General features: G+C 61.8%; 55 protein-coding genes (2 of these 55 running past the window's edge). 23 read left to right on the top strand and 32 right to left on the bottom strand.

Annotation, left to right across the window (positions count from 1 at the left end):
- Together JFT44_RS17245 and JFT44_RS17240 are read left to right on the top strand one after the other, a co-directional pair.
- Positions 1-701 carry the 3' portion of a LysR family transcriptional regulator gene (locus JFT44_RS17245; RefSeq protein ID WP_057960108.1) on the top strand. 163 nt of this gene lie to the left of the window's left edge, so 701 of the gene's 864 nt are visible here — the last part of the coding sequence; the start codon falls outside the window, past its left edge; its stop codon occupies positions 699-701.
- A 50-nt stretch (positions 702-751) separates the two neighbouring features.
- Positions 752-1756 (top strand): LacI family DNA-binding transcriptional regulator, encoded by a 1005-nt coding sequence (locus JFT44_RS17240; protein ID WP_057441621.1) that lies wholly within the window; start codon positions 752-754, stop codon positions 1754-1756.
- Here the strand turns inward: JFT44_RS17240 and JFT44_RS17235 are convergent.
- The 6 genes from JFT44_RS17235 to JFT44_RS17210 all read right to left on the bottom strand — a co-directional run bounded on the left by JFT44_RS17235 (position 1753) and on the right by JFT44_RS17210 (position 8687).
- Positions 1753-2478, bottom strand: coding sequence for an SDR family oxidoreductase (locus JFT44_RS17235; RefSeq protein WP_057960109.1), 726 nt, complete (start codon positions 2476-2478; stop codon positions 1753-1755). The two genes, JFT44_RS17240 and JFT44_RS17235, sit on opposite strands and share 4 nt — an antisense overlap.
- A 77-nt stretch (positions 2479-2555) precedes the next feature.
- Complete coding sequence (locus tag JFT44_RS17230; RefSeq protein WP_057441624.1) at positions 2556-4088, bottom strand: FGGY-family carbohydrate kinase; 1533 nt, start codon at positions 4086-4088, stop codon at positions 2556-2558.
- Between the two features lie 2 nt (positions 4089-4090).
- Positions 4091-5170 (bottom strand): alcohol dehydrogenase catalytic domain-containing protein, encoded by a 1080-nt coding sequence (locus tag JFT44_RS17225; RefSeq protein ID WP_115128589.1) that lies wholly within the window; start codon positions 5168-5170, stop codon positions 4091-4093.
- Positions 5171-5242: 72 nt separating this feature from the next.
- Positions 5243-6235 (bottom strand): ABC transporter permease, encoded by a 993-nt coding sequence (locus JFT44_RS17220; RefSeq protein WP_115128590.1) that lies wholly within the window; start codon positions 6233-6235, stop codon positions 5243-5245.
- Positions 6201-7709: a sugar ABC transporter ATP-binding protein gene (locus JFT44_RS17215; RefSeq protein ID WP_057960112.1), complete on the bottom strand. Its 1509-nt coding sequence runs from the start codon at positions 7707-7709 to the stop codon at positions 6201-6203. The genes JFT44_RS17220 and JFT44_RS17215 overlap by 35 nt, the downstream gene beginning before the upstream one ends.
- A gap of 63 nt (positions 7710-7772) precedes the next feature.
- The gene (locus tag JFT44_RS17210; protein ID WP_057444288.1) at positions 7773-8687 is read right to left on the bottom strand and encodes a substrate-binding domain-containing protein; all 915 of its coding nucleotides are present in this window, start codon (positions 8685-8687) and stop codon (positions 7773-7775) included.
- Positions 8688-8973: 286 nt separating this feature from the next.
- Between JFT44_RS17210 and JFT44_RS17205 the strand changes: the two genes are divergently transcribed.
- The gene (locus JFT44_RS17205) at positions 8974-9660 is read left to right on the top strand and encodes a sterol desaturase family protein (RefSeq protein ID WP_057960113.1); all 687 of its coding nucleotides are present in this window, start codon (positions 8974-8976) and stop codon (positions 9658-9660) included.
- Positions 9657-10739, top strand: coding sequence for an SMP-30/gluconolactonase/LRE family protein (locus tag JFT44_RS17200; RefSeq protein ID WP_120733578.1), 1083 nt, complete (start codon positions 9657-9659; stop codon positions 10737-10739). The genes JFT44_RS17205 and JFT44_RS17200 overlap by 4 nt, the downstream gene beginning before the upstream one ends.
- A gap of 39 nt (positions 10740-10778) precedes the next feature.
- On the opposite strand, the gene JFT44_RS17195 is transcribed toward JFT44_RS17200, so the two are convergent.
- Positions 10779-12242 (bottom strand): hypothetical protein, encoded by a 1464-nt coding sequence (locus JFT44_RS17195; protein WP_198830952.1) that lies wholly within the window; start codon positions 12240-12242, stop codon positions 10779-10781.
- 283 nt (positions 12243-12525) lie between these two features.
- Between JFT44_RS17195 and JFT44_RS17190 the strand changes: the two genes are divergently transcribed.
- Positions 12526-13185, top strand: a complete 660-nt coding sequence (locus JFT44_RS17190) for a histidine phosphatase family protein (protein WP_239688434.1) — start codon at positions 12526-12528, stop codon at positions 13183-13185.
- A 3-nt stretch (positions 13186-13188) separates the two neighbouring features.
- Here the strand turns inward: JFT44_RS17190 and JFT44_RS17185 are convergent, their stop codons facing one another.
- A complete protein-coding gene (locus JFT44_RS17185; RefSeq protein ID WP_307830245.1) occupies positions 13189-14106 on the bottom strand; it encodes a M10 family metallopeptidase C-terminal domain-containing protein in 918 nt (305 codons plus the stop codon).
- A gap of 166 nt (positions 14107-14272) precedes the next feature.
- The gene (locus JFT44_RS17180; RefSeq protein WP_032863716.1) at positions 14273-14743 is read right to left on the bottom strand and encodes an Lrp/AsnC family transcriptional regulator; all 471 of its coding nucleotides are present in this window, start codon (positions 14741-14743) and stop codon (positions 14273-14275) included.
- A 123-nt stretch (positions 14744-14866) separates the two neighbouring features.
- On the opposite strand from JFT44_RS17180, the gene JFT44_RS17175 reads away from it, so the two are divergent.
- Positions 14867-16105, top strand: coding sequence for a methionine gamma-lyase (locus JFT44_RS17175; protein ID WP_115128595.1), 1239 nt, complete (start codon positions 14867-14869; stop codon positions 16103-16105).
- Positions 16106-16115: 10 nt separating this feature from the next.
- Here the strand turns inward: JFT44_RS17175 and JFT44_RS17170 are convergent, their stop codons facing one another.
- Both JFT44_RS17170 and hpaR (JFT44_RS17165) read right to left on the bottom strand, forming a co-directional pair.
- Positions 16116-17126: a GlxA family transcriptional regulator gene (locus JFT44_RS17170; protein ID WP_120733581.1), complete on the bottom strand. Its 1011-nt coding sequence runs from the start codon at positions 17124-17126 to the stop codon at positions 16116-16118.
- A 52-nt stretch (positions 17127-17178) separates the two neighbouring features.
- The gene (hpaR, locus tag JFT44_RS17165) at positions 17179-17601 is read right to left on the bottom strand and encodes a homoprotocatechuate degradation operon regulator HpaR (protein ID WP_057441641.1); all 423 of its coding nucleotides are present in this window, start codon (positions 17599-17601) and stop codon (positions 17179-17181) included.
- A gap of 213 nt (positions 17602-17814) precedes the next feature.
- Between hpaR (JFT44_RS17165) and JFT44_RS17160 the strand changes: the two genes are divergently transcribed.
- Positions 17815-19071, top strand: a complete 1257-nt coding sequence (locus JFT44_RS17160) for an OprD family porin (protein WP_198830951.1) — start codon at positions 17815-17817, stop codon at positions 19069-19071.
- Here JFT44_RS17160 and hpaA read toward each other — a convergent pair whose 3' ends face one another.
- Complete coding sequence (gene hpaA, locus JFT44_RS17155) at positions 19072-19965, bottom strand: 4-hydroxyphenylacetate catabolism regulatory protein HpaA (protein ID WP_057441645.1); 894 nt, start codon at positions 19963-19965, stop codon at positions 19072-19074.
- Between the two features lie 127 nt (positions 19966-20092).
- Here hpaA and JFT44_RS17150 point away from each other — a divergent pair, with 127 nt between their 5' ends.
- The 8 genes from JFT44_RS17150 (at position 20093) to hpaI (ending at position 27377) form a co-directional block, all read left to right on the top strand.
- Complete coding sequence (locus JFT44_RS17150) at positions 20093-20758, top strand: fumarylacetoacetate hydrolase family protein (protein WP_198830950.1); 666 nt, start codon at positions 20093-20095, stop codon at positions 20756-20758.
- Positions 20755-21525: a fumarylacetoacetate hydrolase family protein gene (locus tag JFT44_RS17145; RefSeq protein ID WP_057441649.1), complete on the top strand. Its 771-nt coding sequence runs from the start codon at positions 20755-20757 to the stop codon at positions 21523-21525. The genes JFT44_RS17150 and JFT44_RS17145 overlap by 4 nt, the downstream gene beginning before the upstream one ends.
- A gap of 5 nt (positions 21526-21530) precedes the next feature.
- Positions 21531-22991, top strand: a complete 1461-nt coding sequence (gene hpaE, locus JFT44_RS17140; RefSeq protein WP_057441651.1) for a 5-carboxymethyl-2-hydroxymuconate semialdehyde dehydrogenase — start codon at positions 21531-21533, stop codon at positions 22989-22991.
- A gap of 69 nt (positions 22992-23060) precedes the next feature.
- On the top strand, positions 23061-23918 hold the full coding sequence (hpaD, locus tag JFT44_RS17135; RefSeq protein WP_057441719.1) for a 3,4-dihydroxyphenylacetate 2,3-dioxygenase: 858 nt from the start codon (positions 23061-23063) through the stop codon (positions 23916-23918).
- Positions 23919-23999: 81 nt separating this feature from the next.
- Positions 24000-24392: a 5-carboxymethyl-2-hydroxymuconate Delta-isomerase gene (locus tag JFT44_RS17130; RefSeq protein ID WP_057441653.1), complete on the top strand. Its 393-nt coding sequence runs from the start codon at positions 24000-24002 to the stop codon at positions 24390-24392.
- A gap of 45 nt (positions 24393-24437) precedes the next feature.
- On the top strand, positions 24438-25742 hold the full coding sequence (locus tag JFT44_RS17125; protein ID WP_057441655.1) for an MFS transporter: 1305 nt from the start codon (positions 24438-24440) through the stop codon (positions 25740-25742).
- A 12-nt stretch (positions 25743-25754) separates the two neighbouring features.
- Entirely contained in the window at positions 25755-26558 is an 804-nt protein-coding gene (gene hpaH / locus JFT44_RS17120; protein WP_198830949.1) for a 2-oxo-hept-4-ene-1,7-dioate hydratase, read from the top strand.
- Positions 26559-26576: 18 nt separating this feature from the next.
- Positions 26577-27377, top strand: a complete 801-nt coding sequence (gene hpaI, locus JFT44_RS17115) for a 4-hydroxy-2-oxoheptanedioate aldolase (RefSeq protein WP_198830948.1) — start codon at positions 26577-26579, stop codon at positions 27375-27377.
- A gap of 148 nt (positions 27378-27525) precedes the next feature.
- Here the strand turns inward: hpaI and hpaR (JFT44_RS17110) are convergent, their stop codons facing one another.
- Entirely contained in the window at positions 27526-27948 is a 423-nt protein-coding gene (hpaR, locus tag JFT44_RS17110; RefSeq protein WP_198830947.1) for a homoprotocatechuate degradation operon regulator HpaR, read from the bottom strand.
- 206 nt (positions 27949-28154) lie between these two features.
- On the opposite strand from hpaR (JFT44_RS17110), the gene JFT44_RS17105 reads away from it, so the two are divergent.
- A complete protein-coding gene (locus JFT44_RS17105) occupies positions 28155-29453 on the top strand; it encodes an FAD-binding oxidoreductase (protein WP_057441663.1) in 1299 nt (432 codons plus the stop codon).
- Positions 29454-29482: 29 nt separating this feature from the next.
- Positions 29483-29848, top strand: a complete 366-nt coding sequence (locus JFT44_RS17100) for a cupin domain-containing protein (protein ID WP_057441665.1) — start codon at positions 29483-29485, stop codon at positions 29846-29848.
- Between the two features lie 147 nt (positions 29849-29995).
- Here JFT44_RS17100 and feaR read toward each other — a convergent pair whose 3' ends face one another.
- The 3 genes from feaR to JFT44_RS17085 form a co-directional block, all read right to left on the bottom strand.
- On the bottom strand, positions 29996-30949 hold the full coding sequence (gene feaR, locus JFT44_RS17095) for a transcriptional regulator FeaR (RefSeq protein WP_198830946.1): 954 nt from the start codon (positions 30947-30949) through the stop codon (positions 29996-29998).
- Between the two features lie 108 nt (positions 30950-31057).
- Complete coding sequence (locus tag JFT44_RS17090; RefSeq protein WP_198799558.1) at positions 31058-31678, bottom strand: DUF3156 family protein; 621 nt, start codon at positions 31676-31678, stop codon at positions 31058-31060.
- A complete protein-coding gene (locus JFT44_RS17085) occupies positions 31623-33122 on the bottom strand; it encodes an APC family permease (RefSeq protein ID WP_198799557.1) in 1500 nt (499 codons plus the stop codon). Before JFT44_RS17085 ends, JFT44_RS17090 begins: the two co-directional genes overlap by 56 nt.
- On the opposite strand from JFT44_RS17085, the gene JFT44_RS28735 reads away from it, so the two are divergent.
- The 3 genes from JFT44_RS28735 (at position 33121) to JFT44_RS17075 (ending at position 36381) form a co-directional block, all read left to right on the top strand.
- Positions 33121-33303 (top strand): hypothetical protein, encoded by a 183-nt coding sequence (locus JFT44_RS28735; protein ID WP_225923885.1) that lies wholly within the window; start codon positions 33121-33123, stop codon positions 33301-33303. The genes JFT44_RS17085 and JFT44_RS28735 overlap by 2 nt on opposite strands.
- 35 nt (positions 33304-33338) lie before the next feature.
- Positions 33339-34667, top strand: a complete 1329-nt coding sequence (locus tag JFT44_RS17080; protein ID WP_198830945.1) for a hypothetical protein — start codon at positions 33339-33341, stop codon at positions 34665-34667.
- Between the two features lie 226 nt (positions 34668-34893).
- Positions 34894-36381, top strand: a complete 1488-nt coding sequence (locus tag JFT44_RS17075) for an aldehyde dehydrogenase family protein (protein ID WP_198830944.1) — start codon at positions 34894-34896, stop codon at positions 36379-36381.
- Here JFT44_RS17075 and JFT44_RS17070 read toward each other — a convergent pair whose 3' ends face one another.
- Positions 36382-36783 (bottom strand): RidA family protein, encoded by a 402-nt coding sequence (locus JFT44_RS17070; RefSeq protein ID WP_057441680.1) that lies wholly within the window; start codon positions 36781-36783, stop codon positions 36382-36384.
- Between the two features lie 244 nt (positions 36784-37027).
- Here JFT44_RS17070 and JFT44_RS17065 point away from each other — a divergent pair, with 244 nt between their 5' ends.
- On the top strand, positions 37028-38263 hold the full coding sequence (locus tag JFT44_RS17065) for a DUF1835 domain-containing protein (RefSeq protein ID WP_198830943.1): 1236 nt from the start codon (positions 37028-37030) through the stop codon (positions 38261-38263).
- On the opposite strand, the gene JFT44_RS17060 is transcribed toward JFT44_RS17065, so the two are convergent.
- Positions 38260-38400, bottom strand: coding sequence for a hypothetical protein (locus JFT44_RS17060; protein WP_198830942.1), 141 nt, complete (start codon positions 38398-38400; stop codon positions 38260-38262). The genes JFT44_RS17065 and JFT44_RS17060 overlap by 4 nt on opposite strands.
- Positions 38401-38702: 302 nt before the next feature.
- Here JFT44_RS17060 and JFT44_RS17055 point away from each other — a divergent pair, with 302 nt between their 5' ends.
- The gene (locus JFT44_RS17055) at positions 38703-39776 is read left to right on the top strand and encodes an L-dopachrome tautomerase-related protein (protein WP_057960132.1); all 1074 of its coding nucleotides are present in this window, start codon (positions 38703-38705) and stop codon (positions 39774-39776) included.
- A gap of 180 nt (positions 39777-39956) precedes the next feature.
- Here the strand turns inward: JFT44_RS17055 and JFT44_RS17050 are convergent, their stop codons facing one another.
- The 13 genes from JFT44_RS17050 to JFT44_RS16990 form a co-directional block, all read right to left on the bottom strand.
- The gene (locus tag JFT44_RS17050) at positions 39957-40274 is read right to left on the bottom strand and encodes a hypothetical protein (RefSeq protein ID WP_057441684.1); all 318 of its coding nucleotides are present in this window, start codon (positions 40272-40274) and stop codon (positions 39957-39959) included.
- Positions 40275-40279: 5 nt separating this feature from the next.
- Positions 40280-40441, bottom strand: a complete 162-nt coding sequence (locus JFT44_RS17045; protein ID WP_162947739.1) for a hypothetical protein — start codon at positions 40439-40441, stop codon at positions 40280-40282.
- A 95-nt stretch (positions 40442-40536) separates the two neighbouring features.
- Positions 40537-40875: a DUF2388 domain-containing protein gene (locus JFT44_RS17040; protein WP_057960135.1), complete on the bottom strand. Its 339-nt coding sequence runs from the start codon at positions 40873-40875 to the stop codon at positions 40537-40539.
- A gap of 119 nt (positions 40876-40994) precedes the next feature.
- On the bottom strand, positions 40995-42068 hold the full coding sequence (locus tag JFT44_RS17035) for a methyltransferase domain-containing protein (protein WP_057444279.1): 1074 nt from the start codon (positions 42066-42068) through the stop codon (positions 40995-40997).
- Positions 42069-42113: 45 nt separating this feature from the next.
- Positions 42114-43562, bottom strand: a complete 1449-nt coding sequence (locus JFT44_RS17030; RefSeq protein WP_115128610.1) for an adenylosuccinate lyase family protein — start codon at positions 43560-43562, stop codon at positions 42114-42116.
- Positions 43562-44995 (bottom strand): adenylosuccinate lyase, encoded by a 1434-nt coding sequence (gene purB, locus JFT44_RS17025; RefSeq protein ID WP_057441691.1) that lies wholly within the window; start codon positions 44993-44995, stop codon positions 43562-43564. Before purB ends, JFT44_RS17030 begins: the two co-directional genes overlap by 1 nt.
- A gap of 29 nt (positions 44996-45024) precedes the next feature.
- The gene (locus JFT44_RS17020; RefSeq protein ID WP_057441693.1) at positions 45025-46011 is read right to left on the bottom strand and encodes an HOASN domain-containing protein; all 987 of its coding nucleotides are present in this window, start codon (positions 46009-46011) and stop codon (positions 45025-45027) included.
- A gap of 39 nt (positions 46012-46050) precedes the next feature.
- Positions 46051-47046 carry an HOASN domain-containing protein gene (locus JFT44_RS17015; RefSeq protein WP_120733586.1) on the bottom strand — a complete coding sequence of 332 codons (996 nt, stop codon included), beginning with the start codon at positions 47044-47046 and terminating at the stop codon, positions 46051-46053.
- 187 nt (positions 47047-47233) lie between these two features.
- Positions 47234-48064, bottom strand: a complete 831-nt coding sequence (locus tag JFT44_RS17010) for a hypothetical protein (protein ID WP_057960139.1) — start codon at positions 48062-48064, stop codon at positions 47234-47236.
- 107 nt (positions 48065-48171) lie between these two features.
- Complete coding sequence (locus JFT44_RS17005) at positions 48172-49623, bottom strand: efflux transporter outer membrane subunit (protein ID WP_198830941.1); 1452 nt, start codon at positions 49621-49623, stop codon at positions 48172-48174.
- Positions 49620-52787 (bottom strand): efflux RND transporter permease subunit, encoded by a 3168-nt coding sequence (locus tag JFT44_RS17000; protein WP_169990031.1) that lies wholly within the window; start codon positions 52785-52787, stop codon positions 49620-49622. Before JFT44_RS17000 ends, JFT44_RS17005 begins: the two co-directional genes overlap by 4 nt.
- A complete protein-coding gene (locus tag JFT44_RS16995; RefSeq protein ID WP_120733589.1) occupies positions 52784-53950 on the bottom strand; it encodes an efflux RND transporter periplasmic adaptor subunit in 1167 nt (388 codons plus the stop codon). The genes JFT44_RS17000 and JFT44_RS16995 overlap by 4 nt, the downstream gene beginning before the upstream one ends.
- A gap of 401 nt (positions 53951-54351) precedes the next feature.
- Positions 54352-54846 (bottom strand): DUF1543 domain-containing protein, encoded by a 495-nt coding sequence (locus JFT44_RS16990; protein WP_057441699.1) that lies wholly within the window; start codon positions 54844-54846, stop codon positions 54352-54354.
- A gap of 584 nt (positions 54847-55430) precedes the next feature.
- On the opposite strand from JFT44_RS16990, the gene tnpB reads away from it, so the two are divergent.
- On the top strand, positions 55431-55622 hold the full coding sequence (gene tnpB, locus JFT44_RS28730; RefSeq protein ID WP_374068245.1) for an IS66 family insertion sequence element accessory protein TnpB: 192 nt from the start codon (positions 55431-55433) through the stop codon (positions 55620-55622).
- Between the two features lie 41 nt (positions 55623-55663).
- On the opposite strand, the gene JFT44_RS16980 is transcribed toward tnpB, so the two are convergent.
- Positions 55664-56181, bottom strand: partial view of a MepB family protein gene (locus JFT44_RS16980; RefSeq protein WP_198830940.1) — the 3' portion only. 52 nt of this gene lie beyond the right edge of the window; only the last 518 of its 570 coding nucleotides appear in the window; the start codon falls outside the window, past its right edge; its stop codon occupies positions 55664-55666.

Genomic DNA, 56181 nt, shown 5'->3' with positions numbered 1-56181 from the left:
CGCGGTTGACGGCCGATGGCGAGGCATTCGTGGTGTATGCCAATCAACTGGTGCAAACCTGGGAAGCCGCACGCCGCGACCTGCCGTTACCCGAGGGCTATCGCAATGTGTTGCATATCGGCGGCGAAGTCAGCCTGTGCAACCCGCTGATCCTCGGTTGGGCCAAGGCCCTGCGCGAACACATCCCCAGCCATGCGCTGCGCACCGAAGTGCGTGACGGGGAGTACCTGTTGCGCCAGCTGGAACTGGGGGTGCTGGATGCGGCGCTGGTGTTCCAGCCGCAGTACTGGCCGGGGTTGCAGGTGGAGCAGGTACTGGAGGAAAAACTGATCCTGGTGCGTCTGGCCGCCCGCCCCGATCCCTATGTGTATATCGACTGGGGCGCGGGCTTTCGCCAGCAACACGACGCCGCCCTGCCGGACAAGGCCCGCGCGGCTGTGAGTTTCAACCTGGGGCCGTTGGCCTTGCAGTACATCCTGGAGAACGGTGGCAGCGGCTATTTCCGCACGCGGGTGGTGCAGAGCTATCTCGAAAGCGGCGTGATGGAGCGCGTGCCCAAGGCCCCGGAGTTCAGTTTCCCGACCTACCTGGTGTACTCGCGTGAGCGTGATTCGGCGATCCTGCAGCAGGCCCTGGTGCTGCTGCGCGGGGTGGTCAAGGCCGAGAGCGATTGGTCACAGCGTTGGGATCCGGTGCTTTGACCCGATGCCCATGGTAGCCTCCTGATGTTTTCTCCTGGTCCCACCTGCCGATGAACAAGAAAAAATCCGTCACCATCAGCGACATCGCCAAACGCGTCAATATGACCACCATCACGGTGTCGCGGGCGTTGAGCAAACCTGACCTGGTCAAGCCCGCCACCCTGGCGCGGATCCTTGAGGTGGCGCGCGAGCTGGACTATGTGCCCAACGCCTTTGCTCGCGGGCTCAAGCGCAGCGAAAGCCTGATCATCGGGGTGATCACTGCGTCGGTGGACAACCCGTTCTACAGCGAAATGATCAAGGCGATTTCCCGCGAGGCGAAAAAGCACGGCTACACCATCATGCTGGTGGACACCGACGAGCTGGAAGAATTGGAAAGCAAGGCCGTGGATACCCTGCTGGGTTATCGCGTGGCGGGGATTATCCTGTCGCCGGTCTCCGACGAGCCCGACTACCAGCCCGATTACCTGGAGCGCCTGGGCAACGGCAAGACCCCGGTGGTGCTGCTCGACCGCACGATCCACGACAGCCCGTTCAGCCGCGTGGTGCTGGACAACTACCACAGCGGGATCGAGGCCGCGCAGTACCTGTTGCGCCAGAACCCGGCGCTCAAGCGCCTGCTGGTACTGACCGGGCCGCAGCATTCACGCATCACCGTGGAGCGCCTCAAGGGCCTGCGCGAAGTGCTCGCCGAGCACCCCCAGGTGCAGGTCGAGGTGTGCGCCGGCGACTACACCTTGATGCCCTCCTACCTGCACACCCTCGACTACCTGGCCGCGCACCCCGCGCCGGAGGCGATCATGGGTTTCAACCAGTTGATCACCCTCGGCGCCCTGCGCGCCTTGCGCATGCACAATATCCCCCACGACAGCCTGACCATCTGCGGCATCGACCGCCTGCCGTTTGCCGATATCTTCGGCGTGCCGATTGCCTGCGTGGCCCACGATGCGTCGCTGGCCGGCAGCAGTGCGGTGCGCCTGTTGCTCGACCGCCTGCAAGACCCGCACAAACCCCGGGACAAGGTGGTGATCGCCGGCAAGCTGGAGAACGGCTAGCGGCTGGTGTAGCCGCCATCAATCGGCAGGCTGACCCCACTGATCATGCTCGCGGCCTCACTCAACAGGAACAGCACCGGCAACGCCACTTCCCGGGGCTGCGCAAAACGCCCCAGGGGAATCGCCGCCAGGGCCGGGTCGCGTTTGGCCGGGTCGGACCAGGCCTGTTGCGCCATCGGCGTGAGGGTCACGGTGGGGTTGACGCTGTTGACGCGGATCCCGAAACGTCCCCATTCGGCACATTGCACACGGGTGATCGCATCCAGGGCAGCCTTGGACGCGCAATAACCGAGGTGATCCTCCAGCGCCACCAACGAGGCCTGGCTGGAAACGTTGACGATACTGCCGGCGATACCTGCCGCGATCATCGCCGCCGCTACCCGGCTGGCGACTTGCGCGGCGGCGCGGGCGTTGACATTCATCACGTGGTCGAAGGCGGCGCTGCTGATCGCCACTGCCGGTTCCAGGCGCGAGATCCCGGCGCAATTGACCAGGCCGTGCATGGGCGGCAAGTCCTTGAGGGCCAGGTCCAGGGCGGCGCTGTTGGCGATGTCCAGGCACAGGGTTGCACAACCCAATTGGGACAGGGCGTGGGCATCGCGGCCGATGGCAAAGACCTGGGCGCCGCTGGCGATCAGTTGCAGGGCGATTTCCCGGCCAATACCGCTGGTGGCGCCGGTAACAAGGATGCGCTGGTGGCTGAAGTCGAAGGTGGTGGTCATGGATGACGGTCTCGAATGCAATGGAGAACCCCTGTGGGAGCTGGCTTGCCTGCTCCCAAATCTTGGTCTGTGTTCACTTAACTCATTTGCAGGCTATGCATGATCGGTTTGAGTGCCGGATACAGCTTCAGGTAGTCGGCAAAAGCGCGGTCGTATGCCTGCACATTTTCAGCCCCAGGCTCGGCCCGCAGCTGCAACTGCACCCAGCCTTTGTCCATTTGCGCCTTATCCACCAGCCCCACCGTGTGCGCCGCCAACAACGCTGCGCCCAGCGCCGCCTCCACTTCCTGGACGATGGTGTACACCGGGTAGCGGGTGACATCCGCGATAATCTGCATCCACAAATCCGAATGGCTCGCGCCGCCCACCACGATCAACCGTGGGTCCAGGGAATGGGCACCGCGCATGCCCGCCTCGATATTGTGCCGCAGGGCAAAACTCACGCCTTCGAGCACCGCGCGGTACAGGTGGATGCGGCTGTGATACAGGTTCAGGCCGACAAAGCTGCCGCTGGCCTGGTCATCCCACACCGGGCTGCGCTCGCCCATCAGGTAAGGCAAAAACAACAGCCCTTCACTGCCCGCCGGGATCTCGCGCGCGCGCTGTTCCAGCAGCCACAGGCTGTCTTGGCCGGTGGCCTGGGCCTGTTGCTCCTCGGCCTGGCAGAACTGCTCGCGAAACCAGCTTACCGAGGCACCGGCAGTAATCGCGCCGCCAAAGATGTACAGGTCCTGCTGGCCGTTATAGACATGGGGCATGCTCACCAGGCCATGGCGGGCATCCACCTGCTGGTTGAGGTAGCCCCAGCACATGCTGGTGCCGATCATCGCCACGTGGTTGCCCGGCCGGGTGACGCCGGCCGCCAGGGTCGCCATTGCCGCATCGACGCCACCGGCCAGCACCGGCATGCCCGGCGCCAGGCCCAGGCGCCTAGCCCATTCCGGCAGCAAACCGCCCACCACTTCGCCCGAATACAGCAAGCGCTCGGGCATCATTGCCAACGGGATATCCAGCGCCGCCAGCATCTCGACGGACCAGCCGCGCGCGGCCACATCATAGACCCCGCCGATATTGCCGGCGCTGCTGTGATCCACCGCCACCTCACCGGTCAGGCAGTAATTGATATAGCTGTTGGGCGGCAGCAGGTAGCGGGTGTTGGCCCAGACTTCAGGCTGGTGCTGCTTGAGCCAGAGCATCTTGGTGAAGCCGTAGTAGCTGTCCAGGGAGTTGCCGGTGACCGCGAACAGGCGCTCCAGGTCAACCTGCTCGCGGACCCAGGCCACCTGCTCGCCGGCGCGGCGGTCCATCCAGATCAGGCATGGGTGCAGCGGCTTGATCTGCGCATCCACGGCTATCCCCGAGCCGCCGTACAGGCTGCTGATGCACAGCGCCTTGACCTGCTCTTTGACGACCCCGGCCTTGCCCATGCACCCGGCCACACAGGCCTCCACCGCGTCCAGCCAGACCTGCGGCCACTGCTCGGCCCAGCGCACTTTTGGCGTGTCCACGCGATAGCCCTGGCTGTGCTGGGCAATGATCCGACCCTCACCATCCACCAACAGCGCCTTGGTGCTTTGGGTGCCAATGTCCACGCCAATCACGTATTTCATACTTATTGCCCCGGCTTGAGCAGCACCTTGATCGACTTCACCGAGTTGGCCAGGTCGAACGCTTCGGCCCAGTTATCCAGGGGGAAATCGTGGGTGACGATGCCCTTGGATGTCACCAGGCCGCGCTCGAACAGGTCGATGGCCACCGGGTAGCAATACGGCCCCAGGTGTGCGCCGCGTACGTCCAGTTCCTTGCGGTCACCGATGATTGACCAGTCGGCACTGGTCTCGGCGCCGAACACGCTGAACTCGACAAACCGCCCCAGCTTGCGGATTAAATCCAGGCCCTGGGTCACGCCGGCCGGCACGCCAGTGGTCTCGATATACACGTCGCAGCCGTAGCTGTCGGTCAGGCCGTTGATGATCGCACGGGCGTTGTCACGGGCCGGGTTGATCACCACATCGGCGCCGTATTTTTTCGCCAGCTCCAGGCGCTCGTCGACCATGTCGATCACCACCAGCTTTTTCGGGGTCTTCAGCGCAGCCACCTGGACCATGCACAGGCCCAGGGTGCCGGCACCGGCAATCACCACCACGTCATCGAGTTGCAGGTCGCCACGGTTGACCGTATGGATCGCGCAGGCCATGGGCTCGATCAACGCCGAATCCTCCAGGGACACCGACTCGGGAATCTTGTGCACGATGGCGGTCTTGGGGATGCGCATGTACTGGGCCATGCCGCCTTCGGCCACTTCGCGCTGGAAGCCGAAAATGTTGTGCACTTCGCACATCCAGTACTTGCCGGACTTGCAGAAGCGGCACTTGCCACAGGGCACGATCTGCTCGGCGATGACCTTGTCGCCGACCTTGACCTCAAAGTGCTCCTCGGCGCCCTCGCCCACTTGCTCCACGTAACCGAAAAACTCGTGCCCCGGCACCACCGGCGCCTTGACCCACGGATTGTCGCCACCCCAGAACATCGCCGCGCCCGAGTGGCATTTGCAGTCACTGGCGCAGATCCCGCAGGCGGCAATGCGGATCACCAGTTCATTGGGCCGCGCCAGGGGTTTGCTGATGCGCTCCAGGCGGTAGTCTTTCGGGCCGTGGCAGACGACGGCTTGCATTTGGCTGTGCTTATCCATGATGTACTGACCTTTATTGAAGATGAGAGAGCCCGTCGCGGCCACGGCGGCCGCGTCGAGGTGCTGGTTTTTTTACTTGTGGCGCTGACGGCTGATAAAGATCGCCAGCAGAATAATTGCGCCCTTGATCACGCTCTGCACATAGGGCGAGACCCCGAGCATGTTCAGGCCGTTGTTCAACACGCCCAACAGCATGGCGCCGAGCAAGGTGCCGACAATCACCCCGCGCCCACCGGCAATCGAGGCGCCGCCCAGGACCACCGCGGCAATCGCATCCAGCTCGAAACCGATGCCGGCGTTGGGTTGGCCACTCATCAGGCGCGAGGTCAACACCAGCCCGGCAATCGCTGCGGTCAGGCCGCTGATGCCATACACCAGCAACTTGAAGCGCGCCGCGCGCACCCCGGACAGGCGCACCGCCTCTTCGTTGCCACCGATGGCGTAGATGTAGCGACCGATGCGTGTGTGTTGCAGCAGCACGTAGGCCATCAGGTAGGTGACCAGCATGATCAGGATCGGCACCTGGATGCCCAGCAGGCTTTGGCGGCCAAAGAAACCAAACCACTCCGGCAGCCCGGAAATCGGATAACCATCGGTGTACATCAGGCCAAAACCCCGGGCGATGCCCATGGTCGCCAGGGTGACGATGATCGGCGGCATATGCAGGTACGCCACGAACAGCCCGTTACCGATACCAAAGGCTACGCCGATCAACAGGCCCGCGCCAATCGCCAGGCCCGGCGGCAGGCCCGCGACCATCAGCCCGGCGGTCAGGGTGCCGGACAAGGCCATCACCGGCCCCACCGACAAGTCGATACCACCGGTGAGGATCACGCAGGTCATGCCCACCGCGATGATCGCGTTGATCGACACCTGGCGGCCGATATTGGACAGGTTGCTGGCGGTGAGGAAGTTGTCGCTGGCCACGATCATCACCGCCGTGACCACCAGCAGCCCGATAAACGGATAGAACGCCGGCGAGCGCACCAGTCGTGCCAGGTTCAGCCGTAACCCCTGGGTACCTGCGCGGTTAATGGACGTATTCACTTGAGCCCCCTGTTGCATGGCGCATGACCTCTTGTGGGTTGACGGCGGACGCTTCCAGTACCTTGACGATGGCGCCCTTGTGGAACACGGCGACGCGGTCGCACATGCCGATGATTTCCGGCAGTTCGGAGGAAATCATGATGATTGCGTAGCCTTGCTCGGTGAGCTTGCGCATCAGCGCGTAGATCTGTGCCTTGGCGCCGACGTCGATGCCACGGGTTGGTTCATCGAACACCAGCACATCGCAGTGATGGTTGATCCAACGAGCAATCACCACTTTCTGCTGGTTGCCGCCGCTCAGGTTGAACACCCGGCTTTCGCCGCTCGGCGCCTTGATCGACAGTTGCTGCATCAACGCTTCGACGCTGGCGCACTCCTTGCCCTTGTCGATCAGGCCGCTGGCGCCCTGGTACTTGTGCAGGTTGTTGATGGAGATGTTTTCGCGAATGCTGAAATCGGTGATCAGGCCTTCGCTCTTGCGACTTTCCGGCAACAGGCCGATGCCGTGGGCCAACGCCTGGGCCGGGTCGTCGAGGCTGATTTTGGCGCCGCGCAACCACACATCCTTGGTCACCGACGGCAGTGCGCCCATCATCCCCAGTGCCAGCTCGGTACGGCCCGAACCGACCAGCCCGGCAAAGCCGAGGATTTCGCCCTGGTGCAGGTGGAACTGGTTGTGGGGGCCATTGCGCTGCAACTGGATATCCCTGACCTCCAGCAGCAGCGGCCCGCGCGCGGCGGTGGGTTTGGCGGGGAAGCTGCATTCCAGCTTGCGGCCCACCATCATCTCCACCAGGCGGTCAATATCGCTGTCGGCCACGTCGGTGACGCCGGCATTGCCGCCGTCGCGCAACACGCTGATGCGGTCGCACACCTGGAAAATCTCCTCCAGATGGTGCGAGATAAAAATCACCGCCACGCCCTGGCGCTTGAGTTCGCGCATGATCTCGAACAGCAGTTCGGCCTCGCTCGGCGTCAGGGTCGCGGTGGGCTCATCGAGCACCAGCAGCCGCGCCTCCAGGGCCAGGGCCTTGGCGATTTCGACGAACTGCTGCTCGGCCACGCTCAGGCGCCGCACCGGGCATTGCAGGTCGATGCTCACCCCCAGGCGCTGAAACAATGCCTGGGACGCCTCATGCATATCGCGCTTGCGCAGCAGGCCGAAGCGGTTGTTCAACTCATGGCCGAGGAAAATGTTCTCCACGGCCGTGAGGTCGGGAATCAGGCTGAACTCCTGGAAGACAATGCCGATACCGGCGGCAATCGCATCGCGATACGTCGCAAAGTGCCGGGCCTGCCCGTCAATCAGAATGCGCCCTTCATCCTGGTGCTCGACGCCGCCGAGGATTTTCATCAGGGTCGATTTGCCCGCGCCATTTTCCCCGAGCAAGGCATGAATTTCGCCGCGTTCCACCTGCAGGTTGATGGACTTGAGGGCTTGCACCCCGGGGTAGCGCTTACAGATATTTTCCAGTTGCAAAAGACTGCTCATACCGCCGACCTCTCGTTCAGAAGGATGCCCTGTGCCCCACGATTGACGTGGGGCATGGACGGTTTACCAGCTGAAATCCTTGGCCTTGGCCTGGTCGATCAGGGCGATGTCCACCGGGATACTGGCGGGGACATGGGAGCCCCACTTCTTCGCCAGGGCGATGCCCAGGGCCAGGCGGATCTGGTCGCGGGGGTACTGCGCCGAGGTGGCAATAAACTTGCTGCCTGGCTTGAGGATGGCCTTGATCGCTTCCGGTGCGCCATCGACGCTGACCAGCTTGACGTCCATGCCGCTGGCCTCGATGGCCGACAGTGCGCCGAGGGAGCCGTTGTCATTGACGCTGAAAATGCCCTTGAGGGTGGGTTGGGCCTGGAGCATGTTTTCGGTCACGCTCAGCGCCTGGTCACGTTCCTGCTTGCCGTTCTGGATGCTGACGATCTTGATCTGCGGGTGCTTGGCCACGGCTTCCTTGCAACCGCGCACGCGCTCGAGGATCGGTACCACGGCGATGCCGTCGAGGATCGCGATATTGCCTTGGTCGCCGATGCTCTTGGCCAGGTATTCACAGGCCTGGAAGCCGGCGTCGAAGTTTTTCGAGCCAACAAAGGAATCCAGCGGCCCCTCGGCCTGGGCATCCACTGCAACCACCACCACACCCGCGGCGTGGGCCGATTTGACGGCGGACTGTACGCCGACCGAATCCGTGGGGTTGATCAGCAGGATGTCGATGCCCTTTTGCAGCATGTCTTCCACGTCACTGACCTGCTTGGACACGTCGTGGCGGGCATCGGTGATGATCAATTGCGCACCGATGGTCGCCGCCGCTTCTTGCAGGGCGTCTTTCATGGTGACGAAGTACGGGTTGTTGATTTCCTGGAAGGAAGCGCCGATGCGCATGGGGGCAGGCTTGGTGTCGGCCAGGGCGACGGTGGAGATGCTTAAAGCCAACAAACACAGGGTTTTGCGAAGCATTTTCATGGCGTGGTTCTCTGTTTTGTTTTTATTTTTAGAGCAAATGTTATCGTTAACATTTTGCCAGAAGCTAGCAAGGAAATGAGGTGGGTGCAAGCCCCTTGCGATATCCCTTGTGGGTGTGGGCATGCTCGCGTGGGTCGTTAAGGCGCACACCCGGGGTGTTCTTACTGGCGTGATCGCAGCGATGTGGCGACCCGACAAGCCAGCGCCCACAGGGGCAAGCTCAGCTCGCAAAATCCTCAGGCCGGACTAAGCTCACTCACCAACAAAAAATACAACGAGCGACGCCATGACCCATCCCACCGAGGCCTTTCGCGAACGCTACCGTGCCGCTGTCCACCCACGCTATAACCCGTGGCTGCATGCCGGTTTTGTACTGCTCTACGGTTTGTCCTGCATCCTCCTGGCATGGGGCAGCACCCAGCACATTCAGGCCTGGGAATGGCTGACCATCCCCCTGACCCTGGTGTTCTTCAACCTGTGCATCTACCTCGTCCACCGCCACCTGGGCCATCACAAACACGCTGTCGCCAAGCTGTTCTATGCACGCCACACCGGCGATCACCACAGTTTTTTCACCCCTGGCCATATGACCTACGACAGCACCAGGGACTGGCGGGTGATCCTGTTTCCCGCCTGGCTGATCGTTGTCCATAGCCTTGCCATCACCCTCCCCGCCTGGTGGCTGCTCAAGCAGTTAAACCCCAACGTGGCGGGGTTGTTCGCCGGGTGTATGATCCTCGGTTACCTGCTCTACGAAACCTTCCATGCCTGTGAACATCTGCCCTCCGACCATCCCCTGGCACGCCTGCCGTGGATCCGGCACATGCACCAGCTCCATGCGTTGCACCACCGCCGTGAGTTGATGCAAGGGCGCAACTTCAACATTGTGCTGCCGCTGATGGACTATCTGTTCGGCACGTTGCACTGGGAGCCGGTCACGCCCCCCTCCAAAGCCCCTCGGGACACACCATGAATCAAAAAATCCGTCACTTGCTGCTCCTGGTATTGATCGTCGTCGTGGCCTTCCTGCTGCTGATGCCCACCCAGGTGCAACCGGTCAACTGGACACCACCCAAGGCACCCTCGCTGAAGGATGGGCCCTACAGCGAAAACCAGCGCCTGAAGGACGTCCAGCGTATCGGTGCCCTGGGCATCGACGGGCCTGAAGCGTTGCTGGTGGATGCTGAGGGTTTTCTGATCACCGGCCTGCATGACGGGCGGATCATCCGCACCGCACCCGACAGCCAGACCCTGGAGGTGCTGGCCCATACCGGGGGGCGGCCGCTGGGCCTGGCGCAACACCCGGACGGGCGGCTGATCATTGCCGACGGGGTCAAGGGCCTGCTGGCACTGGACGACCAGCGCAAACTGACCAGCCTGACGACCAGCGCCAATGGCCTGCCCTTCGGCTTTACCGATGATGTGACGGTGGATGCGGCCGGGCGCTACGCCTACTTCAGCGACGCGTCGAGCCGCTGGGGCTATGGCCAGGATGGTGAAGCGGTGATCGAGCATGGTGGCGATGGCCGCTTGTTGCGCTATGACTTCAGCAACGGCCAGACCGAGGTGTTGCTCGATCAACTGCAATTTGCCAACGGCGTGGCGCTGGGGCCGGATGAGGCCTATGTGCTGGTCAATGAGACCGGGGCCTATCGCATCAGTCGCTATTGGCTCAAGGGCGACAAGGCGGGCACCCATGACCTGTTTATCGACAACCTGCCAGGGTTGCCGGACAACCTCACCTTCAACGGCCGGGATCGGTTCTGGGTAGCCCTGTATTCACCGCGTAACCCGCTGCTTGATGGCTTGGCCGGTTACCCGGCGATCCGCAAGATGGTGGTACGTGCGCTGCTGGTGCTGCCCAAGCCCGTTGAGCGCAAAGCCTTTGTACTGGGGTTGGACGTGCATGGCCAGGTGATCGCTAATTTGCAGGATGGCAGTGCCGGCAACTATTCGCCGGTGACCACGGCGCGCGAGCATGGCGACTGGCTGTACCTGGGCTCGCTGAAGAACACCAGCATGGCCCGCTTGCCACTGAAACTGGCGCTGTAGAAGCCGACTTGCCGGCGATCGCCGGCAAGCCGTTTTCGGTTAGCGCACGATGGTCTGGCTGCAGATATGCCCCAGGCTTACGTACTGCGTGATGTTGCCGCCCACACCAACACCGGGGAACTCTTTGAGCTCGATGCGCCAGCCGCCCATGTTGAACCAGGTCCGCCAGTTGTAGGTCTGGCCGGACGAGCTGTCCGGGTAGACCGCATTGAGATCGCCGGAGCAGGTGCCCAGGTCGACATTGCCGGAGGCCGCGCCGGTGATACCGGTCTTGGCCTCGTAATTGACCCAGTGGTAGTTGATGGTGTTATCGAAGCGCTTGTCGACCCGCAGCACCGGGGTCACACCCCGCAACGGCTCACCGGTGCTGTCCGACCATTGGGTGCTCCAGCTCAGGCTACGGGCAGCCTGGGTGGCCAGTTGCATGATCGAACTGGGAATGCGCACCACGTTATCGCCATTCACATTGCTCTGGTTCAGTCGCGGCGCCGAGCCAAAAGACAAGAGGTATCGCGCCTGCGGGTTGAGCGCCACTGCCGGGTTGGCCCGCACCCGAACCTTGACGGTGTAGCCAGGCGTGAGGTTGGGGTAGGTGGAGGTGTTGTTTGGCTGGATCACCACCCAATTGTTGCCATCGAAGCGCTCGAAGATCCACTGGTCGCGGGTGCCCTCGCCGTCATCGCCAAGGAACATGCCCACACCCTGGCCGCGCAGCGCGGTGAAGTCGAAGTAATCGACATCGTTGACGCTGTCGAGGTTGCCGGTCACCTGGTTCAGGGCATCCGGCAGGGCGAACGCGGTTTGCGCGGTGTCGTTGGGCTCGAAGGCGTCGATATTGCTGTCCACCGCCACGCCAAAACTGAACTGCGAATTGCTCGCGGCTTTGGCCACCATGTACCAGTAGTAATCGCCGGCAGGCATCACGCCGTTGAGGTATTCATCAGCGCTGTCTGCGTTATCAGAGGTGCCCAGCAGCGTCAGGTTGCCCTGGCCATCGTCATGGAACAGGCTCAACGACATATCGGTACCGGCGCTCTGGTTCAGCAGTTGGACCTGGATGCGAGCGTTTTTCGGCAGGTTGAAGTGATAGGCGATTTCGGCCCCGGTCTCTACCCCGGTGAGGGTGTACAGGGTGTTGATATCCAGGGTCGGAAACTGTGGGGTAAAAGCCGCGATCGCTGCGCCTTGCAGTTGATCCTGCTGCGGCTTTTGCAACTCGCCGATCACCGCCTCAAAGGGCGCAGCGCTGGCTGCGGCTTTGCTCGCCAGGGCCTTGGGCTTGGCTGCCTTGGCCGCCTTGAGTTTTTGCTTGAGTTCGACCGACAATTTCGACGACTGGACCTTGCCCCCCACTTTAAGCACTTGATCGACCGCTTGCTTGACTGCCTGAGCGGAGAGTTTGGCTGGGGCTTGCGAAGGGTATTGTTCGGCCAGGGCAAAGGCCGAAACGAAGCAGGAGGCCGCCATGGCCGCGCCCAGCATAAAGGCTTGTTTCGATTTCATTTTTTATCCATCCATAGTTAAAAAATTGTGGCGTCGGTGCGCGGTGAAATCCGTTCACCTGGGATGGACTGTAGGATAATGCTGTATGTATGTACAGTATTTTTTCAAATAGATGCAAGGAGGATGTGATCAGTGCTGTAGGAGAAACTGACCTTGTTGCGAGGGACTTATCCCTAGCCACCCAGGCAATTTTTTCACATCGCTTTCACTGGCCGACCACGCCCCGCCCCCTAAATTGCCCAGCAACACAAACGGCTGTATCTCAGGTGTCAGGGTGAAGAGTGTGGTTGACATAAATTGCCCGGATGAGGGCCGGGCGAAAACCTTCAAGCAGTTATGGCTGCGTTTCGTTGCGCTCATCGCCCTGTGCCTGGTGGTGATGGGCGCAATGCTCTGGCCAACCACGCCACCGAACCTGGGAATCGACAATCGCCTGGTCACCTCGGGAGCCTTGGCGGCCTGGCGCAGTGGCGACCTGATCGTGCTGGTACGCCATGAAGAACGCTGCGACCGCTCTGGCAACCCCTGCCTGGGCCCTGCGGATGGCTTGAGCCGCCCCGGCGGTGTCTCGGCCGTCGCCGTGGGTAGCGCGTTCCACACCCTGGGCATGTCCCACAGCGATGTGGTGAGCAGCCCGACCACGCGTACCGTGCAAACCTCGCGACTCATGTTCGGCGATGCCCAGATATTGCCCGACCGCTTGACCTTATGTGGCACGGCCCTCGCCCACGATCTGCCGGTACGCAAACGCCCTGGGCGCAACCTGTTGCTGGTCACCCACAGCGAATGCATCGGTGACCTGGAGCGGGTGCTGGGTTACCCCCACGCTGATGGCGCCGAATATGGCAGCTCACTGTTCGTTCAAATCAATGCGCATGGCAAGCTCAAGGTGCTGGGTGTACTGAATAGCCAGGACTGGCCCACCGTCCTTGGACACCTTTAGCGATCAGCTCACGATATCGCTGCGCTGCAGTTCTCCCTGCACCTCCAGGACAAAGGCCGGCTGGTTGGGTTTTCCCGAAATCTGCAACGTGCTCATGTTCGACTGTCGGTCATAGGCGACGATGGCTTCACCGCTCACCCCGGTAAAACGGCTGACCAACTGCAACGGTTTATCACCCAGCTGCGCCCTGATACCTGACACGTCAACCTTGTCCTCGCCGCTGACAAAGTCCTGGATCCGGTCCGGTGCCGTGGCGCTGGAGTCGTTGATGTTGCCGTAGACACAGGTGTCTTTACCCTTGCCGCCCCATAACTTATCGCTGCCCTCGGCGCCGTAGAGCACGTCGTTGCCATCGCCACCGCGCAGTTCGTTATTCGCGGCGTTGCCCACCAGCCAATCGTTGCCTGTCCCACCCTTGGCATTCTCGATAGTGGCGCCATAAGCAATGGAAACGTTGCCTTTTAGGCCACCCACATCGGAAAACGTACCCTCTTCAAGACTGATTTTCTGGTCTTGGCTGTAGCCCGAGAAGTCAAGCGTGTCATTGCCGCCACCGTCCCAAATGGCGGCGACCATTTTGTCGTGCTTGGTATTGACGCTCAGGAAGTCACGACCGGTATTGGAATTGAAGCCATACGTGGTGTCGTCTTTGCGGGTCTGGTGATTGACGCCATATTTGGATTGGTAAGCGTAAATATCGTCGAGCTGGGGAGCCGACGCCCGAAAGCCCCCATGATTGGCATAGGTCGTGCGTTCGCCCCGATAGCTCATGACGCTATGGCTTTGAGAGTCTTCATGGGAGTTGATCTTCGAACGTTCGAGAATGCCGTTGTAGTTGCCGGGGTGCGTAAGCCCCATTGCGTGGCCCAGTTCATGGATGAGCGTATGGCGACCGGCATCACCAAGCTGGGCTTTGGGCACGGACATATCTTTATCATTGCTTACAAACCAGACATCGCCCCCCTGCCCTTTAGCATCCGGCAGTACCGTATGGGCTTGAAGGGTCACAGCGGAGCAAGAAATACGATTTATCTCTTAAGCCGGCAGGAAAGCACCACGGCCTTGCGCAATACCCATGAGCGCCTCATCACCCCGGCAACGGAATCACCCGCAACGGCCTGACCGACTTGTAGGAAAAGCTCGAGTAGATTTCCTTCACACACGGCAATGTCTGCAACACCTCACGGGCAAATTCGCCGAAGGACTCCAGGTCCCTGGCCACCACTTCCAGTAAAAAATCATAGCGGCCGGACACGTTATGGCAGGCGACGATTTCCGGGATGTCCAGCAACCGCTGTTCAAACGCCCGGGCGATTTCCTTGGAATGGGTATCCATCATGATGCTGACGAAGGCCGTAACCCCGTAGCCCAGGGCTTTGGGCGAGAGGATCGCCTGGTAGCCGCTGATCACGCCGCTGTCTTCCAGGTTCTTGACCCTTCGCCAGCAGGGCGAGGTGGTCAGGGACACGCGCTCGGCCAGTTCGGCGACGGTCAGGCGAGCGTTGCCTTGCAGGGCGTTGAGCAGGGCTTTGTCGGTACGGTCCAGGCTGCTGGGCATGTCTTGCCTCAAGTTGTTATTTTTATGGGATTTTATCCTTCGCCACAGGCTTTTCTCGGCAAAGTAGGCAACGTTCTGCCTCGGTTATGAGCATAGCATTGTAGGAAATAAGGAGTGTCCGACATGCACAATAAACACAACACATTCGGCTTTTCTACCCGTGCCATTCACTACGGCTACGATGCGCAAGACCATCACGGTGCCCTGGTGCCGCCGATCTATCTGTCGGCGACCTTTGCCTTCCCGACCGCCGAATACGGCGCGGGGTGTTTTGCCGGTGAAGAAAGCGGGCACTTCTACACGCGCATTTCCAACCCGACCCTGGCGCTGCTGGAATCACGCATGGCCACCCTGGAGGGCGGCGAGGCCGCAGTGGCGTTCAGTTCCGGCATGGGCGCGATTGCGGCGACCTTCTGGACCCTATTACGCCCCGGCGATGAGGTGATCGTCAGCCAGACCCTGTACGGCTGTACTTTCGCCCTGCTGCACCATGGCATTGGTGAGTTCGGCATCAAGGTGCGCCATGTCGACCTGGCAGACCTCGACGCCCTGCGTGCCGCACTCTCCCCCGCGACCCGCATGATCTACTGCGAAACCCCGGCCAACCCCAACCTGCAATTGATCGACATTGCCGCCGTGGCGAAGATCGCTCACCAGCAAGCCAACGTGACCATGGTGGTTGATAACACCTACTGCACTCCGTACCTGCAACGCCCGCTGGAACTGGGCGCGGATGTGGTGGTGCATTCGGCCACCAAGTACCTCAGCGGGCATGGCGATATCACTGCCGGGATCGCCGTCAGCCGCCATGACCTGGCGCAGCGCATTCGCCTGCAGGGCTTGAAGGACCTGACCGGGGCCGTACTGTCGCCCCAGGACGCCTTTCTATTGATGCGCGGCCTCAAGACCCTGGCCCTGCGCATGGATCGCCATTGCAGCAATGCCCAGGCCGTGGCCGAGGCCTTGCAGGCCCACCCGGCAGTCGAGTCGGTGACCTACCCCGGCCTGCGCTCCTTCCCGCAATACGAGTTGGCAGCACGTCAGATGAAACTGTCGGGCGGCATGATTGCCTTTGAACTCAAGGGCGGCATCGCCACCGGCAAACGCTTCATGAACGCGCTCAAGCTGTTCAGCCGCGCAGTGAGCCTGGGCGACGCCGAATCCCTGGCCCAGCACCCGGCCAGCATGACCCACTCCACCTACACCCCGGAGGAACGTGCCCAGCACGGGATTGCCGAAGGACTGGTGCGCTTATCGGTGGGGCTGGAGGATATCGCAGACCTGCTGGCGGATATCGAGCAGGCGCTGGCGCATTGCGTCAAGCGCGCACCGGCGAGCAAACCGGCGACGCATTCCGCGTAGAAATGGGGGGTTACTTCACCAGCCGGGTTTCCTTTGAAGGCCGGTAGCCGAAGTAGGCGCTGTAGCATTTGCTGAAGTGGCTGGGCGACACGAACCCGCAGGCCACCAGCACTTCGACCTGGGACAGTTCGGTGTGCTGCAGCAGGCGCCGGGCCTCGGTGATGCGCAGCTCCATGTAGTAGCGCTGCGGTGTGGTGCCCAACTGCTCGCGGAACAAGCGCTCCAGCTGGCGCCGCGAGCGCCCGGCATACACCGCCAGTTGCTCCAGGGCCAGGGGTTCTTCGAGGTTGGCATCCATCAGGCGCACCACCTCGCGCAGCGGCGCACTCACGCAGATATTTTCGGCGGGCTTGATCCGCCGGTAACGCGACTCCTCAAACGCCAGGATATCTTCAATGCCCTCCACCAGCGCCTTGTCGTGCAGGCTCTTGATCCAGTCCAGGGCCATATGGAACGCGCCCGAAGGGCTGGACGCGCTCAGTCGGTCGCGATCAATCACATAGGGCTCGCTGCTGACCTGGGTGGCCTTGGCGATTTCCGTCAGGGCCGGACGATGTTCCGGGTGAATGGCGCAGCGATAGCCGTCCAACACCCCGGCCTTGCCCAGAAACCACGCGCCATTCCATAGGCCAGCGAGGACCACACCCTGTTGCGCCGCAGCCTTGAGCAGTTCGATAAAGCTTTCACCGGCCTTGAGCTGGGTGCGATAGCCGCCGCAAATCACCAACAGATCGAGGTCGCCCAGGGCGTTATGGTCGAGGCGCGCGTCCGGGCGAATCACCAGGCCCAGGTCGCTGATCACCTCCTGCTCGTCCAGGCCGAAAGTGCGTGAAGTGAACAACCCCGGGCGCAGCAGGTTGGCGGTGATCAGGGTGTCCAGCGCCTGGGTGAAGGCCGGCAGGGAAAAGTGTTCCAGCAACACAAACCCTGCACGCACCTGGCGTTGGGCCTGGCCCGGGGTTTCGTTCAGGTAGCGCAGGTTCTTGCCTTTCATCCCGCCGCTGAATTGCCGTCTTTCCATGAGTGTTCAACCTGTGTGCGGCGCGGTATGAGGCGCCATCGCCGGCAACAGCTTAGGGCTTGATGTTTTTCAACTGGTTGAGCAAGTCGAGCAGTTGCTGCAATTGCTCTTCGCCGAACTGTTCCTGGATCTTCTGGTAGTTGCTTTCCATCCCCGCGCTCATCTCGACGAAGCACTGTTGCCCCTGCTCGGTGAGGGTCACGAACACCCGGCGCTGGTCTTCGCTGGACTTGCGCCGACGCACGATGCCGTCGCGTTCCAGGCGCGCCAACACGCCGGTCATGCTCGGTTTGAGGATGCAGGCCAGGTGCGCCAACTGATGACTCTCCAGTTCGCCCTGCTGGCGCAGGATCCGAATCACCCGCCACTGCTGCTCGGTCAATTGATGTTCATTGAGCAACGGCCGGAAAAACGCCATGGCGGCTTCGCGGGCCTGCAGCAGGGTCAGCGTCAGGGAAGGTCTGGGAGTGGACATGGCTCACGCACAAAAGAGATCGAAGCGTCGAAGCTTAGGGTCGGCTCCACGGGCATGCAAGCCGGCCGCCACACAAACTCGTTAACCTCGACACGAATTATTTTAAAGCAGCGCAAATTGTCTACCCATAATAAATATAACATGTTAACAATATGCCACTCCCTTCAGCGATCCGAAGGGCGATACCTACAAAAACAACAAAAGGAATCTGTCATGCATTTGCGCCTCCTTCCCCTGGCGGCCAGCGCTGGCCTGTGCGCTACGTTCAGCCCTTTGAGCGCCTACGCCGAGTTTATCCAGGACAGCAAGGCCAGCCTCGACCTGCGCAACTTCTATATGAACCGCGACTTTCGCCAAACCAACGCGCCGCAGAACAAGGCCGATGAGTGGGCCCAGGGCTTTGTGCTGCGCCTGGAGTCGGGCTACACCGAAGGCCGGATGGGCTTTGGCGTGGATGCCCTGGGTGAGCTGGGGGTCAAGCTCGACTCCAGCCGCGACCGCCGTGGCACCGGGCTGCTGCCGTATGGCGCCAGCCAGCAGCCCGTCGACAATTACAGTGAACTGGGCCTGACGGCCAAGGTGCGGGTCTCGAAAACCGTGCTCAAGGCCGGCACCCTGCAGCCGCAACTGCCGGTGGCCGCCTACAACGACACCCGGCTCCTGCCTTCGACCTATACCGGCGAGTTGCTCACCTCCCAGGACATCGCCGGCCTGACCCTGAACCTCGGCCGCCTGGAAAAACAGAACCTGCGCGACTCTTCCAGCAACGACGCGATGAGCTACGCCGGCGTCGACAGCAGCCACCTGGACCTGGCCGGCGGCACCTATGCAATCACCCCACAGCTGGCGACGACTTACTACTACGCACAGATGCAGGATATCTACCGCCAGCACTTCATCGGCCTGGTGCATGACCTGCCGCTGAGCAACGGCATGAGCCTGCGCAGCGACCTGCGCTACTTCGATACCCGCGAACAGGGCAGCCATGAATTGCGCGGCGCTTCGCGGGTGGATGGCGGGCGCATCGACAACCGGTTCTTCAACGGCATGCTGAGCCTGTCGACAGGGGCGCACAAGTTCGGCCTGGGCTACCAGAACCTGTCAGGCCATGGCGATTTCGCCTACCCCGGCATGGACCCCTACTCGGTCAACCTGGTAACCATCAATGTGTTCACCAAGGCCGAGACCGATGCCTGGCAAGCGCGCTATGACTACAACTTCGCCGCCCTCGGCCTGCCGGGGCTGACCTTTATGACGCGCTATGTGGACGGCAGCCATGTGCAGACCGCCAGCGTGCGCAATGGCCGCGAATGGGAGCGCGATACCGACCTGACCTACACCGTGCAGAGCGGACCGCTGAAAAACGTCAACGTCAGGCTGCGCAACGCGACCCTGCGGTCGAGCAACGGCCTGACCAGTGATATCGACGAAAACCGCATCATCGTCGGCTACAGCCTGGCGCTGTGGTGATCAACGCAGGCCCGATTGACGCAGGCGGTACTCCCCCGGCGTCATCTGTGCATAACGCTGGAAGAACCGGCTGAAATAGGCCGGGTCCTTGAACCCCAACTGGTAGCAGATTTCATTCGCGGAACTGCCGGTAAACAACAGCAGGCGCCGGGCTTCCTGCATCAGCCGTTCCAGCACCAGGCGCTTGGACGGCAGGTCGGCAATACGCCGGCATACGTCGTTGAGCCGCGCCTCGGTCACGCCAATGTGCTCGGCGTACGCCGACAGCGGCCAATGCAGCAAATAGTGGTCTTCGATCAGTTCATTGAAGCGATGGAAGATGCGCAAGTCTTCGTGGCGCGCCGGGCGCGCTTCCAGGGAATTGGCGCACAGGCGCAGCAGGCTGATCATGATCAGGCGGGTCAGGCTTTCCAGGGCTGTCGCCCGCCCGGCGCCCGTGCTGTTGACCTCGTTGCACAGCTCGTCGAACAGCCACTCCAGCCGCTTGATCTCGGGCTCAAACGTGGGTGCCAGGCGTGCCAGCGCGACGCAGGCGGGCGGTATCTGCGGGCCGGGCGCAAGGCTCGGGTCGGCATCAATCAGCGCCCGTACCAGTTGCTGGCGCACGGTCAGGACATGGCCGTCGGCATCGGCTTCGGTGACAAAGGCATGGGCTACCGTGGGCGGCGTGAGAAAAAACATCGGTCCGGATTCCAGGTACTGCTGATCGTCGAGGTAGACCCGCACGGCGCCGCTCTTGACGTAATGCACCTGGAAAAACCGGTCATGCCGATGCACGGGCATATTGCGCCCGAAAAACCCCGCCAGGTTGCCGAGCCGGTCGTAATGCACGTCGGCATCGCTGTAGCGCTGGTCGTAGACCTGGCCGATGTTGATGTTGGGGATCGGTTTCACAGGCGCCTCTTTATTGTTTTTTGCACCCGATGATTTTGCCACGCTTGACGGTAGTTAACATATTAATTATAAAGTTAACACATTAACGAACTGCCTCCAGAGCAGTCGCCATCGCCAGGAGAAATCCATGAGCCGTACCCTGCATGATGTTGCCAGCGGCACCCTGTTCGGCGTCGCGCTGAACTACCAGGGCTTGCTGAACCAGCGTCTCGCCGAATTCGAGCAGCCGCCGTACCAGAAGCCGCCGGTCAAGCCGGTGCTGTTTATCAAGACCCCCAACACCCGCAACAGCCATGACGGCATCGTGCTCCAGCCCCACGGCGAACGCCTGCAACCGGGCCCGGCCCTGGGCGTGGTGATCGGCAAAAGCGCCAGCCGCGTCAGCGTGGAAAATGCCCTGGAGCACGTGGCGGGCTACGTCATCGTCAATGAGTTCAGCCTGCCGGAAAACAGCTACTACCGCCCCGCCGTCAAAGCCAAGTGCCGCGACGGGTTCTGCGCCCTGGGCCCTGAGCTGGTGGCCCGCGAGCAGATCGCCAACCCCCATCAGTTGAGCCTCAAGCTGTTCGTCAACGGCGAGTTGCGCCAGCAGAACACCACGGCCAATTTTGTGCGCGACATTCCCCGCTTGATCGCCGAAATCAGCGAGTTCATGACCCTGCATGCGGGCGATGTGCTGATCACCGGCACGCCTGAAGGCCGGGTGGATGTGCAGCCCGGCGACACCGTCGAAGTCGAGATCAGCGGCCTGGGCCGCCTGGTCAACCACATCCAGGCCGAGGAACACCCATGAAACACGCCCGTATCCGCTATGCAGGCCAGGTCCATCAGGTCCACGTCGAAGCCGATAACGCTGTGCGCCTGGCCGATGGCCGGCTGCTGGCCGAAGACCAGGTCGAGTGGCTGCCACCGGCCACCGGCAATATGTTCGCCCTGGGCCTGAACTACGCCGACCATGCCGCCGAGCTGGCCTTCGCCCCGCCGACCGAGCCGCTGGCCTTTATCAAGTCGCCAGGCACCTACACCGGGCACAACCAGATCACCTGGCGCCCGGACAACATCGCCTATATGCACTACGAGTGCGAGCTGGTGGCGGTGATCGGCAAGCCGGCGCGCAACGTCAAGCGCGAGGACGCCCTGGAGTACCTGGCCGGCTACACCGTGTGCAACGACTACGCGATCCGCGACTACCTGGAAAACTACTACCGCCCCAACCTGCGCGTGAAAAACCGCGACGCCACCACCCCGGTCGGCCCATGGATGGTCGACGTGGCCGATGTGCCGGACCCAGGCAACCTGACCCTGCGCACCTGGATCAACGGTGAGTTGCGCCAGGAAGGCAGCACCCGCGACATGATTTTCGATATCCCCTACCTGATCGAATACCTGTCCAGCTTCATGACCCTGCAACCCGGCGACATGATCGCCACCGGCACCCCCGAAGGCCTGGCCGATGTAGTGCCAGGGGATGAAGTGGTGGTGGAAGTGCAAGGCGTCGGCCGCCTGGTCAACCGAATTGTCAGCGAGGCGGACTTTTTCGCCGCCCGGAAAGAGGCTTGAACCCCATGATCAAACACTGGATCAACGGCCGCGAGGTCGAAAGCAAAGACACCTTCATCAACTACAACCCCGCCACCGGCGAGGCGATTGGTGAAGTGGCCAGCGGTGGCGCTGAAGAAGTCGCCCAGGCCGTGGCTGCGGCCAAGGAAGCCTTCCCGAAGTGGGCCAACACCCCGGCCAAGGAGCGCGCGCGCCTGATGCGCAAGCTCGGCGAACTGATCGAGCAGAACGTACCGCACCTGGCCGAACTGGAAACCCTGGACACCGGCCTGCCGATCCACCAGACCAAGAACGTGTTGATCCCTCGGGCCTCGCACAACTTTGATTTCTTCGCCGAAGTCTGCACGCGCATGGACGGCCACAGCTACCCGGTGGACGACCAGATGCTCAACTACACCCTGTACCAACCGGTGGGTGTGTGCGCGCTGGTGTCGCCATGGAACGTACCGTTCATGACTGCCACCTGGAAGACCGCCCCGTGCCTGGCCCTGGGCAACACGGCGGTACTGAAGATGTCCGAGCTGTCGCCGCTGACCGCCAACGAACTGGGACGCCTGGCGTTGGAAGCAGGGATCCCCAAGGGCGTGCTCAACGTGATCCAGGGCTACGGCGCCACCGCCGGTGATGCCCTGGTGCGTCACCCGGATGTGCGGGCAATTTCCTTTACCGGCGGCACCGCCACCGGCAAGAAGATCATGCAGACCGCCGGCCTGAAAAAGTACTCCATGGAGCTGGGTGGCAAGTCGCCGGTGCTGATTTTTGAAGACGCCGACCTCGAACGGGCCCTGGATGCCGCGCTGTTCACCATCTTCTCGCTCAACGGCGAGCGCTGCACCGCCGGTAGCCGGGTGTTTATCCAGGAGAGCGTGTACCCGCAGTTCGTCGCCGAGTTCGCCGCCCGCGCCAAACGCCTGATTGTCGGTGACCCGCAAGACCCGAACACCCAGGTGGGCTCGATGATCACGCAAGCCCACTATGACAAAGTCACCGGCTACATCAAGATTGGCCTCGAAGAAGGCGCCAACCTGGTTGCAGGCGGCCTGGAGCGGCCGGCCAACCTGCCAGCGCACCTGGCACGCGGGCAGTTTATCCAGCCAACCGTGTTCGCCGATGTCAACAACAACATGCGCATCGCCCAGGAAGAAATCTTCGGCCCGGTGGTGTGCCTGATTCCCTTCAAGGACGAAGCCGAGGCCCTGCAACTGGCCAACGAGACCGAGTATGGCCTGGCGTCCTATATCTGGACCCAGGACATCGGCAAGGCCCATCGCCTGGCCCGTGGCATCGAGGCCGGCATGGTGTTTATCAACAGCCAGAACGTGCGCGACCTGCGTCAGCCGTTCGGCGGGGTCAAGGGCTCGGGGACCGGTCGTGAAGGCGGCCAGTACAGCTTCGAAGTGTTCGCCGAGATCAAGAACGTGTGCATTTCCATGGGCAGCCACCACATCCCGCGCTGGGGCGTGTAACCCCGCCGGGGCTGGCTCCTACAGGGTCCGTAGCGTACCAACAAGAATAATGAAATCAGGAGAATGATCATGGGTGAAGTAGTCCTGGCGGCGAAAATCTGCCACGTGCCTTCCATGTACCTGTCGGAACTACCGGGCAAGCACCACGGTTGCCGCGAGGCGGCGATTGCCGGGCACAAGGAGATCGGGCGCCGCGCCCGTGAACTGGGGGCCGACACCGCAGTGGTATTCGATGTGCACTGGCTGGTCAACAGCGGTTACCACGTCAACGGTGGCGAGCGCTTCCAGGGCACCTACACCAGCAATGAGCTGCCGCACTTCATCAAGAACATGGAGTACGCCTACCCCGGCTGCCCGGAACTGGGTGAACTGATTGCCGCCGAAGCCAACCTGGCCGGGGTGCGCACCATGAACCACAACATCCCGAGCCTGGAGCTGGAATACGGCACCCTGGTGCCCATGCGCTACATGCACATGGACGTGCCCCAAGAGCAGAAATTCAAGGTGATCTCCATCGCCGCCTGGTGCGCCTGGCATCGCCTGGCAGACAGCTTCGCCTTCGGTGCCGCCGTGCGCCGCGCCATCGAGAAGAGTGATCGCAAGGTGCTGGTGCTGGCTTCCGGGTCACTGTCGCACCGCTTCTCCGACGACCGCGAAGCCGAAGCCAACATCCACAACTGGACCCGCGAGTTCGACAAGCAAGTGGATATGCACGTGGTGCAGATGTGGCGCGAAGGCCGCTTCAAGGAGTTCTGCGCGATGCTCCCGGACTACGCCGAACACTGCTTTGGCGAGGGCAAGATGCACGACACCGCGATGCTCCTGGGTTTGCTCGGCGGGCCTGAGTACAACCGCCCGGCCGAGATCATCACCGAGCCGTTCGGCAGTTCCGGCACCGGCCAGATCAACGCCATTTTCCCGCTCTGAATTCAACACCCGCAGATGTGGGCGCTGTCTCGCCCGGCGACACAGCGCCCACATTAAATCGCCTACAGAAGGAGGCTTTGCATGCCGCATTTCATCGCCGAATACACCGACAACCTCGAACCCCAGGCCGATCTGCCAGGGCTGTTTGAAAAGGTCCACCAGGTGCTGGGAGACAGTGGCGTGTTCCCCCTCGGCGGCATCCGCAGCCGCGCGGTGCGCCTGGACACCTGGCGCATGGCCGATGGCAAGCACGACTACGCCTTCGTCCATATGACCCTCAAGGTCGGCCACGGTCGCGACCTGCCTACCCGTCAGGCGGTGGCTGAAACCTTGTTCATGGTGATCACCGAGCACTTCGCCGCCCTGCAGGCACAACGGCTGCTGGCGCTGTCCTTCGAGATGGTCGAGCTGCACCCGCAGTTGAATTTCAAACAGAACAACGTCCACGCGTTTTTAAGCAACCAGGCGGGTTGACCCCCCGCCTCCCCCAACGGCCTCTCAGACAAAAAGTACAACATCATGAGCACAGCCAATACCGCCCACAGCGTCACCCTTGCCGAGCATGATCGCACCCACAGCACTGTCACCTGGCGCCTGATGCCGTTGTTGCTGATCTGTTACCTGTTTGCCCACCTGGACCGGATCAACATCGGGTTCGCCAAGATGCAGATGAGCAACGACCTGCATTTCAGCGACACGGTGTATGGCTTCGGTGCAGGTCTGTTTTTTATCGCCTACGCGCTGTTCGGCGTGCCCAGCAACATTGCCCTGGACCGCGTTGGGCCACGGCGCTGGATCGCCTGCCTGATGGTGGTGTGGGGCATCCTGTCCACCAGCATGCTGTGGATCGAAAGCTCCACCGGCTTCTACGTCCTGCGTTTTTTGCTGGGCGTGGCCGAAGCGGGTTTCTTCCCCGGGATCCTCGTGTTTCTCAACCGCTGGTACCCGGCGCGCCGACGTGCGCAGATCACCGCCCTGTTCGCCATCGCCGTGCCCATGGCCGGGGTGATTGGCGGGCCGCTCTCGGGGGCGATCCTGGAAAACTTCCACGACTTCGGCGGGATGCGCGGCTGGCAGTGGATGTTCCTGATCGAAGGCGCACCCGTGGTGCTGCTGGGCCTGGTGGTGCTCAAGTACCTGCCGGACAGTTTTGAAACAGTGAAATGGTTGGAGCCTGCGCAGAAACAACAATTGCGCGAACAGTTGAGCACCGAGGAAAAGCGCAAATCCATCACCTCCTTTGGCGGCATCCTGCGCGACCCGCAAGTGTGGCTGCTGGTAGCGATCTATTTTGCGGTGATGCTGGCGGTCAACACCCTGGCGTTCTGGATGCCCACCCTGATCCATGGCGCCGGCATCGGCCGCGACAGCCAGGTCGGCCTGCTGAGCGCCGTGCCGTACCTGGCCGGCTGCTTCTTCATGATCGGCTGCGGACGCTCCTCGGACCGCAACCGCGAACGCCGCTGGCACTTGTGTGTGCCATTGCTGATGGCGGCGGCGGGGATCGCGGTGGCCGGCCTGGCACCGGGCAACTCGCTGGTGGTGATGGGCGGCCTGATCGTCGCCGGCATGGGCGCCAGCGCCGCGCTGCCGATGTTCTGGCAACTGCCGCCGGCCTTCCTGTCCAACTGCACCCAGGCGGCCGGGATCGCCATGATCAGCTCGTTTGGCAGCATTGCCTCGTTCCTCGCGCCCTACCTGATCGGCTGGATGCGCGACACCACCCAGAGCGCCAGCCTCGCCCTGTACGTGCTGGCGCTGTTTATCGCCCTTGGCGGCCTGCTGGTGCTGCGCACCAACGCTGCCATCGTCAACCCTCAGTAAGAGACCCTTGTCATGCTTGATCCACAGCTCATCCTGCAAGCCGCCGCCCAGCTGGACCATGCCGAACGCAGCCGCGAACAGGTACGCCAGTTTTCCCTTGAGCATCCGGCGATCACGATCGAGGACGCCTACGCCATCCAGCGCGCCTGGGTCGCCCAGAAGATCAAGGACGGCCGCAAGCTGGTCGGGCACAAGATCGGCCTGACCTCGCGGGCGATGCAGGTGTCGTCGAACATCACCGAACCGGACTACGGTGCGCTGCTCGATGACATGCTGTTTGAGGAAGGCACCGACATTCCGTTCGAGCGCTTTATCGTGCCGCGGGTCGAGGTCGAACTGGCCTTCATCCTCGGCAAACCGCTCAAGGGCCCCAACTGCACGATTTTCGATGTGCTCGACGCCACCGAGTGGGTGATCCCGGCCCTGGAAATCATCGACGCGCGTATCCAGCAGATCGACCCGCACACCAAGGCCACGCGCAAAGTGTTCGACACCATCTCCGACAACGCCGCAAATGCCGGCGTTGTCATGGGCGGCCGCGCGGTGCGGCCAACCGAAATCGACCTGCGCAAAGTGCCGGCGGTGCTGTACCGCAACGGCGTGATCGAAGAGTCCGGGGTCTCGGCCGCCGTGCTCAACCACCCGGCCAAGGGTGTGGCCTGGCTGGCAAACAAGCTGGCGCCCTACGACGTCACCTTGCTGCCGGGGCAAATCATCCTCGGCGGCTCGTTTACCCGGCCGGTGGCGGCGAGCCCGGGCGATACCTTCCATGTCGACTACGACATGCTCGGTTCGATTTCCTGCCGCTTCGTCTGACCCCTGGAGGACTGATTCATGGACATGCCTGTCAACCGCTTCAAACAGCGGCTCGCCAGCGGTGAAGCGCAGATCGGCCTGTGGCTGGGCCTGGCGGACGCGTACTGCGCGGAACTGGCGGCCAATGCCGGTTTCGACTGGCTGCTGATCGACGGCGAACACGCCCCCAACGACGTGCGCGGCATGCTCGGCCAATTGCAGGCCGTGGCGCCCTACCCCAGCGCGGCGGTGATTCGCCCGGTGATCGGCGATACCGCGCTGATCAAGCAGGTGTTGGATATCGGCGCGCAGACCCTGCTGGTGCCGATGGTCGAAAGCGCCGCCCAGGCCCGGGAGCTGGTGCGCGCCATGCGCTATCCGCCCCAGGGCATACGCGGTGTGGGCAGTGCGCTGGCGCGGGCTTCGCGCTGGAACAGCATCGACGGCTACCTGGACCAGACCGATGCACAGATGTGCCTGCTGGTGCAGATCGAAAGCCTGCAAGGCCTGGCCAACCTCGACGCGATTGCCGCCGTCGAGGGGGTGGACGGCGTGTTTATCGGCCCGGCGGATTTGAGTGCCTCCATGGGCCACCGAGGCAATCCGGGGCACCCAGACGTGCAAGCGGCAATCGAAGATGCCATTGCGCGGATCCGCCAGGCGGGCAAGGCGGCGGGGATTCTCAGTGCCGATGAGAAACTGGCCCGGCGTTACATCGAACTGGGCGCGGGGTTTGTCGCGGTGGGGGTGGATACCACGGTGCTGATGCGTGGGTTGCAGGGGTTGGTGGGCACGTTCAAAGACAAACCCGCGCCAGCGAGCACTGGCGGCGTCTACTAATTACCTTCAAACGCCGCAGGACCCGATGTGGGAGCAGGCTTGCTCGCGAAAGCGGTGTGTCAGTCAATATATTCGGTGACTGAACCACTGCTTTCGCGAGCAAGCCCGCTCCCACATTTTGGATGCGTGGTGTTTGAGAGATCGTGTTTCAGCGCTTGATGTTTTTCAGCTCATCCAACAGCCCCAGCAAAGTCTGCAACTTCTCCTCCCCCAGTTGCTCCTGCAAGCGCTGGTAGTTGGCCTCCATGCACTGGCTCATGGAGGCAAAACTCGCCCGCCCCTTGTCCGCCAGGGTCACCAGTACCCGCCGCTGATCCTGCTCGGCCTTGCGCCGATGGATCATCCCCGACGCTTCCATGCGCACCAGCACGCCAGTCATGCTCGGTTTGAGGATGCAGGCCAGTTCCGCCAGTTGGTAAATCTCCAGTTCATCGTGTTGATTGAGGATGCGGATCACCCGCCATTGCTGCTCGGTGAGGCCGTGCTCGTTCAGCGAGGGGCGGAAAAAACTCATGGCCGCTTCGCGAGCCTGTAGCAAAGTGAGGGTCAGGGACTGCCGGGGTTTGAGCATAGAGTCAGGGTCACGTGATATTTAGTTAATGTTTTAACGAAACTCTAACATCCCCACCCCGCGCAAGCGCTATAACTTAATGGTCGCGCACGTCCATGGCGCGCTGAATCAAAAGCTCCGGCACGCAGGATCAAGACATTGCTGCCGCCAAAGCCCCTAATGAAGACATCTGCTTTAGAGCCTTCCTTCACTTTTCAGGCTGCGCCATGATCACTATTGAAACCCCCACGTATTACACCGCGACCAAGAAGTACAACCTGAGCTTTCCCACCCTGGAGCAGGACATCGAGGCCGACGTCGTCGTGATCGGCGGCGGCTTTTCCGGGATCAACACGGCTCTGGAACTGGCAGAAAAGGGCATCACCAATATTGTCGTGCTGGAGGCGCGCTACCTGGGCTTTGGCGGCACCGGGCGCAATGGCGGGCAGATCATGGCCGGCATCGGCCACGACCTGGAGAAAATCAAGCAAGACGTCGGCGAAGACGGCCTGCGCCAAGTGTTCGAGATCAGTGACCTGGGCGCCGACATCATCAAAGACCGGATCGCCAAGTACAACATCGACGCCGATTTCTGCCATGGCTACGGCTATATGGGCTTCAACGCCCGTCAGGAAAAGACCCTGCGGGCCTGGGAAAAAGACTTCAAGTCGATCAACAGCAAGCATGAAATCCGCTTTCTCGGCGGCTCCGATGTCCAGCAGATCATCGGCTCCGACGCCTACAGCAGCGCCCTGTTGCATATGGGCGGCGGGCATGTGCATTCGCTGAACCTGCTGCTGGGCGAAGCCACCGCCCTGGCCGGCCTTGGCGTGCGGATCTTCGAGAACAGCCCGGCGCTGGAAGTCAGCTATGGCGAGCGCATCACCGTGCGCACCGGGCGCGGCTCGGTCAAGGCCAGCAAGCTGTTGTGGGCCTGTGACAGTTTTCTCAACAAGCTGGAGCCGGAGCTGCATCGCTCGACCATCAACACCTACGCGTTCCAGATGATGACCGAGCCGTTGAGCGAAGAACTGATCCAGCGGATAAGCCCGATTCGCGGGGCCTACAGCGACATCCGCCCGGTGATCGACTACTACCGCGTGACCAACGAAAACCGCCTGCTGTTCGGCGCCGCCACGCCGCTGGTAGAGCACATTCCCGGCGATTTGAAAGCCTGGAACCGCAAGTTGATGCTGAAGATCTTCCCCTACCTCAAGGACGTGAAAATCGACCTGGCCTGGGGCGGCCCGATGGCCTGCAGCCCCAACCTGTTCCCCCAGATCGGCACCCTGCCGGGGCGCAGCAATGCGTTCTTCGTCCAGGGTTATTCGGGCTTTGGCGTCACCCCCAGCCACATCATCTGCAAGGTCCTGGCCGAAGGCATGAGCGAAGGCTCGGCGCGCTATGACCTGGTCAGCTCAATCCACCGCCCGACGATTATCGGCAAGGACGCAATCCGCCCCTTGCTGCTGACCGCCGGCAAATCCTGGCACCAACTGTCCGGTTACTGGAATGGTCGCCGCTAACTCCATTTTTATCCCTCAGGAGCAACTGTATGGCCCTCGTTACCCTCAAGAAAGATATCCAGCTGTCTGAACTCGACGCCTGGGGCACCGTTGCCGATCTCGGCTCCGAGATCCTCGCCGGCGAGCTCAAGGCTTTCGGCAAAATGACTTTTGGTGCGCCCACCGACAAAGTCAGCAGCGCCTATTTCGGCACCACCCAGGGCAAATTCCGCATGGTCTACCCGTTTCATGAACAAGCCACAGTGGTCACCGGCGAGGTGCGCCTGACCGACGAAAACACCGGCCAAACCACCCGCTACCAGGCCGGTGACAGCTGGTTCGTGACCCAGGGCACACCCGTGCTGTGGGAAGTGGTCAGCGAGAGCTTCGTCAAGCACTACTTCGCGGTCGCATAACTGCGTTGCTTGGTGTGGGAGCGGGCTTGCCCGCGATGGCGGTGGATCAGTTAAGTACTTCTAATCTGACATACCGCAATCGCGGGCAAGCCCGCTCCCACACAAGCCCACTCCCACATTGGGGGTGGGCTGATTGATAAGTCGCGGTCAGGCCATTCCTACCACCTGCTGCAACCGGCTACTGCGAAACGCCTTGGGCGACTGCTCAAACTGCTTCTTGAACGAACGGCTGAAATGCGCGGAATCGGTGAAGCCCCATTTGTAGGCAATCGAGGTGATCGACTCGCTGCGCAGGAACGGGTTGATCAAGTCATCGGCGCTGCGCTTGAGCCGCGCGCGCTGGATGTAGCGGCAGACGCTGTCGTCCTGTTCTTCGAACAGCCGGTACAAATGGCGCACCGAGATGTTCAAGCGGCTGGCCAGGCCCACCGGGCTCAAGCCAGGCTGGCTCAGAGACTCATCAATGATTTTCTGCACGTAGCTGCGCAGGTTGTTGCCCTGCAACGCGCCCACGTCCTCGCGCGGGTCATCGTCCTGCTCCAGGGCCGAGCCCAGCAATGACACAAAGGCACACTGCAGCGCCTCAACCTCGTCCTCGGCACCCTCGCTGCCCTTGCACAACTGGTCCATCAACACATGCAACATGCGCCCGCAGGCTTTGCTGGAGGAGATCTTGCCAAAGGTCTTTGATTGACTGCCCATCTGCTTGCACACCTGGGTGCGCGGCAATGACAGCGAGACATGCTCGATCAAACCGAATGGGGTGATTTCAATGGAGCCCACCGAGTCCATCAGCAGCAGTTCGCCAGGGGCCAGTTGCACCCGCTGGCCGTTCTGCACGATCTGCGAATAGCCGCTGCGCTGGCTGACCAAAAAGCAATCCTGATCGTTATCGCGGTCGGGGTTGGTCGCCTGGCGCTTGATCAACCCGGCATTGGTACGCAGGCTGGCCAACGACAGGCCGCCGCTGGCGAGCAGGGAGAACTCGCCGATAAACAGCGAGCGGTTGAAGGCCAGTTCGGTGTCGAAGTGGCCGCACATGGCACGCAAGTCGCGGTTCCAGGTGTCGAGCCCCTGTTGTGCACTCTGTTGGATACCCATGGGTGTCTCCACAATGGCTTATTGTTTTTGTCGGGCAATAGTTAACATGTTATCTATATGCACGCAACAAGTACCTGTCCACCATTGTGTTAGCACTAATGATGCCAATCAGAGCGTGCGCAATACGCGCTGCAAGCCGAGCAGCGCAGCCAGCAGTACATCCCGCTGTTCACGGCTCAGGGCAATGTAGCGTCGGAAGGCCGGCATGCGGTTGACCACCTCGCTGCCGCCCATGTGCTCCAGGCGTACGTGCCATTGCTGGGCATGCAGCTCGATGTGCAGGCGCTTGAAATCCAGGGGCATCAATGCCTCGTGCAGCGCGCTGTCCTGTTGCAAGCGCGCCTGCAATTGCCCCAGCAATGCCCCCTCGCCCGCGCGCTGCCGGCAGCAGATTCCAGTTCGTCGAATGGCCCCGCCATGGTGCAATTCAAAGCGTGCCGCGCCCTCTGCCGAGGCGGGTAGGCGCAGGCTGAATTCGGTCATGACCAGGTGCATCAACAACTGCGATTCGGTGCGCTCGCGGATTTCCAGGTGCAGGCTGTCGTCGTCCAGGACGGCGTGCGCCAAAGTCGGCGATACCTGCTCGAAACGCGCCAGCCCGAGGTTGCGCTGCAACTGCCCCAGGGTGCGCCCAGGCTGATAGCCGGCGGGCGCCCGTTGCGCACTGAACAGTTCAGACAGCTTTTGCCGCAGTGCTGACATAGCCGTGATGAGCGTGATCCGGTTCATTGGCAAACTCCTTGGCCAGCACGTCTTCCACCGACGCCGGCGTGAATGGATTGACCTTCTGCACCACCAGGGTCCAGAACAGCGCATACACCGCAGTACCGCCCAGCATCACGCCGAACGGGACATAGATATCCGCCGGGTTCATCCCCGGCGGCGTGATAAACCACATGCCCAACAGGATGCCGGCGCTGGACAGCAACTGCGGCAGCGGGAACCACGGCGAGCGATAAGCCCGTGGCAAATCGGGGCGACGAATGCGCAGGATCACCACCGACACCGTGACCAACAGGTAGGCGAAACTCCACGCACACACCGCCGCCAGCACCAGGTGCATGATGTTGTCGGTGTTGCCGCCCAGGTACAGCGCATGCAGGCACGGAATCAGCATCGCCACCAGGATGCACAGCACCGGGGTCTTGAAGCGTGGGTGCAGGTAGGTGAAGACCTTGGGCAACGCGCCATCCACCGCCATGCCATACAGAATGCGTGGCACACCGGCCATCAGGGTGTTGATGGTGGCGGCGCCGGCAAACAGAAAGCCAATGCCCAGCCACAGCGGCCCGATCTGGCCCATTACCTGTTCGGCAAAGCGCGGAATGGCCATGGGTGTGTCCAGCAGATGCACGCCGCTGGCCGCGTCCAGCACCACGTTTTCCACCTGGCGCTTCATCGCTGCGCCATAGATGAACATGCACGTTGCCACGCCCATCAGGCCGAGCATCATTGCCCGGGGCATGACCTTGGCCGACTGGCGCAAGTCCGGCGCCAGCGGGGTGACGAATTCACAGCCGACAAACATAAACATCGCCATGCCCACCAACGACAGCACCGTCACCAGGTCGGTGCCCACCAGGGACTCACCAAACCAGCCGTCCAGCTGCACTGCCGGCGCGGCGATCAGGCCCAGCACGCCAAACACCATCAAGGTGGTCCACATGCCGAAGGTGAGGATGATCTCGGCGCGGCCAAAGGCACTGACGCCAAACACATTGAGCACGCCGAACACCAGCACAAAACCGACACCCAGCAGCCACGAGCCACCGGCGGATTCGGCCAGGGTGTTGAGGTGTTCGAAGTTCACCAGGGCCATGACCCCGGCGAGGATGGTCTCGGCGGTGCCGGCAAACACATGCACGATCAAATACGCCGACAAGGTGCCGGTGATCGCAAAGAAACGGCCCATGCCGCAATTGATGTAGTCGTACACCGAGCCGGTGGTGGGCAGTATCGAGGCGGCCTCGGCGAAGGTCGTGGCCTGGGCCAGCATCATCACCACGGCCAGCAGCATGGCCAGCGCAAACGCGCTGCCGCCGATGCCAAAGCCCATGGTCGCGGTGAGAATCACCGGGCTGGCCATGATCAGGCCAATGGTGCTGGCCAACGCGGTGGGGAAACCCACCGTGCCCCGGTTCAGGTGCGCAGTAAGTCTGTCATTGCTCGACATGGTGCAGATCCTCGAAAGGGATTTTTTAGAAGTGTTTGCACTGTGCGCCCCGCCCAACCTGATCGTCTTGCCCCTGGCTGCCGCCGGTTTTGTTGCTCCCTGCCAGGGTTTGCAGCCTGGCGGCCAGGATCAATTACCTGGCACGCAGGTGAAAGACTTGCGCCGCCGACGCTCGCCCTAATGCGCCCTCAACTTAACCCTTGGGGGACTATAACAATGGAGCACACACGCAAAACCCGCCACCTGCGCCCGGCTGTCGGCCTGGGTCTGGCGCTGTTGATTGGCCAACCTTCAGCCCAGGCAATCGAACTGTATGCCGACGACGACACCACCGTCACCGGCAACTTCCTGGCCGTGTACGGCATGTTCAACAGCCGCAAGAACTACGAGGGCAGCCAGGGCGGTTCGACCTGGCGTGAAGGCTTTATCAAGTATGGCTTGAGCGTCGAGCAGACCCTGGGCAGCAACGCCAGTGTGTATGGCACCGCCAACCTGGTGAGTTCCGGCACCTGGGGCGATGGCGATGCCTCCCGCGTGACTGACGGCAGCGAGCGCACCACCAAGTTCGACGAAGCCTTTGCCGGCTGGCGCTCGGGGGACCTGTTGCCGGCCCTGGGCAAGGATGGCCTGGACCTGTCGTACGGGCGCCAGATCATCACCGTGGGCGACGGTTTTATCATCAACGACGATGGCCCGAACCTGGGCAATGGCGTGGCCGACGGTGAGTTCGACCGCGGCGGCGCCTATTACATCGCGGCGCGGCATGCGTTCGACAAGGCCGCAGTGATGCGCCTGGGCGGCAAGGACGGCTTGCATGGCAGCCTGATGTGGATCGAGTCCGACAACCGCGCCCAGGCCCTGACCGAAATGGCCATCGGCACCCTGGAATACAGCGCAGCGCCAGGCACCCTGGGCTTGACCTACCTGCATGGCATCGACGTGGACGAGCGGTTTGCCAACGACCTGCAACGTCAACGCAAGGGCATGAACCTCTACAGCCTGCGCGGCACCGGGAATGCCGGGATCGACAACGCGCACTTCTCGTTTGAATACGCCTGGCAGGACAAAGACCCCGGCCCGGAAAAAGCCTGGTACGCCGAGGCCGGCTACACCTTCACCGACCTGCCCTGGTCGCCAAACCTGACCTACCGCTATGCGCGCTACTCGAAAAACTGGGATGCGCTATTCGCTGGCTTCAATCGAGGGTTGGGTACCTGGGTCCAGGGCGAAGTGGCGGGCAACTACTCCGGGCCCTACAACAGCAACACCTCGGTGCAGCACGTGGCACTCAAGGTCAAGCCGCTGGACATCCTGACCCTCGGCGCACTGTTCTTCGACTACCAGACTGTCAGCAAGCGCAACATGCTCGACCTGGATGGCCGCGAGCTGGACCTGTATGTCGAATGGGCGGTGAACGAACACCTGATCATCACGCCGTTGATTGGCCTGTACCAACCGGACAAGGACCAGGAGACGGGCGGCAACCAGGTCGGTGGCAACGGCACCAACGTGTATAGCCAGTTGGTGGTGGCGGTGCCGTTCTAAGCCGTGGGTTGCGCCTGAGCCACCGCACTTCCCCTGTAGGAGCGGGCTTGCCCGCGATAGCGGTAGTTCATCCGCCGAATGTATCGACTGACACTCAGCCATCGCGGGCAAGCCCGCTCCCACAGGGGCATGGCAGCCACAGACATACGCCCCGGCAGGCACAGTCAAGCTGTCGCCTGCAGCGTTGGTTAGCCTCGGGGTTTCCCTTTTGATCAGGAACCTCCCCATGAGCGATATCGCGCTGCTGCCCACCGTCGAAGCCTTCCTGCGTCGAGACCACGGCCTGTTTATCGACGGTGGCTACGTCGCCAGCCAGTCCAGCCAGACCCTGGCGGTGATCAACCCCGCCACCGGCCAGGTCATCGCCACGGTCGCCGACGCGCAAGCCAGTGATATCGAGCTGGCCGTGGCCTCCGCCAGGCACGGCTTTAAACAATGGTCGCAGACCGCCCCGGCGGTGCGCGGTAACGTGCTGCTCAAACTCGCCGACCTGCTGGAACGCCACCGTGAGGAGCTGGCACAGATCGAGACCTGTCAGTCGGGCAAGATCATCCAGATTTCCCGGGCGTTCGAGGTGGACCAGGCCGCGCATTTCCTGCGTTATTACGCGGGCTGGGCGACCAAGATCAGCGGCCAGACCCTCACCCCGTCACTGCCCTCGTTTGCCGGCGAGCGCTACACCGCCTTCACCCTGCGCGAACCGGTGGGCGTGGTGGTAGGCATCGTGCCGTGGAATTTCTCGACCATGATCGCCATCTGGAAACTCGCCTCGGCCCTGGTGACCGGGTGCAGCATCATCATCAAGCCCAGCGAGTTCACGCCGCTGACCCTGCTGCGCATTGCCGAACTGGCGGTGGAAGCCGGCCTGCCCGCTGGCGTGCTGAACGTGCTGACCGGCGGCGGCCGGGTGGGTAAGGGGCTGATCGAACACCCCGGCACCGACAAGGTGTCATTCACCGGTTCGGTGCCCACCGGCCTTGCGGTGGGCAGCGCGGCCATGGGCGCCGGCCTGACTCGCGCGACCCTGGAACTGGGTGGCAAAAACGCCGCGGCGTTCCTGCCCGATGTGAAGCTGGAAACCGCCGTCAACGGCATTATCGAAGCCGGGTTCCTGCACTCCGGGCAAATCTGCGCGGCGGCCGAGCGGTTCTTCGTCCACCGCTCGCAGATCAACCCGGTCATGCAAGCCCTGGCCCAGCGTTTGAGCCGACTGAGTATCGGCTCGCCACTGGATGAGCGCACCGAGTTCGGCCCGGTCACCCACCGTCAGCACCAACTGAAGCTGGAAGGTTTTTTTGCCACCGCCCGCGCCGAAAACAACACAATCATCCATGGCGGCCAGCCAATGGATCGGCCGGGTTGCTATGTCGAGCCCACGATCATTCTCGCCAACAGCATCAACGACACGCTGCTCACCGAAGAGACCTTCGGCCCCATCGCCACGTTCCTGCCCTACGACGACGAGGATGAGTTGCTGGCGTTGATAAACCACACCGCTGGCGGCCTCAGCGCCAGCCTGTGGACCAACGACCTGGGCAAGGCGCTGCGCATGGTCCCGGCGATCAACGCCGGCACGGTATGGGTGAACATGCACACCCTGCTCGACCCGGCCGTGCCGTTCGGTGGCAACAAATCCTCGGGGATTGGCCGGGAGTTTGGCAGCGCGTTTATCGAGGACTACACCGAACTCAAGTCGGTGATGATGCGCTATTGATCACCCCGGGATCAGCGCCTCCGCCTCGATCTCGATCAACCACTCGGGCAGCGACAGGCCGCTGACGATGATCCATGACGACGGCGGCGGATTGTCGGGGAAACGCTCGCGCAGCGCGGCAGCGATAGGCTCCTGCTGATCGCGGGCGGACTCGACGATATACAGGCGCAGCATGATCACATGGGACAGATCGCCCTCGGCCGCGGCCAGTACCTTTTCAATATTGTCCAGGGCGGTGGCGGTCTGCTCGGCGATGCCGGGGCCGACGGTGCGCTCGTCAGCATCCACCCCCACCTGGCCGGACAAGAGAATGCGCCGGCCCTCGCGCACTTCCATGGCCTGGCTGAAACCGTATTGCAGGGAGTTGAAGACTGTCGGGGGATTGATGGTTTTTCGTTGCATGACGACTCCTTGTTGTCTGTAGGAAATAAGGCTACCTCAAGTGTTTTTTCGGCTCTTGGAGAAGTTGCCGATTTCAACATCCAGAAACAGAACACCTTGCAATCCACCCTCCCCCTACCTATATTCGCGCCAGGCGCCATCTACGCCACCTTCCGCGGAAAGGGCTGCGCCCAGGACATGACTGCAGACCTCATCACTACGACTCCCAACCTTAAAGCGGACAAGGTTTGTGCAAGGAGATCGTATGTCGCAACGCCCCGCGTCACCGTCCACTGACGGCCGTATCAACCTTGAGCAGCAGCGCAAGCGCGCCAAGGAACTGTTGCAGCGCCTGAAACACGGCACCGCGCCCACTGAACTGGCGCTGCTTGCCAACCCGCACCCGACGCTTTCCGATGCCCAATGGCTGATTGCCCGGCAACTGGGTTTCAGCAGTTGGCCCAAGCTCAAGGCCCATGTGGATGCAGTGGATTTTGCCGCCAACCACCCCGGTTTCGAAGCCAGCGATGAAGCGCGCACCACCCATTGGCGCTGCGGCAATGATATTGCCCACAGCCTTGGCGTGGCGGGGTTCAAGGGGCGGTTTCGGATGCTCAGCGACCCGCTGTGCATGGGCCCGGTCCAGGCCTTGCCTGGCGAGGCCTACCGGGCGATGCGGGCGCGCTTCATCGGCCAGGCGTTTACCCTGGATGTGGCAGATGCCGCACGCCGCCTGGACGATGAGTACCGCCATCTTGAAGAGCTGGGCAGCGCCGACCACAGCGTGTTGTGGTGCGAAGCGGATGCCTATGACCAACTGTTCCTGATCCGTGCCCTGGCAGGTCTTCAGCACACGCCGGCCAGGCTGGAGTTGATCGCGGTCGACCGCATTCCCGGCGTGCAGCGCTTTATCGGCATCGGGCAATTGGCCCCGCAGGTGTTGGCCTGGCTGTGGCCCCAGCGCCGGCCAGTTGACGAGCCCATGCGCCAATTGGCGCGGCAGGCGTGGGCGGCCTATTGCGACAGCTCGCCCGTGGCCCTGGCACAGTTGGCCCGCAACCCCCTCCCCGCCTTGCCCTTGCTGGCCCCGGCACTGCGCCGGCAGTTGCAGGAGTTGCCCGGCGCTCGCGATGGCTTGTCGCTGACCGAGCGCCTGGCCCTGCAATATCTGGCCGAAGTCGGCCCCACGCCGTTTGCCCGAGTGTTCGCCGAGCTGATGGCCAAGCGTGAACCCCTGCCCTACCTCGGCGACATGATGTTCCATGCCCTGATGCGGCCGCTGATCGACGGGGCCTCTCCTTTGCTGACTGAGTCCGACAGCCACCTACCCTGGCCTGGCCGCACACTGGCGCTGACGCCCCTGGGCCACCGGGTGTTGAGTGGCAGCGAGTACTGGCCCGATCATGCAAGCCACGAGCGCTGGGGCGGTGGCGTGCAGATCGTACCGGGGCAGCCGCACTGGACGATCGACGACAAGGGCGTGCCAGCCTGGCGGACCTAACGCCCCTGGCTGAGCATCTGCAGGTTCATCGCCACGAGCTTGCGCCGCTTGGACAAGGGCTTGCCGGCGTGTTTATGCAAGGTGCACAGCTCGAGGTCATCCTCGATGACCAGGATGCGTGCGGAAGAAGATGACATAGGCAGCAGATGATAACCGGTCACAATTAGGCCAACTTCTCACCCGGGGAAACATTGCGCAACGAACGTGGCGTATTGGGCTGTGTGAACGCGGATTATCAATATTTTGAAGAAGCTGATTGCATCGAACCTGGGCTTTTTCAGTTAAACGCCAGCAATCAAGCTATCTCCTCGTTAGGTCACGTCACCAGATGCAGGAGAATCATCATGTCGAAAGCCACCGTCAGCCAGTTCATGCACACCCTCCATCAACGCCTCACCGAGTTGTGGGATACCTGTGCCCGCGCTGGGGGAGCACGCTCATGACCCGTTTGCTGCTGGGCGCCGCCATGCTGGCACTGCTTGCCGGGTGCGCCACCGTCAAACAGCCCGAGTTGGACGTCGCGGTCCAAAGCTCCGGGCAGATCTGGAACGCCGTAGCGCACTATAGCGGCCGCACGTTTCTCTCGGGGCCACGCTGGACCGGGACCCAAGGGCCACAACTGACGGCAATCGACCAAAATGGCCAGCGCGCTGCCTATCCAAGCGGTGCCTGGAACAGCTGGGCACCAGGGCGGGATGCTGCCAACGTCTTCGTGAATATCAATGCCCTGCGCCTGGAGGGCGACAAACTGTGGGTAGTGGACACCGGCTCGCCCGAATTCGGCGGCAACCCTGTCAGCCAAGGCGCAAAGCTGGTGTGTATCGACCTGCCTACAAACCAGGTGGTTCGCACCTACTTCTTCGGGCCGGATATCGCCATGGCCGGCAGCTACGTGGACGACGTCCGCTTCAGCGCCGGCAAGGCCTTCCTCACCGATGCGGGAAATGCCGGCATTATTGTCGTCGACCTGGAGACCGGCGAAGCCCGGCGCGTGCTGAACCAGCATGCCTCAGTGGTCGCCCGGCCCGACCGGGACTTGATCCTCAGCAACCAGGTGGTCAAGGCCCCCAACGGCCAACCCCTGCGCGTCAACGCCGACCCGCTGGAAGTCAGCATTGACGGCGTCTGGCTGTACTATGGCGCGCTGCAAGGCCCGTGGTTCAAGGTGCGGATCCAGGACCTTGCGAACCCGGCCCTGCCCCCGGAACAACTGGCCGCGCGGGTAGAATTCTTTGCCGATATACCGGCAACGGGAGGTTCGGTCATGGATGCACAGGGCAACCTGTACTTTTCCGATCTGGCCCACGACGCCATGCGCGTGCGCCGCCCTGACGGACAGATCGAAACCCTGGTCGTGGACAAGCGCCTGCATTGGGTTGACGCGCCTTTCCTGGACAAGGACGGGACGTTGTGGCTGCCCACTCCACAAATGGACCGCGTAGCCCTGTTCAACAAGGGTAAATCCCTGGTGCAGTGGCCGGTGGGGGTTTATCGCTTATCGACACAGCGCTGATCAGCGCGACTGCAGATTGCTTAACGCTTTCACATCCCTTTCACAGTCGGGCGCCTAAGGTGATCCCAGCTCCTAGTGAAAACCTTTAAGCCCGCACTCCCCATCGCGGGCTTTTCTTTGTCTGGGATTTGGCTGAAAGCGGGGTGCCCGGCATCTGCATGCCGGGCCAGGAAAGTGCAACTACAACAATACCGTAGCCAGCATCCCCAGCGCCCCCAGGCAAAAGCCGATCAATGCGCCGCGCCCAGGTGCCTCATGGAACAGCGCCCAGACCACCACAGGCTCCAGTAGCAGCAAGGACGTGACCGAGACCACGGTGACGATCCAGATATCACCGACCGCCACATACCCCAGCCAATAGGCGCCCAGCAAGCAAAGCCCGGCAAAGCACATCAGCACTACAGGCATGATGAATGCCTGCCATGAACCGTCGCCGGCATGGGCCAGCCTGGCGGTGACTACCTCGCTGTAGATTGCACAAAACTCACCGATCACCATCAACCCTAGAGCAAAAACTCCGAGTAGTTCTTTGGACATATCAAAAACTCCTTCGTATTCAGCGCAATGTTTTTCAGCTCCCAGCGCGCGATGCCGCTCACCAGGGAGTTGTTGCAGTGATACGAAGCAGCCTTGAACAGGCCTGAATTACCGAAGTGCTTTTGCATGCTCATGTCCTTCAACGGGTGTGAGTCGGCGCAGCCCCAACTAAGGAGGGCTGGCTCAGATCATACGTTCCGTTGAGCAGCGTGAACAACCAACACTAGAGTGCCGGTATAGATGAGGCCGCGATCGCCAGGGCCAGCTGTGCGTCAGACATCAGCGGCGGCGTGTAGGTCGAGCGATAAAACCTGCTTGCCTGCTCGAACTGTGCACCCCGGATCTCGCCATCGGAGCCAATGAACGCCAGCGCGTCACTTTTGGAGGATTTGAAAAGTTCTGGAATGTAGGAAGTACCGGCGGTAGCTCCCGAGGTAATCACAAAGGGCGCTACCGAGGTGAGCATAAGCGCCCCCTGGAACGGGTTATTGTTTTCGGCGGCCACAGCGGGGTTGCCAATCGACACCAGGAGGACGATTGCCAGGGGTTTGCAGAAATCCATGGGTGATTGCTTCCGTGCGTTCAGAGGGGCGCCACGATAACAGAGTTGGGCGGTCCATCACGCAGGTGTCGCAGGAGCATGCCCGGGAACGTGTACCACACGCCCCCGGGCACGCTAGGTCACGGCTTGAGTTCAAACAACGCCGGCATTGGCGGCCATTCGGAAGGTACCTTGCGGAAGTGGCTGAACCCGGCGGCTTGCGCCATCTGCCGTGCGCGCTTCTCGCCCATGAACGCCCCCAGCCCTGCCCCACCGTGGGACAGCGAGCAGGTCATGCAATACAGGGTGCTCTGCGGATACATCACTCGACCGAACAGGTTCATGTTCTCGTGAAGCTCTTCGGACAGGTTGAGCTCGACCATCAGGTAGGTGCCGTCTTCGGCCGTCGCGGCGCGCAGGTCCTTGAGCATCTGCTGAGGATCGGTGGCATCGTGGATCACCACGAAGGTGGTCACGAAGTCGAATTGCTGGCCTCGCAAGGCATCCGAATCGTTCACCTCGAATTGCACCCGGTCACCGACCCCGGCTGCCTCGGCATTGGCCCGTGCCAGCTCGATGGAAGGCAGGTGAAAGTCGCAGCCGACAATCCGGGCCTCAGGGTACGCCTTGGCCATGGTGATCGCCGCAAGGCCGGCGCCGCAACCGAAATCCAGGACACTGCCGCCGGTCTTGAGCTTCTCTTCGACGCCGTCCAGGGAAGGAATCCAGTGCTGCACCAAGTAGTGCTTGTACCAAGGCATGGTCATGCGCTCCATGCCTTTCCAGGTTTCCAGCGGAAACGCCTCTTCGGCGCAACCACCACCGTGGCGAAAAGCTTCGATGACCTTGGGCGCCATGCTCACGAACGGCACACTCAGCTGAATGATCCCACCGGCAAAATAGGGCGAGTCTTCATCGGCGAGAACCGGCACAAATTCAGCGGGCATCTGGTAGCTACGGGTTTGCGCGTCATAGGTCACATAGCTGCCGGTGACCATGCTGCCCAGCCATTCGCGCAAATAGCGTGCGTTGTAGCCGGTCTTCTGCGCCAGCTGTTCCAGGGTCACGGCCTCACCGTCGGCCAGTGCCTTGAACAGGCCAAGCTGGTCACCGATGTAGAGCATCGCACCGCGCAGTGTGTTGCCGTAATCCTCCATGATCCGCGCGGAAAACTGCTGGACCTTGGTTTTATCAACTTCCATAACCTTAGACATCTGTCTCTCCTTGATAAGTTTGCAAGCCTGCTCATTGAGCAAGGGTCAGCGGTCCGTCAGTTTGGACAGCACGTTATCGACAATGCGTTCGGACATGCCCAGATGGCTTCTGGGCTCGAACAGCCGCGCCAGGACGCCTGCATCCATGACAGCGACCACCCGGGTATCGGCCTCGATCGCCGTGCGGATCGACACGTGATCGCGCTGGCTCGCCTGGGACACTTCGAAGATGATTTGGTAGGCGCTGCTCTTGCCGAGCTTGCGTGCCATTTCGAACACCACGGCTTCGGTGCAGATCGCATCGCCATAGCCCTGGGCGGTGCATTCCATCTTCTTGACGTTAACGGTCAGCCCGTCGATGGTCTCGGTCAGAATCGAGAGCGCCATCAGCGCATAGTGCGAAACGTCCGCCACCGCACACCACTCCAGGCGCGTGCCACGGTAATCGCGCTCGTGCTCGAGGATCATCGCGTCCAGCGCGAGCACGACCTGGGCCTTGGCTAACCGCGCCAGGACCACGACCTGCTCGCAGCCCTCGGGGTTGCGCTTGTGGGGCATGGTGCTGCTGCCGATCTGCTGATCGCTCCAGCCCACTTCCACCTCGCCGATTTCCCAGCGATTGAGCGTGCGGATTTCGTCGGCCACACGGGCCAGCGATGCCGTGACCATGGCCAAGGTACTGACGAACTCTGCGACACGGTCACGGGATACGTGCCATCCGGTCAGGGGTACTTGCAGCGACAAGCGCTGCGCAAAACGCTCCAGCATGGGCATCGCGTCCGGACCGAACGCCGCCATCGTGCCGACCCCGCCAAACAGCTGCACCACCAGCACTCGCTGGCGGGCCTCAGCCAGGCGCTGGCGGTGGCGCAGCAGTTCATCAATCCAGCCGGCGACCTTCAGCCCAAAGGTGGTTGGCAAGGCTGGGATCGAATGGGTCCTGGCGACCATCAGCGAATCACGGTGCGCATCGGCCAGCGTCGACAGTTTGCCCAGCAAGGTCTCCAGGGCCAGGTCCATCGCGTCGAGGACGTCGCGCATTTCCATGGACTGGGCGGTGTCCTGTATGTCCTGGGTGGTGGCGCCGTAGTGCACGAATTCACGGGCACTCGGGCTGCAGTTTTTTTGCAGGGCGCTCAGCAAGGGCATCAGCGAATGACCGGTGGCAGCCACGCCTTCGGCCAACTGGCGCACATTGATGCCCGACAGCAAGGCGGCTTTTTCGATCTCCAGGGCGGCCTCGAGCGGGATGATATTGACATCGGCCTGGGCCATGGCCAGCGCAGCTTCCACATCCAGCCAGCGCTGCAGGCGGCAGTGACTGCAGAAGATCTTGCGGCTCTGCGGGCCGGCATAGCCTGAACCGTGGGTTTTCGAGTCGAGGATGTGGCTGTGTTCGTGCCGGCACTGCTCGCCGTCATGACCCAGGCCGAGGTGTTCCGAACGAGCGGTGCAAGATGCACGGGCTACCTTTTCCAACGTTTGCGAATCCATCACATACCCTCCATCGCGTACTGGGACTGACCGACATTTCCTGGGGTTGCCATCACCGCTTCAAGGCCATCGCTTGAAGACCGGGGTATCGCTTTGTTCGCCACCAATTCGACCATCTGTGCCGCAAGCCCCGTGTAGGTGGTCGGGTCAAGCAGGTCGTCGAGCGCTTGGCGGGTGAAACAGCCGTGCAAACGCTGATCGTTGAGCAGGGCTTCGCGAAAAGAAACACCCGCGCCTTGGGCTTGCAGAGCTATTTCGTGGACCAACTGATGGGCCGTCTGCTTGCCCAGGCGAGGCGCCAGCGCGAGCATGACCCGCTCCGACAGGATCAGCCCGTCCAGCAAATCCAGGTTGCTGCGCATGCGCGCTTCGCGCACGTCCAACCCGGCCAGCAGCACACCCTCCATCCGTGCAAGCAAGGCACCGGCGTAGATGAACAGCTCCGGCAAGGCCGCCCATTCGATGCGCCAGGTGGTGCCGTCACGCTCGTGCAACTGGAACGCCGCATCGGTCAGCGCGAGCATTTGTGCGCGTACCAGCCGCGAAAGCGCGCTGATCAGATCCACCGTCGACGGGTTTTGCTTGTGGGGCATGGTGCTGCTCCCCACCTGCCCTGCCCGGCGGCCTTCACGCACTTCATCTATCTCGGTGCGTTGCAGGTGGTAGATCTCATTGGCGACCCGGCCCAAGGTCGCCGAGGCCTGGACCAGCAGCCAGGCCGCCTCCAGGACCCGGTCGCGGGCGCTGTGCCAACTGCTCAACGGTGCCGCCAGGCCAAGGCTTTCCAGGGTCCGGCGCTGTACCTCCAGGCCCTGTGTGCCCAAGGCCGCCAAGGTGCCCACGGCGCCGGTCAGGTTGCCCACCATTACCCGGGCATACGCCTCATCAAAGCGCTCAAGGTGTCGATCAATTTCATCGACCCACACCGCGACCTTGTAGCCAAACGTGGTGGGCAGCGCTTGCTGCCCGTGGGTCCTGGCGACCATCGGCGTGTGCTTATGCTGCAGGGCGAGCGTGAGCAAATGCCCACGAATCCCCCGCAAACGCTGCAAGACCAGGCCCCAGGCATCGCGAACCTGCAAGATGAGCCCGGTGTCGAGGATGTCCTGGGTGGTCACGCCGTAATGCACGTATTCACCCAACCCATCGGCGCACAAGGCCTCCAGTGCGCGAATGGTCGGCACCAGGATGTGCCCGGTTTCCATGCTCTCGCGCCCCAGTGCGTCGAGGTCGAGCAGCTCCACACTGGCCACCCGGGCGATTTCCCGCGCAGCTTCATGGGGGATGATGCCCATCTGCGCCTGGGTCGCCGCCAGCGCTGTTTCAACATCGAGCCACTTCTGCACCTGATTGGCATCAGAGAAGATCGCGGCAAATTCCGGGGACGAGTAAGCGCCCCCGTGGATACGGGATTCTGATATATGACTCGGCATGTCGGGTTACTCGCGTTGTCCAGGGAGGGCTACTTCACGCGCTGCACTTCTTCCCAGACAGCGTCGTAATAAGCCCTCTCCAGCCGGAAGTGCTGGGCCAGGGACGTCAGGAATGAATTCTGGAACGCGAGGTCCGGAATACGCCGTGAGATCAGCGCCCATTCACGCTTGGCCCGCGGCGGGACAAGGCTGATATGCACTTCGTAGTACTCCGCGTCGTCCTGGCTCAGGCCAGCGTTGCGCAAGGCGTTGTACAACTTGCCGTGGTTGCCGGGAACCACCAGTTCGGTGATGTAGAACACCGCCAGGCCCCAGCCGACATCCGGGTTGCGAAAGCACCGGGCCCGGTTGTTCAGGTAGGCGATCTCTTCGGGCATGGTCGAGATGGCGTCGAAATCGGCAGGCAGGCCCACGGCGCCGAGGAGCTTGGCCAACAGCCGTGGGTGGGAGCGCTGCTCGTCCTCTTCGCCCAGCTCGCCGTAGAGGTAACGGCCAAGCGCGGCTGCCTCATCCACGTCGGTGAGGTTGACCAGCAGGTCCGCTGCGTCGCGGTACAGGCGGAAGGTGCGGAACCACTGGTGATGCAGGAACACCTGCAGTTGCTCACGGGAGGCCTTGCCTTCAAATATGTACTGCGACATCGGATGGTTTTCCCGCGACTGCGCGGCGATTTCCTCTTCCAGGCGCTGTTGGAAGCCAGCTTCGGACAAGGGCGATGCCAGGTCCGCAGACGGCATGAAACGCTCTTGCACGCCATAGATCGCATTGGCCAGCCAGCGCCGGGTCGAGGCAGTGGCGACGTCATCGCTCAGCGACAGGATGTACAACAATTGCTGACACTGCGCCGCGTTCGCGGCATCGCCCCGGTGGCCCGATTCGCACAAGGCGCGCAGCATATTGGCGGCAATTTCGATACGGTTGAATGTCGTGTCAGGTTTGAGCGCCTCAGCCAGCAGGCGGGCTTCAGCGGTGTGAATGCTCTGTAATTGCGGCAGCGAAAAATTACGTGGGCTCATCATGTGCTCCATTTTTTTGTTCTAGGGTCGCTGGGAGGATCAGGCGGGCAGGCGTTGTTCCTGCATCTGCTGCCACAGGCTGTCGAAGTAGGCCTTGTTGATTTCGAAGTGACGCTTGAGCGCCCGCATGAACATGCGCTGGAAGCCTTCATCACTGGCGAACTTGGCGATCAGTGCCCACATTTCCTCGGTGTCGATCTCATCCTGGGTGCCATGCAGGCGGTGGAACTCACTGGGCCCCTCTGGCACCTCAAGGCGCTGCAACAACTCGTAGATGCGCCGATGGTTGACGCAACTGACCGACTCGACGGCGTACAGCAACGCCAGGCCCCACGCCACATCGGTGTGCCGCACACAACGAATGCGATTGTTCAGGTAGGCCTTTTCCAGGGGGTGCAGTGCCGGGAAGTCAATCGCCAGCGGAATATCGAAATACTCCATGAGGTGGGCCAGCATCGCCGGGTGGGAACGCTCCGGTGTCTCCGCGCCCGCTTCGCCGTAAAGGTTGCGGTAGAACACCGACGCGTCCTCAATGGCTTCGAAGCGAAAGGCCAGTTCGGCCAGCAGGCTGTAGAAGTTGTAAGAGCGGGTCCAGTGGTGTTCCAGGAAGAAGCGCACGTCTTGCACCGGCGGCGTGCCCTGGAACAGGTGCACCGACATGGGATGATTGACCCGGCTGCGTGCGGCGATTTCAGCATCGACCTGCTTGCGGAACTCATCCGCCGGCAGTGCGGTGAAACTCGGCAGGTCGGCCGCGAATTCATCTTCAACGCGGTAAACCTCACTGGCCATCCAGCGACGGGTCGGCTCGGTGCGCGGCTCGCCGGGAATGTGCAGTTGCAGCAGTGCTGACTGGTAGTGGGCGTAGGCGCCGGCGTCTCCCGACAGGCCTTGCCGGGTCAGCGCGAGCAGCGCTTCCAGCGCGCTGGTGACCTGGGTGTATGGCGCGCCGGGCTTTAAAGCATCAGCCATCAGCGCCGAAGCGATGGTGCACTGATGGGCGTCCGGGCGTTGTTGCAGGGCAGCAGTATCCATTGATAACCCCTTTGATCCTTATTTTTATGATGTTTACGTACTCGAAAAAAATCCTAAAGGTTCCTCCAGTGGCAAGGTCAACACCTGTAGGAAAATTCTTTTCATTGAGTTGAAACAGCCCGTAACCAGGGCTGTTCGCCCCGCCGATGGCTGACCAACGGCGAGGCGAGGATGCCGGGGGGAGGCTTCAGGACGCGGCGGGAACTGTCACGAGGAAAGGCACGGTACGAATTTTGTCGCCTCCCTTGAATTGAATCCACAAGGCATAAGGCCCCGCATGCGCGGGCTTGGCATGCAGCATCAACTGCGCCGAGACTGCGCCTGGGTCGCCATGGTCACCGTGGGCGGCCTGCGCCGCCATGGCGTGCGCATGCACATAGTCCAGCTCATCGGTACTGACGAAAACCGCATGGGCCGCCACACCCAGGTAGGTGTCCAGGTCCTGGGCCGGCTTGCCATCCTTGAGCACGGTCAGCGACATCATGCTTTCGCTGCCGGCACGCAAGGCCGACGTGTCCAACTTGACCGTGTACGGGCCATCGCTACCTTGCTCCGGCTTGGCCGGCGCCTGGGCCACCGCATCGCTGCCGCCTTGTACTGGCACCTCGAAGCGCACCACCTGCTGGCCAAGCCCGCTCGGCACGGCATCGGCATAGACGTAATAGGTGCCCGGCCGGGGAAACTTCATCGCGACCTTGAAGCGACCATCAGCGCCCAGCTTGGCCGCGTGCTCATGGATAAAGCTGGTGAAATGGCTGTCGGTCGCCAGCACATGAAGGCGCTGGGTCAGTTCTTCGTCAAACTGCACGATCGGTTGCCCGGTGGCCTTGTCGGTAAAGGCAATCGACAACTCACGTGTCAGTGGGCCGGTTTCTTTGACGATCAGCGCGCCAACAGCCTTTTCGCTCTCGCCGGGCAGCGCGAACGTGCCTTTGATGCTTTCCTGGGCTGCCATCGACGGCATTGTCGCCGCGCCTAGCACTGCCAGGCCAACGGTTAGAACCTGCTTGGTATCCATCTGGGTGACTCCTCATTCGATAAATGGTGGCTTGCGACAGTAAATCTGCCGCCAGGCCGTTCTTCGCCGAACACCGCAAGCAGCGCGCTTGCGTACAACAACGGTGTCTAACGCAGTGCCGCAGCACCGCTGCACACCTGCCCCGCCTGCTCGCAGATCTGCCAGCCACCGCCCAATGCCTTGTAGATACCGACCACCGCCAAGCGCTGCTCGGTGCGCGCCACAGTCAGTGCGCGGCGGCTGCTGAAGTCCGCGCGCTCGGCCTCCAGGACGTCCAGATACACCCCCTCACCTTCCGTGAAACGCGTGCGGGCCAACCTCGCCGCCTCACGATTGGCCGCCGCTTCCAGCAGCCGCAAGCCCAAGGTGCTGCCTGCAGCACTGTTGGCCTGGAACGCGTCATCGGTTTCTTGCAGGGCGCGCAATACGGTCTGGTCGTAGCTGATCAATGCCGCCTGGGTGCGCGCCTCGCTGGCGGCGATCCGCGCACGTACGCGCCCAGTGTCCAGCAGCGACCAGCGAATGACCGGTGCGATAAAGTTCGACTGCATGCCCGAGTCGCCCAGGGCGCCGAGGCTTCCGGCCAGCAGACCGATGGAGCCCTGCACCTGGATATCCGGATACAAACCGGCTGTTGCCACGCCGATCTGCGCGGTCTCGGCTGCCAGCACCCGTTCGGCTGCGGCGATATCGGCGCGCCGGGCCAGCAAGCCGCCCGGGTCGCCGACCTGCAGGGTGCGCAGGTTCAAGGTCTCACGGCCGGGCCGGGCCTGCGGTGGCTTGAACCCTTGTGGCGCCTGCCCCAGTAATACCGCCAACGCGTTGGTGGTGGTTGCCCGACGTCGCTCCAGGCCAGGCGCTACCGCCTCGACATTGCGCAGCAAGGCCTCGGCACGCAGCCGATCGAATTCGGTGGCGGCGCCTACGCTGACCAAGTGCTCCACCAGGCCCAGGCTGTCGCGCTGGCTTTGACTGATGTCCGCCACTACCGCCTGCTCGGCTTCGACCCCTTGCAGCTCGAACCAGGTTGCCGCGACGGTGGCGGCGACGCTCGCCTGCACGCTGCGCAGCAACGCCTGGCGCGATCCCGCCTGGGCCTGCGCCGCCTCCACCGAGCGCCGGACGCGGCCAAACAAATCGATTTCCCAGGCGGCATCCAGCGCCGCGCGCGTGGTTTCAAGGGAGCGCTGCTGGCCGAGGGGGGTCTCGACTTCGCTGCGCTGTCGGTGCTCATACCCTAACGCGGCACCGCCGCTGGGCAAGAAGCCCTGGCGGCTCTCGCGCAACATCGCCTTGGCTTCGTCGAGACGCGCGGCCGCGATGCCGATATCGTGGTTGGCCGCCAGCGCCTGCTGGATCAATTGGCTGAGGGCCGGCTCATCGAACACACGCCACCACTGCACCTCGACATCGCCCGTACCAAGACCGGCAATGGGCGCGCCGAAGCTTGCTGGCCGTTGCGCGGCGGGCAACACCGGCGCGGAGTAATCGGGCCCGACTGCGGTGCAGCCAGCCAGCAGGAGCGACGACACCAGAAACGCTTGATAGGCCAATTTCATGACACGCGCTCCTCCAACTGCAGCTTCGGACTCGAAACCTTGCGCAGCGCAAGGCTGCGCATCACCACGTAGAACACCGGCGTCAGGAACAGACCGAACAGGGTCACCCCCAACATCCCGGCAAACACCGCAACCCCCATGGCATGGCGCATCTCGGCCCCGGCACCGCTGGCAAATACCAGCGGCACCACACCGGCGATGAACGCCAGCGAGGTCATCAGAATCGGTCGCAAGCGCAGCTGGCACGCATGGATAACCGCTTCCAGCGGGTTGGCGCCTTCGGCTTCAAGGCTGCGAGCGAACTCGACAATCAGGATGGCGTTTTTCGCAGCCAGGCCGACCAGTACCACCAGCCCGATCTGTACAAACACGTTGTTATCGCCGTCCACCAACCAAACGCCGATGATCGCGCTGAGCAGACACATGGGCACAATCAGCAAGACCGCCAGGGGCAACAACCAACTGTTGTATTGCGCGGCCAGGATCAGATAGGCCAGCAACACACACAGCGGGAAAATGAACAGCGCCGATGACCCAGCGAGCTTTTGCTGGTAGGTCAAGTCCGTCCATTCATAGGTCACGCCCTCGGGCAGTACCTCCTGTGCCAGGCGCTCCATGAGTGCGACGGCCTGCCCGGAACTGACCCCGGGCATCGCTCCGCCGGAGATATCGGCCGAAGGATAGCCGTTGTAATGAATCACCCGATCGGGCCCGGAACTCGGTGTGACGGTGACAAACGCCGACAACGGCAGCATGTCCCCGGCCGCGTTGCGCACCTGCAGGCGGCCGATGGCTTCGGCCTGCATACGGTGGTCCGCATCGGCCTGGGCAGTCACCTTGTAGGTGCGGCCGAACCGGTTGAAGTCGTTGACGTACAGCGAACCGAGGTAGACCTGCAAAGACTCGAACACATCCGCCAGTCGCACCCCCTGGCTCTTGACCTGGGTGCGGTCGATATCGACATTCAGTTGGGGCGCGTTGACGTCCAGGCTGGTCATCAACCCGGCGACCTGGCCCGACTCGGTGGCTTTTGTCATCAGCACCTGGGTCTGCTGCACCAGAGCCTGGAGCCCGACCCCACCCCGGTCCTCAACCTGCAGCTTGAAGCCTCCGGTCACTCCAAGACCGGGCACTGGCGGCGGTGGGAATACACCGAGGAAACCGTCGGGAATGCTCGCGAACTTGGCTTGCAGGCGCCCGGCGATGGCGACCGCAGCCATGTCGGGAGAAGTACGCTCCTTGAACGGATCGAGCATAACGAACATTACGGCAGCATTCGGTACGTTAACGAAGCCGTTGACCGACAGCCCAGGGAACGCCACCACGCTTTCGACGCCCGGCTCATCCAGGGCGATTTTCGACATCTGCCGCACCACCGCATCGGTACGATCCAGGGAGGCCGCATTGGGCAACTGGGCGATACCGACCAGGTAGTACTTGTCTTGCATCGGCACGAAGCCCGCCGGTACAGCGTTGAAACCAAACCAGGTCAGCGCCAGCAAGCCGCCATACACCAACAGCGCCGCGCCGCGACGACCCGCGACCTTGCGCACCGTGTTGCCATACGCCTGCGGTGCCCGCTGGAACGGCCGGCTCAGCACTTGCACCAGATGCGCGGCGCGACCGCGCAGGCTGCGCGGGTCATGCACCACTGCAGCGTCGCGCGGGCGCAGCAACAGGCCGGCGAGTGCCGGGCTGAGGGTCAAGGAGTTGACCGCCGACAGGATCGTGGAAATCGCGATGGTCAGCGCGAACTGCCGATAGAACTCACCTTGCAGGCCACTGAGGAAGGCGGTGGGGATGAACACCGCAGCGAGTACCGAGGTGATCGCAATGATCGGCCCGGTGACCTCGCCCATCGCTCGCCGCGCAGCTTGCGTCGGCTCCTCGCCGTTCTCGATATGCCGCTCGACGTTCTCGACCACCACGATTGCATCGTCGACCACAATCCCGATGGACAGGACCAGGCCGAACAACGACAGGGTATTGAGGGAGAAACCCATCAGATGCATGACCGCAAAGGTGCCGATGATCGACACCGGCACGGCCATCAACGGGATCAGCGACGCACGCCAGTTACGCAGAAACACCACCACCACGAGGACCACCAGCAGGATCGCTTCCATCAGGGTGATGGCCACTGACTCCAGCGATGCACGCACAAACACTGTCGGGTCATAGGCAATCCGCGACACCATGCCCTCGGGGAAATTGGCCTCCAGACGCTGCATGGTATCGCGCACCGCTTGCGCCACATCCAGCGCGTTGGCGCCCGGGCTCTGGATGATCTGCAGGGCAACGGCCGGCTCGCCGTCCAACAGGCTGCGCAGCGCGTAGGCATCGGCGCCCATTTCGACACGGGCCACATCGCGCAGACGCGTCACCTGGCCGTTATCACCGGTGCGAATGATGATGTCGCCAAACTGCTCCTCGTCCGTCAGGCGCCCGAGGGTATTGACCGTGACCTGGAACGCCGCGCTGGAGTCAGGCGCCTGGCCGACCGAGCCGGCCGCCACTTGCACGTTTTGCTCACGCACTGCGGTAATTACATCGCCTGCGGTCAAGCCACGGGCGGCGATCAGGTCCGGGTCGAGCCACAGACGCATGCTGTACTCGCCCGCCCCCCACACCAGCACGTCGTTGATCCCCGGAATCCGCGACAGCTCGTCGCGCACCTGGAGGTAGGCATAGTTGGAGATGTAGAGCGGGTCATAACGTTGGTCGGGCGACAGCAGGTGGACCACCATGAGGATGTCCGGGGAGGTCTTCTGCGTAACCACGCCCAGGCGCTGCACCTCTTCGGGCAAACGCGGCAGGGCCCGCGAGACGCGGTTCTGCACCTGGATCTGCGCCATGTCCGCGTTGGTGCCCTGGGCGAAGGTCGCGGTGAGGATCATGCGGCCATCGGTCGCCGATTGCGACGTCATATACAGCATGCCCTCGACGCCGGTGATCACCTGCTCAAGGGGCGCCGCCACCGTCTCGGCGATCACCTGGGGGTTGGCGCCCGGATAAGAAGCCGTCACTTGCACCGTGGGCGGCGTCACGGCGGGGTATTCGCTGAGAGGCAAATGAAAGAAGGCCACGATGCCGGCGATCATCATTAACACCGACAGCACGATGGCGAAGATCGGCCGGTCAATGAAAAAGCGTGGGAAGCTCATTGCACGCCCCCCAACACCAACGGCGCATCCAACGGCGCCCCATCAATCCTGGCGGCCAATGGCGTCACCTGCATGCCGGGGCGCACCAGCCCCTTGACGACAATGCGTTCACCCGGTTGCAGGCCCTGCTCAATCACGCGCAAGCCGTTGGCCATCGGCCCCAGTTCGACGGGACGGTATTCGGTCTTGTCGTCTGCGCCGACCACCAGCACATAGCGGCGGCCCTGGTCAGTGCCAATCGAGTGGTCGGCCACCAACACCCGGGGTTGCGGCGCACCGATGTCCAGCTTGACCTTGGCGAACAGCCCCGGCGTCAGGCGCCCATCCGGGTTGTCGACCACGGCACGCGCACGCACTGTGCCGGTCTTGCGGTCGGCCGCATTGGCCAGGAAGTCCACCCGCCCGGCGCGTGCATAGCTTGCATCGTTAAGCATCGCCACCATGACCCTGGCGGCCTTTTCCCCTTTCGACGCAGCAACCTCCCGAGTCGCGGCAAGCGAGCGCAGATAGGTGCGCTCGTCGACATCGAAATACACATGCAGCGGGTCGATGGAAACGATCGTCGTCAGCGGCGTCACCCCACGGGTGACGTAGTTGCCCTCGGTGACAAGGGCACGGTCGACACGCCCGCTGATGGGCGCAGTGACGCGGGTGTAGCTCAAGTCCAGTTGTGCGGCATCCAGCGCGGCCTTGGCGGCGTCGACCTGAGCCCTGCCGGCATTCAACGAGGCGATGGCGCTGTCGAGACGATCCCGCGCCACCACCTTTTTGGCGAACAGTTGCTCAGCCCGACCATGCTCGGCCTGGGCCAGCAATGCATTGGCCTCAGCCTCACGCAAACGGCCCTTGGCAGCGTTCAGCGCCGCCTGGAACTCCCGTGGGTCGATCATAAACAAAAGGCTGCCCTTGGCCACGGATTGCCCTTCAGGCACGCTGACACTTTGCAGATAACCACTGACACGCGGGCGCAACTCAACCTGCTCAATCGCGGTCAAGGAGCCGGTGTATTCAACAAACGGAATCACCGGCTGCGCAACCACCTCGGCCACCGGCACGCCAGGCGGCTTGGCGGCATCGGCCGCGGGCGCGCTCTCTTTACAGCCACCCAGCGTGAACACGACAGCTATCGCCACGGCGACCAGGGTTATGCGCTTGCCGTACATCGTGTACCTCCTTGTAATTTTCAGGACAAACCAACACTGGAGGTCTTATCCGGCTTGCCATGAGGGGAAGGTCAAGTGTTATGAAAATGACAAGGGGGGCTGGCAGTAGTCAGGGCGGGACGCAGCGTGAAGCGAGATGTTTGATGTGGGGGGCAAGCCTGATTGGATTTGTTTGCTTCTGCACTGGCATGTGTTTCTTCACATATGCCGCGTGGGTCTATGTGACCCCTCATCTAGTGACTTCTTAGACTTTCCGGGGGGTACCTGCCGGCCGAACACGAACTACCAAATTGCCCACGATTCGGGGCACTTGTCGTATGGCCGCGTTCGGCCAAAAGTGGCCGCTCATTACGTAGGAAATTCGGGCGATTCAGCAGATGACGTGTTGAGCTAATCAAACGTTACGACAAAACAATGTAGTCATTGCGCTGAATGATGCCGTCGTGTGGTCCCTCAACCAAATGAACGTATCGTCCTTCTATCGCATCAATCGGCAAACAGTCGTCCACATCCAGCACACCATCAGTATGGGCCTGGACCCAGTGCTTTAAAATCTCGCGTTTACCGAGGCTCATCGCCTCCCGCTTATCTTTCGCAACTATCAGGGAATAGTGATGCGCTTCACCAAAGGATTTAACTTCATACCCACCTAAATTGATAAAGTACAAACGCATTGATCCAGGGCGGGGAGCTAATTCACTTAGTTCCAATTTCCAGCCTGCAACTCCATCAACTGCCATCCATGCATCAATATGAAGGCCTACAGGAGATCCAAACCAACTCTGTCTAAGCTGAGGATATGCATCCTCTAAGCTATCAGCCAATACGAAGGCTATATCATGGACTTCAATTTTCGCTCTAGGATGTTTTCCGCCTAACATTACAATAAAAAGCATTATTCGCCCTGCTATAAATTAAAAATGGAACAGCTCAAATAATTACGGGCCATATTATCATGTTTTAAACGCCATTTACATCGCACCGACAATTGCACGCAAGTCAAAAAATTAAAGCAATAATCTAATAAAATTCATATAAACACACCTCCTACAAAGCCATGCGTAAATGGTGATGAAGGATCAAAGAATGTAATTATACAGGTGTCAGTCAGGCCTCTATAGGCATTGAGTAGGCGTTCAGGGGGAACATTTTCGGGGGCTTCACCGCCTCCAGAACGCGTGCGCAAAGACCTGTGGTCGATTCAGAAAGTAGTAAAGTCCGGAGACGAGGACTCACAGGACCAGCCCTCCTGGTAAATATTCACACCCTAACTGAAGGTGCTGCAGCCCTTCGTGAAGGGCAGGTTAGCGTCGTTTGCCGCCAGTCAGGCGTAAACTCAACAGCGTTATCGGTGATGGGTTGGAACATCTAAGCCCGTAGTCCGCAAAACACAGGCAGTACAGCGCCACGATTCATCCGTGAACTCGCTCAATGATCCGCATCAATTCCATCTGGATCGCCACCGAGCCGATGGACATGCGTGCCGGTACCGAGACCGCGTTGGCTAGAGTTATCGCGGTGTTCGGTGCGACGATTGAACCAAGACAAGTTTCACTGGCCAGGTATCCGGCACGGATCGGACGTCGAACTCGACAACGAGCAACTTCAGGCCTTGATACTGGGCTTGCCTTGGCAGCGGGTAGGCGCGGGCGGCTCGATCACAGTGCTTTAGCTGCCATTACCCAGAACGCTCAAGAATGACGGATAAGGATCTTAAACTTCAAAGAGCCGACGCACCCGCACGGAATCGGCGTTTCCGCTTTGTTCAAGAGGAAGAAAGTAACGCAGTTGCCATTGCTGTGTCCTAACGGCCTGTTTGGCGACTGGTTTGACCCAAGGTGGATAAACGCGGATAGCGCGCTTACCACCTTTACCGTTAATCACCATGATGCCCTTTGATGCCAGTATTTTCTGGTCGAAAACAAACTGTCCGCGATGCGTTGCATCGAACACACTTACCACAACAAAGGCTACGCCATCATCGATATCGAGAGGTGCAATGATGCTGCCTGACGTCGGGCGCTTCCATATTGTGACGAACTGTCCAATCTTCGTCGGCGTTGTTTTAGCCACACGGAAGACAATGGTGTGTCCGTCGAGGCCAAAGCGGGAGGCACCATACTCGGCACTCTCAGCCTCGCGCATAGCCAAATCCGTCAATTGCATTCCCGCCGGCGTGTACACATCCTGGATAGCCGCTATCAGATCGTTTGGAATATAGCCGCGGCCAG

Origin of the sequence: Pseudomonas sp. MF5691, assembly GCF_016405645.1 — a bacterium.
In the GTDB taxonomy this organism is placed as follows: Bacteria; Pseudomonadota; Gammaproteobacteria; order Pseudomonadales; family Pseudomonadaceae; genus Aquipseudomonas; species Aquipseudomonas shahriarae.
The sequence above is the reverse complement of the archived record's forward strand: the minus strand, read 5'-3'. Positions and strand labels throughout refer to the sequence as shown.

What these genes read in the sequence shown, in the direction of transcription:
- hpaR (WP_198830947.1), bottom strand. Translation starts at nt 27,948, where the DNA reads ATGCTCAAACCCCGGCAGTCCCTGACCCTCACTTTGCTACAGGCTCGC.
- JFT44_RS28735 (WP_225923885.1), top strand. Translation starts at nt 33,121, where the DNA reads ATGGTGCAGATCCTCGAAAGGGATTTTTTAGAAGTGTTTGCACTGTGC.
- hpaH (WP_198830949.1), top strand. Translation starts at nt 25,755, where the DNA reads ATGCTTGATCCACAGCTCATCCTGCAAGCCGCCGCCCAGCTGGACCAT.
- hpaI (WP_198830948.1), top strand. Translation starts at nt 26,577, where the DNA reads ATGGACATGCCTGTCAACCGCTTCAAACAGCGGCTCGCCAGCGGTGAA.
- JFT44_RS17050 (WP_057441684.1), bottom strand. Translation starts at nt 40,274, where the DNA reads ATGGTGATCGGTGAGTTTTGTGCAATCTACAGCGAGGTAGTCACCGCC.
- JFT44_RS17020 (WP_057441693.1), bottom strand. Translation starts at nt 46,011, where the DNA reads ATGAGCCCACGTAATTTTTCGCTGCCGCAATTACAGAGCATTCACACC.
- hpaD (WP_057441719.1), top strand. Translation starts at nt 23,061, where the DNA reads ATGGGTGAAGTAGTCCTGGCGGCGAAAATCTGCCACGTGCCTTCCATG.
- JFT44_RS17150 (WP_198830950.1), top strand. Translation starts at nt 20,093, where the DNA reads ATGAGCCGTACCCTGCATGATGTTGCCAGCGGCACCCTGTTCGGCGTC.
- JFT44_RS17045 (WP_162947739.1), bottom strand. Translation starts at nt 40,441, where the DNA reads ATGCAAAAGCACTTCGGTAATTCAGGCCTGTTCAAGGCTGCTTCGTAT.
- JFT44_RS17090 (WP_198799558.1), bottom strand. Translation starts at nt 31,678, where the DNA reads ATGAACCGGATCACGCTCATCACGGCTATGTCAGCACTGCGGCAAAAG.
- JFT44_RS17230 (WP_057441624.1), bottom strand. Translation starts at nt 4,088, where the DNA reads ATGAAATACGTGATTGGCGTGGACATTGGCACCCAAAGCACCAAGGCG.
- JFT44_RS17085 (WP_198799557.1), bottom strand. Translation starts at nt 33,122, where the DNA reads ATGTCGAGCAATGACAGACTTACTGCGCACCTGAACCGGGGCACGGTG.
- JFT44_RS17030 (WP_115128610.1), bottom strand. Translation starts at nt 43,562, where the DNA reads ATGGATTCGCAAACGTTGGAAAAGGTAGCCCGTGCATCTTGCACCGCT.
- JFT44_RS17015 (WP_120733586.1), bottom strand. Translation starts at nt 47,046, where the DNA reads ATGGATACTGCTGCCCTGCAACAACGCCCGGACGCCCATCAGTGCACC.
- JFT44_RS16990 (WP_057441699.1), bottom strand. Translation starts at nt 54,846, where the DNA reads ATGCTTTTTATTGTAATGTTAGGCGGAAAACATCCTAGAGCGAAAATT.
- JFT44_RS17170 (WP_120733581.1), bottom strand. Translation starts at nt 17,126, where the DNA reads ATGGAAAGACGGCAATTCAGCGGCGGGATGAAAGGCAAGAACCTGCGC.
- JFT44_RS17105 (WP_057441663.1), top strand. Translation starts at nt 28,155, where the DNA reads ATGATCACTATTGAAACCCCCACGTATTACACCGCGACCAAGAAGTAC.
- JFT44_RS17065 (WP_198830943.1), top strand. Translation starts at nt 37,028, where the DNA reads ATGTCGCAACGCCCCGCGTCACCGTCCACTGACGGCCGTATCAACCTT.
- JFT44_RS17010 (WP_057960139.1), bottom strand. Translation starts at nt 48,064, where the DNA reads ATGGATACCAAGCAGGTTCTAACCGTTGGCCTGGCAGTGCTAGGCGCG.
- JFT44_RS16995 (WP_120733589.1), bottom strand. Translation starts at nt 53,950, where the DNA reads ATGTACGGCAAGCGCATAACCCTGGTCGCCGTGGCGATAGCTGTCGTG.
- JFT44_RS17210 (WP_057444288.1), bottom strand. Translation starts at nt 8,687, where the DNA reads ATGAAAATGCTTCGCAAAACCCTGTGTTTGTTGGCTTTAAGCATCTCC.
- JFT44_RS17000 (WP_169990031.1), bottom strand. Translation starts at nt 52,787, where the DNA reads ATGAGCTTCCCACGCTTTTTCATTGACCGGCCGATCTTCGCCATCGTG.
- JFT44_RS17160 (WP_198830951.1), top strand. Translation starts at nt 17,815, where the DNA reads ATGCATTTGCGCCTCCTTCCCCTGGCGGCCAGCGCTGGCCTGTGCGCT.
- JFT44_RS17225 (WP_115128589.1), bottom strand. Translation starts at nt 5,170, where the DNA reads ATGGATAAGCACAGCCAAATGCAAGCCGTCGTCTGCCACGGCCCGAAA.
- hpaR (WP_057441641.1), bottom strand. Translation starts at nt 17,601, where the DNA reads ATGTCCACTCCCAGACCTTCCCTGACGCTGACCCTGCTGCAGGCCCGC.
- JFT44_RS17175 (WP_115128595.1), top strand. Translation starts at nt 14,867, where the DNA reads ATGCACAATAAACACAACACATTCGGCTTTTCTACCCGTGCCATTCAC.
- JFT44_RS17145 (WP_057441649.1), top strand. Translation starts at nt 20,755, where the DNA reads ATGAAACACGCCCGTATCCGCTATGCAGGCCAGGTCCATCAGGTCCAC.
- JFT44_RS17035 (WP_057444279.1), bottom strand. Translation starts at nt 42,068, where the DNA reads ATGTCTAAGGTTATGGAAGTTGATAAAACCAAGGTCCAGCAGTTTTCC.
- JFT44_RS17070 (WP_057441680.1), bottom strand. Translation starts at nt 36,783, where the DNA reads ATGCAACGAAAAACCATCAATCCCCCGACAGTCTTCAACTCCCTGCAA.
- JFT44_RS17215 (WP_057960112.1), bottom strand. Translation starts at nt 7,709, where the DNA reads ATGAGCAGTCTTTTGCAACTGGAAAATATCTGTAAGCGCTACCCCGGG.
- feaR (WP_198830946.1), bottom strand. Translation starts at nt 30,949, where the DNA reads ATGGGTATCCAACAGAGTGCACAACAGGGGCTCGACACCTGGAACCGC.
- JFT44_RS17005 (WP_198830941.1), bottom strand. Translation starts at nt 49,623, where the DNA reads ATGAAATTGGCCTATCAAGCGTTTCTGGTGTCGTCGCTCCTGCTGGCT.
- JFT44_RS17055 (WP_057960132.1), top strand. Translation starts at nt 38,703, where the DNA reads ATGACCCGTTTGCTGCTGGGCGCCGCCATGCTGGCACTGCTTGCCGGG.
- JFT44_RS17075 (WP_198830944.1), top strand. Translation starts at nt 34,894, where the DNA reads ATGAGCGATATCGCGCTGCTGCCCACCGTCGAAGCCTTCCTGCGTCGA.
- JFT44_RS17180 (WP_032863716.1), bottom strand. Translation starts at nt 14,743, where the DNA reads ATGCCCAGCAGCCTGGACCGTACCGACAAAGCCCTGCTCAACGCCCTG.
- JFT44_RS17130 (WP_057441653.1), top strand. Translation starts at nt 24,000, where the DNA reads ATGCCGCATTTCATCGCCGAATACACCGACAACCTCGAACCCCAGGCC.
- JFT44_RS17205 (WP_057960113.1), top strand. Translation starts at nt 8,974, where the DNA reads ATGACCCATCCCACCGAGGCCTTTCGCGAACGCTACCGTGCCGCTGTC.
- JFT44_RS17080 (WP_198830945.1), top strand. Translation starts at nt 33,339, where the DNA reads ATGGAGCACACACGCAAAACCCGCCACCTGCGCCCGGCTGTCGGCCTG.
- JFT44_RS17200 (WP_120733578.1), top strand. Translation starts at nt 9,657, where the DNA reads ATGAATCAAAAAATCCGTCACTTGCTGCTCCTGGTATTGATCGTCGTC.
- JFT44_RS17195 (WP_198830952.1), bottom strand. Translation starts at nt 12,242, where the DNA reads ATGAAATCGAAACAAGCCTTTATGCTGGGCGCGGCCATGGCGGCCTCC.
- hpaE (WP_057441651.1), top strand. Translation starts at nt 21,531, where the DNA reads ATGATCAAACACTGGATCAACGGCCGCGAGGTCGAAAGCAAAGACACC.
- JFT44_RS17040 (WP_057960135.1), bottom strand. Translation starts at nt 40,875, where the DNA reads ATGGATTTCTGCAAACCCCTGGCAATCGTCCTCCTGGTGTCGATTGGC.
- JFT44_RS17100 (WP_057441665.1), top strand. Translation starts at nt 29,483, where the DNA reads ATGGCCCTCGTTACCCTCAAGAAAGATATCCAGCTGTCTGAACTCGAC.
- JFT44_RS17220 (WP_115128590.1), bottom strand. Translation starts at nt 6,235, where the DNA reads ATGCAACAGGGGGCTCAAGTGAATACGTCCATTAACCGCGCAGGTACC.
- JFT44_RS17125 (WP_057441655.1), top strand. Translation starts at nt 24,438, where the DNA reads ATGAGCACAGCCAATACCGCCCACAGCGTCACCCTTGCCGAGCATGAT.
- JFT44_RS17240 (WP_057441621.1), top strand. Translation starts at nt 752, where the DNA reads ATGAACAAGAAAAAATCCGTCACCATCAGCGACATCGCCAAACGCGTC.
- JFT44_RS17235 (WP_057960109.1), bottom strand. Translation starts at nt 2,478, where the DNA reads ATGACCACCACCTTCGACTTCAGCCACCAGCGCATCCTTGTTACCGGC.
- purB (WP_057441691.1), bottom strand. Translation starts at nt 44,995, where the DNA reads ATGCCGAGTCATATATCAGAATCCCGTATCCACGGGGGCGCTTACTCG.
- JFT44_RS17060 (WP_198830942.1), bottom strand. Translation starts at nt 38,400, where the DNA reads ATGTCATCTTCTTCCGCACGCATCCTGGTCATCGAGGATGACCTCGAG.